This window comes from Enterococcus sp. DIV1298c (assembly GCF_017316315.1).
Taxonomy (GTDB): domain Bacteria; phylum Bacillota; class Bacilli; order Lactobacillales; family Enterococcaceae; genus Enterococcus_B; species Enterococcus_B mangumiae.
Map to the genome: position 1 here is coordinate 115,343 of NZ_JAFLWG010000011.1, position 57,671 is coordinate 173,013.

59 protein-coding genes, 1 tRNA gene and 1 other annotated feature (2 of these 61 running past the window's edge) are annotated in these 57,671 nt (G+C 38.2%); of the genes, 11 read left to right on the top strand and 49 right to left on the bottom strand.

The window, feature by feature from the left end; all coding sequences use genetic code 11:
- Both JZO83_RS03075 and JZO83_RS03080 read right to left on the bottom strand, forming a co-directional pair.
- Nucleotides 1–121 carry the 5' portion of a GNAT family N-acetyltransferase gene (locus JZO83_RS03075; RefSeq protein WP_206853578.1) on the bottom strand. Its footprint begins 155 nt before the window's first position, so the window shows 121 of its 276 coding nt (coding positions 1–121); it begins with the start codon at nt 119–121; its stop codon lies beyond the left edge, outside the window.
- Nucleotides 122–211: 90 nt separating this feature from the next.
- Nucleotides 212–1,177, bottom strand: a complete 966-nt coding sequence (locus JZO83_RS03080) for an alpha/beta hydrolase (protein ID WP_206853752.1) — start codon at nt 1,175–1,177, stop codon at nt 212–214.
- A gap of 474 nt (nt 1,178–1,651) precedes the next feature.
- On the opposite strand from JZO83_RS03080, the gene JZO83_RS03085 reads away from it, so the two are divergent.
- Together JZO83_RS03085 and JZO83_RS03090 are read left to right on the top strand one after the other, a co-directional pair.
- Nucleotides 1,652–2,626 (top strand): nucleoside hydrolase, encoded by a 975-nt coding sequence (locus JZO83_RS03085; protein WP_207114955.1) that lies wholly within the window; start codon nt 1,652–1,654, stop codon nt 2,624–2,626.
- Nucleotides 2,627–2,633: 7 nt separating this feature from the next.
- Complete coding sequence (locus tag JZO83_RS03090) at nt 2,634–3,212, top strand: ECF transporter S component (RefSeq protein WP_206853749.1); 579 nt, start codon at nt 2,634–2,636, stop codon at nt 3,210–3,212.
- Between the two features lie 239 nt (nt 3,213–3,451).
- On the opposite strand, the gene JZO83_RS03095 is transcribed toward JZO83_RS03090, so the two are convergent.
- From JZO83_RS03095 to JZO83_RS03155, 13 genes are all read right to left on the bottom strand, one after another.
- Nucleotides 3,452–4,069 (bottom strand): sugar O-acetyltransferase, encoded by a 618-nt coding sequence (locus JZO83_RS03095; protein ID WP_207114956.1) that lies wholly within the window; start codon nt 4,067–4,069, stop codon nt 3,452–3,454.
- A gap of 98 nt (nt 4,070–4,167) precedes the next feature.
- On the bottom strand, nt 4,168–4,494 hold the full coding sequence (locus JZO83_RS03100) for a hypothetical protein (RefSeq protein WP_207114957.1): 327 nt from the start codon (nt 4,492–4,494) through the stop codon (nt 4,168–4,170).
- A gap of 3 nt (nt 4,495–4,497) precedes the next feature.
- On the bottom strand, nt 4,498–4,791 hold the full coding sequence (locus JZO83_RS03105) for a hypothetical protein (protein ID WP_206853570.1): 294 nt from the start codon (nt 4,789–4,791) through the stop codon (nt 4,498–4,500).
- Between the two features lie 13 nt (nt 4,792–4,804).
- Nucleotides 4,805–6,385: a cutinase family protein gene (locus JZO83_RS03110; RefSeq protein WP_207114958.1), complete on the bottom strand. Its 1,581-nt coding sequence runs from the start codon at nt 6,383–6,385 to the stop codon at nt 4,805–4,807.
- A 2-nt stretch (nt 6,386–6,387) separates the two neighbouring features.
- On the bottom strand, nt 6,388–6,804 hold the full coding sequence (locus JZO83_RS03115; RefSeq protein ID WP_242542358.1) for a hypothetical protein: 417 nt from the start codon (nt 6,802–6,804) through the stop codon (nt 6,388–6,390).
- 395 nt (nt 6,805–7,199) lie between these two features.
- Nucleotides 7,200–7,592 carry a hypothetical protein gene (locus JZO83_RS03120; protein WP_206853566.1) on the bottom strand — a complete coding sequence of 131 codons (393 nt, stop codon included), beginning with the start codon at nt 7,590–7,592 and terminating at the stop codon, nt 7,200–7,202.
- Between the two features lie 137 nt (nt 7,593–7,729).
- Complete coding sequence (locus tag JZO83_RS03125; protein ID WP_242542359.1) at nt 7,730–8,026, bottom strand: hypothetical protein; 297 nt, start codon at nt 8,024–8,026, stop codon at nt 7,730–7,732.
- 212 nt (nt 8,027–8,238) lie between these two features.
- Nucleotides 8,239–8,652, bottom strand: coding sequence for a hypothetical protein (locus JZO83_RS03130; protein WP_229054059.1), 414 nt, complete (start codon nt 8,650–8,652; stop codon nt 8,239–8,241).
- Nucleotides 8,653–8,788: 136 nt separating this feature from the next.
- Nucleotides 8,789–9,169, bottom strand: a complete 381-nt coding sequence (locus JZO83_RS03135) for a hypothetical protein (RefSeq protein WP_206853563.1) — start codon at nt 9,167–9,169, stop codon at nt 8,789–8,791.
- A 17-nt stretch (nt 9,170–9,186) separates the two neighbouring features.
- Nucleotides 9,187–9,603 carry a hypothetical protein gene (locus JZO83_RS03140; RefSeq protein WP_206853561.1) on the bottom strand — a complete coding sequence of 139 codons (417 nt, stop codon included), beginning with the start codon at nt 9,601–9,603 and terminating at the stop codon, nt 9,187–9,189.
- 177 nt (nt 9,604–9,780) lie between these two features.
- Complete coding sequence (locus JZO83_RS03145; RefSeq protein WP_242542361.1) at nt 9,781–10,173, bottom strand: hypothetical protein; 393 nt, start codon at nt 10,171–10,173, stop codon at nt 9,781–9,783.
- Between the two features lie 333 nt (nt 10,174–10,506).
- Nucleotides 10,507–10,899 carry a hypothetical protein gene (locus tag JZO83_RS03150; RefSeq protein WP_242542362.1) on the bottom strand — a complete coding sequence of 131 codons (393 nt, stop codon included), beginning with the start codon at nt 10,897–10,899 and terminating at the stop codon, nt 10,507–10,509.
- Between the two features lie 141 nt (nt 10,900–11,040).
- Nucleotides 11,041–11,448 (bottom strand): hypothetical protein, encoded by a 408-nt coding sequence (locus tag JZO83_RS03155; RefSeq protein ID WP_207114960.1) that lies wholly within the window; start codon nt 11,446–11,448, stop codon nt 11,041–11,043.
- Nucleotides 11,449–11,713: 265 nt separating this feature from the next.
- Between JZO83_RS03155 and JZO83_RS03160 the strand changes: the two genes are divergently transcribed.
- Nucleotides 11,714–11,893 carry a hypothetical protein gene (locus JZO83_RS03160; RefSeq protein WP_206853557.1) on the top strand — a complete coding sequence of 60 codons (180 nt, stop codon included), beginning with the start codon at nt 11,714–11,716 and terminating at the stop codon, nt 11,891–11,893.
- 189 nt (nt 11,894–12,082) lie between these two features.
- Nucleotides 12,083–12,502, top strand: coding sequence for a hypothetical protein (locus JZO83_RS03165; protein WP_206853554.1), 420 nt, complete (start codon nt 12,083–12,085; stop codon nt 12,500–12,502).
- Here the strand turns inward: JZO83_RS03165 and JZO83_RS03170 are convergent.
- The 9 genes from JZO83_RS03170 to rpoN form a co-directional block, all read right to left on the bottom strand.
- A complete protein-coding gene (locus JZO83_RS03170; protein ID WP_242542363.1) occupies nt 12,499–13,617 on the bottom strand; it encodes a DUF916 domain-containing protein in 1,119 nt (372 codons plus the stop codon). The genes JZO83_RS03165 and JZO83_RS03170 overlap by 4 nt on opposite strands.
- 73 nt (nt 13,618–13,690) lie before the next feature.
- A complete protein-coding gene (locus JZO83_RS03175; protein WP_207114961.1) occupies nt 13,691–15,154 on the bottom strand; it encodes a helix-turn-helix domain-containing protein in 1,464 nt (487 codons plus the stop codon).
- A gap of 486 nt (nt 15,155–15,640) precedes the next feature.
- Nucleotides 15,641–16,147: a hypothetical protein gene (locus JZO83_RS03180; RefSeq protein ID WP_206853548.1), complete on the bottom strand. Its 507-nt coding sequence runs from the start codon at nt 16,145–16,147 to the stop codon at nt 15,641–15,643.
- Nucleotides 16,148–16,843: 696 nt separating this feature from the next.
- Nucleotides 16,844–18,142, bottom strand: a complete 1,299-nt coding sequence (eno, locus tag JZO83_RS03185; RefSeq protein WP_206853545.1) for a phosphopyruvate hydratase — start codon at nt 18,140–18,142, stop codon at nt 16,844–16,846.
- Between the two features lie 116 nt (nt 18,143–18,258).
- Nucleotides 18,259–19,014 carry a triose-phosphate isomerase gene (gene tpiA, locus JZO83_RS03190; RefSeq protein WP_206853542.1) on the bottom strand — a complete coding sequence of 252 codons (756 nt, stop codon included), beginning with the start codon at nt 19,012–19,014 and terminating at the stop codon, nt 18,259–18,261.
- A 94-nt stretch (nt 19,015–19,108) separates the two neighbouring features.
- Complete coding sequence (locus JZO83_RS03195; RefSeq protein WP_010734863.1) at nt 19,109–20,299, bottom strand: phosphoglycerate kinase; 1,191 nt, start codon at nt 20,297–20,299, stop codon at nt 19,109–19,111.
- Nucleotides 20,300–20,404: 105 nt separating this feature from the next.
- Nucleotides 20,405–21,406 carry a type I glyceraldehyde-3-phosphate dehydrogenase gene (gap, locus tag JZO83_RS03200; RefSeq protein ID WP_206853540.1) on the bottom strand — a complete coding sequence of 334 codons (1,002 nt, stop codon included), beginning with the start codon at nt 21,404–21,406 and terminating at the stop codon, nt 20,405–20,407.
- Nucleotides 21,407–21,446: 40 nt separating this feature from the next.
- On the bottom strand, nt 21,447–22,538 hold the full coding sequence (locus tag JZO83_RS03205) for a sugar-binding domain-containing protein (RefSeq protein WP_206853537.1): 1,092 nt from the start codon (nt 22,536–22,538) through the stop codon (nt 21,447–21,449).
- A gap of 152 nt (nt 22,539–22,690) precedes the next feature.
- Nucleotides 22,691–24,019, bottom strand: a complete 1,329-nt coding sequence (rpoN, locus tag JZO83_RS03210) for an RNA polymerase factor sigma-54 (protein ID WP_206853532.1) — start codon at nt 24,017–24,019, stop codon at nt 22,691–22,693.
- A 59-nt stretch (nt 24,020–24,078) separates the two neighbouring features.
- Between rpoN and JZO83_RS03215 the strand changes: the two genes are divergently transcribed.
- Nucleotides 24,079–24,150: transfer RNA gene (locus tag JZO83_RS03215), tRNA-Arg, on the top strand.
- Between the two features lie 670 nt (nt 24,151–24,820).
- Here JZO83_RS03215 and JZO83_RS03220 read toward each other — a convergent pair.
- The 5 genes from JZO83_RS03220 to JZO83_RS03240 form a co-directional block, all read right to left on the bottom strand.
- Nucleotides 24,821–25,303: a hypothetical protein gene (locus JZO83_RS03220; protein WP_207114962.1), complete on the bottom strand. Its 483-nt coding sequence runs from the start codon at nt 25,301–25,303 to the stop codon at nt 24,821–24,823.
- 385 nt (nt 25,304–25,688) lie between these two features.
- Nucleotides 25,689–26,318 carry a hypothetical protein gene (locus JZO83_RS03225; RefSeq protein ID WP_207114963.1) on the bottom strand — a complete coding sequence of 210 codons (630 nt, stop codon included), beginning with the start codon at nt 26,316–26,318 and terminating at the stop codon, nt 25,689–25,691.
- A 173-nt stretch (nt 26,319–26,491) separates the two neighbouring features.
- On the bottom strand, nt 26,492–26,890 hold the full coding sequence (locus tag JZO83_RS03230; RefSeq protein ID WP_206853527.1) for a hypothetical protein: 399 nt from the start codon (nt 26,888–26,890) through the stop codon (nt 26,492–26,494).
- Between the two features lie 211 nt (nt 26,891–27,101).
- Nucleotides 27,102–27,716 carry a DNA-directed RNA polymerase subunit delta gene (rpoE, locus tag JZO83_RS03235; protein WP_108143628.1) on the bottom strand — a complete coding sequence of 205 codons (615 nt, stop codon included), beginning with the start codon at nt 27,714–27,716 and terminating at the stop codon, nt 27,102–27,104.
- A gap of 76 nt (nt 27,717–27,792) precedes the next feature.
- Nucleotides 27,793–28,224 carry a DUF1934 domain-containing protein gene (locus JZO83_RS03240; protein WP_066026358.1) on the bottom strand — a complete coding sequence of 144 codons (432 nt, stop codon included), beginning with the start codon at nt 28,222–28,224 and terminating at the stop codon, nt 27,793–27,795.
- A gap of 254 nt (nt 28,225–28,478) precedes the next feature.
- On the opposite strand from JZO83_RS03240, the gene JZO83_RS03245 reads away from it, so the two are divergent.
- The 3 genes from JZO83_RS03245 to yidA are packed head-to-tail and all read left to right on the top strand — an operon-like array spanning nt 28,479 to nt 31,490.
- Nucleotides 28,479–29,312 (top strand): lipoate--protein ligase family protein, encoded by an 834-nt coding sequence (locus tag JZO83_RS03245; protein ID WP_206853525.1) that lies wholly within the window; start codon nt 28,479–28,481, stop codon nt 29,310–29,312.
- Nucleotides 29,296–30,666 carry an HD domain-containing protein gene (locus JZO83_RS03250; protein WP_207114964.1) on the top strand — a complete coding sequence of 457 codons (1,371 nt, stop codon included), beginning with the start codon at nt 29,296–29,298 and terminating at the stop codon, nt 30,664–30,666. Before JZO83_RS03245 ends, JZO83_RS03250 begins: the two co-directional genes overlap by 17 nt.
- Before the next feature lie 14 nt (nt 30,667–30,680).
- Nucleotides 30,681–31,490 carry a sugar-phosphatase gene (yidA, locus tag JZO83_RS03255; RefSeq protein WP_206853522.1) on the top strand — a complete coding sequence of 270 codons (810 nt, stop codon included), beginning with the start codon at nt 30,681–30,683 and terminating at the stop codon, nt 31,488–31,490.
- A 71-nt stretch (nt 31,491–31,561) separates the two neighbouring features.
- Here the strand turns inward: yidA and JZO83_RS03260 are convergent, their stop codons facing one another.
- Complete coding sequence (locus JZO83_RS03260; RefSeq protein ID WP_206853519.1) at nt 31,562–32,002, bottom strand: NUDIX domain-containing protein; 441 nt, start codon at nt 32,000–32,002, stop codon at nt 31,562–31,564.
- Nucleotides 32,003–32,136: 134 nt separating this feature from the next.
- Between JZO83_RS03260 and JZO83_RS03265 the strand changes: the two genes are divergently transcribed.
- Nucleotides 32,137–32,511, top strand: a complete 375-nt coding sequence (locus tag JZO83_RS03265) for a VOC family protein (protein WP_206853516.1) — start codon at nt 32,137–32,139, stop codon at nt 32,509–32,511.
- A 74-nt stretch (nt 32,512–32,585) separates the two neighbouring features.
- Here JZO83_RS03265 and JZO83_RS03270 read toward each other — a convergent pair whose 3' ends face one another.
- The 10 genes from JZO83_RS03270 to JZO83_RS03315 form a co-directional block, all read right to left on the bottom strand.
- Nucleotides 32,586–33,941, bottom strand: coding sequence for a TrkH family potassium uptake protein (locus tag JZO83_RS03270; protein ID WP_207114965.1), 1,356 nt, complete (start codon nt 33,939–33,941; stop codon nt 32,586–32,588).
- A gap of 334 nt (nt 33,942–34,275) precedes the next feature.
- On the bottom strand, nt 34,276–34,911 hold the full coding sequence (locus JZO83_RS03275) for a V-type ATP synthase subunit D (RefSeq protein WP_207114966.1): 636 nt from the start codon (nt 34,909–34,911) through the stop codon (nt 34,276–34,278).
- Between the two features lie 7 nt (nt 34,912–34,918).
- The gene (locus JZO83_RS03280; protein WP_206853510.1) at nt 34,919–36,295 is read right to left on the bottom strand and encodes a V-type ATP synthase subunit B; all 1,377 of its coding nucleotides are present in this window, start codon (nt 36,293–36,295) and stop codon (nt 34,919–34,921) included.
- Nucleotides 36,288–38,069: a V-type ATP synthase subunit A gene (locus JZO83_RS03285; RefSeq protein WP_206853508.1), complete on the bottom strand. Its 1,782-nt coding sequence runs from the start codon at nt 38,067–38,069 to the stop codon at nt 36,288–36,290. The genes JZO83_RS03280 and JZO83_RS03285 overlap by 8 nt, the downstream gene beginning before the upstream one ends.
- Nucleotides 38,070–38,089: 20 nt before the next feature.
- The gene (locus tag JZO83_RS03290; RefSeq protein WP_206853505.1) at nt 38,090–38,401 is read right to left on the bottom strand and encodes a V-type ATP synthase subunit F; all 312 of its coding nucleotides are present in this window, start codon (nt 38,399–38,401) and stop codon (nt 38,090–38,092) included.
- Entirely contained in the window at nt 38,391–39,377 is a 987-nt protein-coding gene (locus tag JZO83_RS03295; protein WP_206853502.1) for a V-type ATPase subunit, read from the bottom strand. The genes JZO83_RS03290 and JZO83_RS03295 overlap by 11 nt, the downstream gene beginning before the upstream one ends.
- A gap of 14 nt (nt 39,378–39,391) precedes the next feature.
- The gene (locus tag JZO83_RS03300; RefSeq protein WP_206853500.1) at nt 39,392–39,976 is read right to left on the bottom strand and encodes a V-type ATP synthase subunit E; all 585 of its coding nucleotides are present in this window, start codon (nt 39,974–39,976) and stop codon (nt 39,392–39,394) included.
- 16 nt (nt 39,977–39,992) lie between these two features.
- The gene (locus JZO83_RS03305; RefSeq protein ID WP_206853497.1) at nt 39,993–40,463 is read right to left on the bottom strand and encodes a V-type ATP synthase subunit K; all 471 of its coding nucleotides are present in this window, start codon (nt 40,461–40,463) and stop codon (nt 39,993–39,995) included.
- A gap of 25 nt (nt 40,464–40,488) precedes the next feature.
- Nucleotides 40,489–42,483, bottom strand: coding sequence for a V-type ATP synthase subunit I (locus tag JZO83_RS03310; RefSeq protein WP_242542364.1), 1,995 nt, complete (start codon nt 42,481–42,483; stop codon nt 40,489–40,491).
- The gene (locus JZO83_RS03315) at nt 42,470–42,802 is read right to left on the bottom strand and encodes a hypothetical protein (protein WP_339092624.1); all 333 of its coding nucleotides are present in this window, start codon (nt 42,800–42,802) and stop codon (nt 42,470–42,472) included. The genes JZO83_RS03310 and JZO83_RS03315 overlap by 14 nt, the downstream gene beginning before the upstream one ends.
- A 101-nt stretch (nt 42,803–42,903) precedes the next feature.
- Nucleotides 42,904–42,951: a sequence feature (sodium ion sensor (DUF1646 type); this cis-regulatory element may regulate processes involved in with the transportation of sodium ions), on the bottom strand.
- Nucleotides 42,952–43,171: 220 nt separating this feature from the next.
- On the opposite strand from JZO83_RS03315, the gene JZO83_RS03320 reads away from it, so the two are divergent.
- A complete protein-coding gene (locus JZO83_RS03320) occupies nt 43,172–43,891 on the top strand; it encodes a gamma-glutamyl-gamma-aminobutyrate hydrolase family protein (protein ID WP_206853492.1) in 720 nt (239 codons plus the stop codon).
- A 97-nt stretch (nt 43,892–43,988) separates the two neighbouring features.
- On the opposite strand, the gene JZO83_RS03325 is transcribed toward JZO83_RS03320, so the two are convergent.
- The 8 genes from JZO83_RS03325 to zapA form a co-directional block, all read right to left on the bottom strand.
- On the bottom strand, nt 43,989–45,887 hold the full coding sequence (locus tag JZO83_RS03325) for a fructose-1,6-bisphosphatase (RefSeq protein ID WP_207114967.1): 1,899 nt from the start codon (nt 45,885–45,887) through the stop codon (nt 43,989–43,991).
- A gap of 269 nt (nt 45,888–46,156) precedes the next feature.
- Nucleotides 46,157–47,425 carry an ABC transporter permease gene (locus JZO83_RS03330; RefSeq protein ID WP_207114968.1) on the bottom strand — a complete coding sequence of 423 codons (1,269 nt, stop codon included), beginning with the start codon at nt 47,423–47,425 and terminating at the stop codon, nt 46,157–46,159.
- Entirely contained in the window at nt 47,418–48,317 is a 900-nt protein-coding gene (locus JZO83_RS03335) for an ABC transporter ATP-binding protein (protein WP_206853486.1), read from the bottom strand. The genes JZO83_RS03330 and JZO83_RS03335 overlap by 8 nt, the downstream gene beginning before the upstream one ends.
- Before the next feature lie 154 nt (nt 48,318–48,471).
- Nucleotides 48,472–50,250 (bottom strand): excinuclease ABC subunit UvrC, encoded by a 1,779-nt coding sequence (gene uvrC, locus JZO83_RS03340; RefSeq protein WP_207114969.1) that lies wholly within the window; start codon nt 50,248–50,250, stop codon nt 48,472–48,474.
- A 270-nt stretch (nt 50,251–50,520) separates the two neighbouring features.
- Complete coding sequence (trxA, locus tag JZO83_RS03345) at nt 50,521–50,835, bottom strand: thioredoxin (RefSeq protein WP_206853482.1); 315 nt, start codon at nt 50,833–50,835, stop codon at nt 50,521–50,523.
- Between the two features lie 85 nt (nt 50,836–50,920).
- On the bottom strand, nt 50,921–53,281 hold the full coding sequence (locus JZO83_RS03350; RefSeq protein WP_207114970.1) for an endonuclease MutS2: 2,361 nt from the start codon (nt 53,279–53,281) through the stop codon (nt 50,921–50,923).
- 105 nt (nt 53,282–53,386) lie between these two features.
- On the bottom strand, nt 53,387–53,935 hold the full coding sequence (locus JZO83_RS03355) for a CvpA family protein (RefSeq protein ID WP_206853478.1): 549 nt from the start codon (nt 53,933–53,935) through the stop codon (nt 53,387–53,389).
- Nucleotides 53,936–53,972: 37 nt separating this feature from the next.
- A complete protein-coding gene (zapA, locus tag JZO83_RS03360; RefSeq protein WP_206853476.1) occupies nt 53,973–54,407 on the bottom strand; it encodes a cell division protein ZapA in 435 nt (144 codons plus the stop codon).
- 1,115 nt (nt 54,408–55,522) lie between these two features.
- On the opposite strand from zapA, the gene rnhC reads away from it, so the two are divergent.
- Nucleotides 55,523–56,443: a ribonuclease HIII gene (gene rnhC / locus JZO83_RS03365; RefSeq protein WP_206853474.1), complete on the top strand. Its 921-nt coding sequence runs from the start codon at nt 55,523–55,525 to the stop codon at nt 56,441–56,443.
- A gap of 171 nt (nt 56,444–56,614) precedes the next feature.
- On the opposite strand, the gene JZO83_RS03370 is transcribed toward rnhC, so the two are convergent.
- On the bottom strand, nt 56,615–57,671 hold part of the coding region annotated (locus JZO83_RS03370) for a glycosyl hydrolase family 18 protein (RefSeq protein ID WP_207114971.1) (this coding region is incomplete at its 5' end). Its footprint extends 824 nt past the window's final position; 1,057 of 1,881 annotated nt are visible.

Consider the following 57,671-nt stretch of genomic DNA (forward strand, 5'->3'; position numbering starts at 1 on the left):
CAACAAATGTGTGGTCAATGATCATAATATCCGGACCGGCATCAGACCAAGTCATTTCACCAATTTCTGTTTGTTCATCATCGAACAGTACTAAACGATTCTTTTCTTCTTTGATTTCCATTTTTTCACGCTCCTTATTCTTAAATAACGAACACTATTTTTACACTCTTTGATTTTACCAGTCCTATTTTTTTCAGACAATCATTTGTACTTATAATTGCACTCTTTGTTCAATGAATGAGAAAATCACTGTCCAGTAAGTATCTGGATCTTTGCTGACCGCTTCTAAATGCTCTGCTCCCGGCACTAGCAATAAGGCTTTATCTCCTGCTGTCGCATTTTGGATCGTGTACGCTGCTTCCATTGGCACAAAATGATCATGTTCACCATGGATGATCAGCACTGGTAAATGGTTGCTTCCTAATTGTCTCGTAGCAGAAGCTTGTTTCAAAGAGTAGCCAGCATACTTTTGGGCATATCGATTGGCATATCTCATGATGATTTTTTTCGGAAACGCCGTTAACTTACTTAACATATAACGAAATTCTGAATAGACCGATACAAAACCACTATCAAGAATCAAGCCTTTCACCGCACTCGGCAGCTTTTCTCCGCTAGCCATCATGATTGTCGAAGCACCCATGGAGCCTCCATGGAGTAGAATCGTAGCTTCTGGTTCTTTTTTTAAGATTTCATTGATCCAGAGAATCAAATCCAAGCGATCCAACCAGCCCATTCCAATGATTTCTCCTTCACTTTCCCCATGCGCACGTAAATCTGGAATCAAAACATTGAAACCTTTCTCTGCGTATTTCTTTCCAATGTAAGACATGTCTTTTTTGCCTGTACTACGATAATCGTGAACACAGATCACCCATTTTCCTTTGTTTGCATAAGAAAAGAACATTCTGCCTTTTAGTTTCAATCCTTCATGGCTTTTAGTCGTCACACTTTCGCCCTTTTGCCAAAAGTCTTCCGCTAAGTCTTCTAACTTTTGCCGTTGTTCATCGACCGTCGTCAAAGAAGCTGGGTCCATCAATTGATGCCCTGTTTCTTCATACCAAGGATAGCCTCGTTGCAATCCTATTTTGATCAATTTTTTAGCATATAGATAAGCAACAAAATGATAACTAACGATCATTAATAACATAATTAGTAAAATATAAAAAACAACCACTTGCATCCCACACTTTCTACTTGATCAGCCAAACAAAAAAACAAGTCTATAAAAAAGAAGCAATCTCAGGAAGCCTGGCATTTGAATTTTATAGCCTTCCACTTATTCTCAAATTGCTCACTTCATTTTTTTCGCTTAGTTCAAGTTTATCTAATACATGGTACTCTAAGGTTTGTACCATATCCAATTCACGGTTCATTTCCATTGTACCATTTTCTATAAAAGAGGCAGACAACGAACTATTGATATGTTCTGTTTTTTTATATGTCGATCCATTTGGAGAAGATTCTCTTCGTTCTTCTCACATACAGATCTTCTGAAAAAAAGATTAATTATTTGCATAACATTTACATTCGTCTTAAAAATAAGTATACTAATGCCGTGCATTGGAATCAAGGGTGGACCCCTTGGACTGGTTCGGAAACTTCCCAGGATAAAAAACTAAGTGTCTCTATAGAAAGGAGATTGGAAATAATGCGAAAGGTTATTATTGATTGCGATCCTGGTATCGATGATACATTAGCGCTCTTATTTGCATTAAAATCACCAGAAATCGAAGTTGTCGCAATCACCACCGTTTGTGGAAATGTTCCCGTTCATTTGGGAACAGAAAATGTGATCCGTTGTTTAGAACGCTGCGATCGACTAGACATCCCTGTCTACCAAGGTTCAGCAACCCCTCTAAACACACCATTTATCAGCGCACAAGATACACACGGCATGGATGGTCTTGGGGAAACAAATTTCCCGTTAGTATCAGATAAACAAGCTGAAACGATCCATGCCGTTGATTTTTTAGCGAATTATTTTGCTGAGAAACAAGATACTTCGTTGATTGCGTTAGGGCCACTCACAAATGTCGCCTCTGCTTTACAGAAGAACCCACGAATAGGAAACCAGATGGATCGGTTTGTTTCAATGGGCGGGACATACAAAAGCCACGGCAATTGTTCACCTGTAGCAGAATACAATTACTGGTGTGACCCTGATGCAGCTGCCTATGTCTTTGAACATCTAGGGCAAATGATCGAGATGGTTGGCTTAGATGTCACACGAGAAATCGTCTTTACGCCGACGATCCTAGAATACTGTTGCCAACTTGCGCCACAAGAAGGAAACTATTTAAAAGCAATCACACGTTTTTATTACGACTTTCATTGGCAGCAAGAACGCATCCTCGGTTGTGTCATCAATGATCCTTTAGCAGTTGCTTATTTCATTGATGAACAACTATGCCAAGGTTTTACTAGTTATACCGCTGTGGAAACACAAGGCATCAGTCGTGGTCAAACCTTAGTTGATCGTCACGATTTTTGGCAGAAAAAACCAAATAGTCTGATCATGACAGATGTTGACACCTCTCTTTTTTTCCGGAAGTTTTTAGCCGTTCTTTTAAATGCACAAGAAGAATTGATAAAAAAAGATCTGGAAAGATTAAAGATGGGATGAAATGAAGATGACACAAAAGAAAATCACAACAAGAATGATCACAATCATGGCATTAAGTATCGGAATCAACTTTCTCGGCGGGACGATCGCTTTATGGCTCCGATTACCTATTTATCTTGATTCGATCGGCACGATTTTTGCCGGTGCCTTACTTGGACCAATTCCTGGCGTTTTGACAGGATTGAGTAGTAGTTTGCTTAGTGGCGTGACAATGGACATGTTCTCTTTGTATTACTCACCGATCCAAATCATCACAGGATTGCTCGCAGGTTTGATTTTACCTAAGAAGTTGCATGAGCACGGACTGAAAAGCCGACTTTCATTATTCGTATGGACATTCGTGATCTCAGCGCCTGGAACCATTCTAGCTTCACTTATCACGATCCAATTATTTGGTGGTATCACTTCTTCTGGTTCGAGCACCATCGTTCAACTTCTTTACGGATTGGGGCTAAACCAAGCAGCCAGTGTCACCATCGTTCAAGCAGCAACAGATTATTTAGATCGTTTGCTATCCGTCCTTGTCGTTTCACTTGTCGTCTTGAAACTACCTAATCAAGCAGTGGCAAAATCAAGAACTCGTTGATGAAGTGCTAAAAAAAACGATTAACGCTAAGTAACAAGAAACACTGCTTATTAAATACCGTTTATTCAATGAGTTACAAGATGACGCTTCTCACAGGCAGTTAAATAAAATACCCGAACGATCGAACAGTTTCTCTGCATTCTAGCAGAAATCTCTTCGCTATCGTTCGGGTATTATTTTTATCCAAAAACTTTCTATACTGTTTGACTGGAATAGAAAAACGTAAACGCCTTATGATATCATTCCACCAATAAAGCTTTATCTTCGTCTTTGAGCATCTTCTCTCGGTCTTTGTACTTGATTGGTCGAATAACTTTACAAGGATTCCCCGCAGCGACCACATTTTCTGGTATGTCTTTTGTCACGACACTTCCCGCGCCAATAATGCTATTTGCACCGATCGACACACCTTGCAACACATGCACTCCCGCACCCAACCAAACTCGATCTCCAATATGAATCGGTTTCGCATAAACGACATGATCAGCGCGTTCGAACGGATCTTCTGCATGATTGGCTGCATACAAACCAACTCTAGGCCCTACATAAACATCATTCCCAATCGTCACTTCATGGCAATCCAGAATGATCATGTCATGGTTGAGATAAACATTGTTTCCTATAGAAATATTGAACCCAAACTCACATTGGAAATTCGACTCAATATAGACATTTTCACCCATTGAAGCAAACAGATCCCGCAAAATCATATACTTGTAATGATTTTCAGAATTCACGAGAAAATTGTATCTTCTACATTGTCTCAACGCATGATTTCTTGCTTGTACAACTTTTAAGTCCATATCATCATATGGTAACCCTGTATTGGTTAGTCCTTTCACATCATCTTCGCTCATCTTTTTCCTCCTAGAACTTAAGTGCTTACACGTATTGTACCAGAAAGTCGTCTTTCTATAAGGAAGAGCGATTTGTGAAAAAACATGGAAGCTTTTTTCTAGTAATTTATTTCTTGAATTCTTTCTCTTTCTGTTCGATATGACCTCGTTAACTCCTGCTCTTTTTCATCTAATTGTTGCGCATAATTTTGAGCTGTACGTATGAGATCATGATCTATCGTCTCCATTTGATGATAGAACTGTCGACTATCCCAATGATCATTCTTCGTTAAATATATGATTTTTTGTACCAATTGACCAGTTTCTTTCCTAAAATTTACTAGCTGATTATCTATTTCTTCTTGCTGACGGTGTATCTGACGTTTATTTTGGTAGAACTGTTCTTCTAAATGTTGTAGTTTCCGTTGTTTCTCAACTGTCTCCATTTTTTATCCCCTTTTCACAGGTGTGATCAATGTTGGCTGTTTCATTTGCTTCACATACTGTTCTGCTGCAACCGCACTTTCCCCTTCTAACGCGCCTTTCAAATTAGTCGGTAAAACACTATTTGTTTGTTGATACATTCCTTCTGATATTTCTTTTAAGGATTCGATCGAGGTTAACTTTGTCTGGCTGATTCGACTTTCTTTTGCAAGAATAAGTGCTTTTATAGCTACTCGTTCCCGTTCTTTTTGTTCTTGTCCAAGTCTCTCTAGAAATTCTTGTAATTCTCTATCTTCCATCGCTAAACTCCTTTCACTTGATTTTAAATAAATTATTTCCTGCATGTCTGTCGTATTCTGAGAGATTATTTGCTACTACTGACATTTTGTTACTAAACTCTCCCAACTTCTCTTTGTATTGCTTCACTTGATTCGTATTTAATGAGGCTTGTCCACTGTCCCATAAATTATTTTTTCCATAAGGTGAAATCATGTCTTGCACTTCCCAATAAGTCAAATAATTTCTAATCATTCCTGCACCATCTAATAATTCTTTCGCTATTGCATTGATTTCATCTTCAAATTCTTTTTGTGCATTTTTGAAGATCATCTCGTACTCTTCCCCTATATTTTTTGCCTTTTGGATGATAGTCTGAACTAGTTCGGACTGTAAAGTGATTTTTTTAGAACCTGAAGATTTAGAAATTTTTTTATGTAATTCGTTGACTGTCTCATTCCACTCACCAGCAACTTTTGCTTCTGCAATAATCTTGGCATATTCTTTTTCGAAATCTTTATATTCTCCAGATAGCAACAGTTTTATGACTTCTGTAAAAGATAACCCGCCTTCTGGTGTTTCTTTTACTAAACGATTCAAATATTTATCGATCAATTGAGAAACCTTTATACCTGCAGCAAAAATGTAACCATGTTCGTTTAAATTCGCCTCTTTAAGTGTCCCATCAGGATTTATTTGAAACTGTCCAAAATCATGACTCGAGCCGTCTTTATCTTCCATATCAAATGTGGTGTTAAACGATTTAGGTAATAAATAGCGGACATTACCAATCTCATCTACCCCAGGCTTATTTCTATTTAACATCGAAACAATATCAAAAGCGTTGACATAATAGTCGATTTTTCCTTGCTCTTCCAACATTTGGATATTTTTTTGTGCCTGTTCAGACATTTTATTAATACTTTCACGTGCATCAGGTCCTTGAAACAAAACAACCTTGTCGATTTTGGCAATATCTTTTTCAGGGAGATTCACTACAGCTTGAATCGATACCATCGTTCCCAAAGAATGACCTGTGACAGCCATTGTAGCATTGGGTGCTTCTGTAGCCATTTCCGTTATCTTCTGGTGCATGGCTTGATTTGCTAATTTTGCCTGCGGAATATAGGCATTTTTTGTGGTAAACGCCTGATTATTATGCCACCAGTCATTGAGATTCAAGTTACTTGAAGAAATACCATCACTCCCTCTGGTGACAAAGTAAGTGTGTTTGGTCTCTATAGATAGCTTAGGCGTGTCCGTTACATAATAAGCATTGAAGCCAGCTTTCTCATCCGTCAAAAGTCCTTGCTTATATGAGTTTTTCACATAGCTTTGCACTTCATAGCCCCCATTTACTTTCGGCACTCGTATGTTTCCTAACTCTTTGACTGTTTTTACACTGTTATCGAGTTGGAGGTAGACAGTGCTTAAATCATTTCCATGAACATCTTTTGCATTTGGGAAGTTGAATGGAACGAAATTATTCTGTCTATAATTATTTATTTGTTCTCTGTCCCATTCTGTTAAACTAAAAGAAAATCGTATTTTTCTACCATCGTAAGATGCTTGCGCTAAATTAGCATATAAGTTACTATGATTTTCTAAATTGACCATACCTATTCTCCTTCATAGTAATTATAGTTAGCGTTAATTGTATACATTGTTTCTATCTTCTTAGGCCTATTAATATTATCTGGATTTATAGCGAATCCAAATGAATTTATTTCTTTGTTATCCTTATCAATAATTTGTATTCGAATAATAATAACCTCACCAGCACCTTGCGGAAGTCCATTCCCCACTATCTCTTGCTTTAGTGAATTCCAATCAAACACAACGTTATTAACTTTTTCATCTTGCTTTTTTACAAATTCCACCATTTCTTCCTCGTGTGCTTTTAAAAAAGCTACTTGTCTTTCTTTTTTTGTTGGTTCGCCCATTTTATTCACTCCTATCGTTGTCAAAAGGACTAATAATACACCTATACTTACTGAAATCAACCATTTTTTCTTTACCATTTGATTATCACTCATTCCTTGATCTTCTAATTTTTGTGTATGTTCTGACAGTCTTTCGATATTTCACCTAATTAGGCCCTTAAAACATAACAACTTTGTCGATTTTAGCATTGTCTATTATTCGAGAACATTAATTAGTACGTACTTTATTTCCTCTGTTTACTTTTGAAACACGTATTTCTCCTAACTCTTTGACTATTTTTACGGTAGCATCAGTTGGAGGATAAATTTTACCGTTATATGGTCACTTTGCTTCCTCATCGGTTACATCCCTATATCAATCTCTTCAATAGAATAATCAAATTCCACTTGATTCATACTATTTCAATCTTTTTAAATAGTATTAGGTGGACTATTGTAGCTACTTCTGGCTAAATTGACATAAATATTATTTGAATTCTCTAAATTTCTCACAAAAGCATCCCCCCAATTCTAAAAGAATTAAAAGCAGTCATACTTCCTATCACTGGCATTCTATTTGTTTTTTCAAGACTGAATTGTAAATAAAAACTGGAGTCAGGAATATGATTGAATTTTCCTTCAATTGTGAGTGCTTCTCCTGCCCCAAAAGGAAGTCCATTTCCAATCATAATAACTTCTACACTTTCCCAGATATATTGAACGCTTATGATTTTATCATTTTGTGACTTTACATATATGGTCATTTCTTTTTCATGTTCTTTCAAAAAAGCGATTTGTTTTTCTTTTTCCGTCGGTTCTATTATTTTTTTCATTCCTAGCGTGCCTAAAAGGATTAAGATGATAGTTAAACTTACTACAATAATTTTCTTCTTTTTCCCCACATATTTTTCTCCTTTATACTTTTATCTTTATGTAATCAATAGTTACAAGCATACGTTATATTTTTGATCTCATTTCTTCTTGATGTTCGATTAAATGCCCTGACTATACCAAATTTAATATTCATTTGTATTTCACCTTATTGAAAGCTTTTAATTTTAGTAGGATTTGAAATATTATCAGTATAAATATATATTTCAAACCCATCAATCTTTTTATCTGTTTCATCAAAAAGACTGATATTGACAGCTATGGACTTAGGACTAAACGCCATGCCCTGTACAACTCGAACTGTTTCCCAATCATACTCAATATTTTTAATTTGATAATTTTTTAAAATTACGTAATCGTTTCTTTCTATAACATATGCTGTAATTTTTTTCTCGTGCTCTTTCAAAAAAGTTATTTGTCTTTCTTTTTCTGTTGGTTCGCTCATTTTATTCACTCCTATCATTGTTAAAATGACTAATAATATACCTATACTTACTGAAATCAACCATTGCTTCTTTCCCAATTGATTATCCCTCATCCCTTGGTCTTCCAATTTTTAACTACTTTCATACATAAGTATCGGGTTAAAGTAGACTGTGCTTACAGGTTTTTCATAACTATCTTTTGCATTTGTAAAAATGGAAAAATTTTTATGAATCATCTAAGTTCACCACTAGTTAACTCTTCCATTGCTTCTTCAAAATTATCGGTCGCTATCTCTTCTATCTTAGTAGGTTTTATTAAGTTATTTGGTAAAACTTGAATTGCTCCACCATCTATTTCATTTTTATCAATGTCATATAACTCAATATCAACTATGTACATTTTTTGGGTAAAAGCTCCGCTATCCTCTATCCTAAATGATTCCCAATCATATTTAATAATAGCTATATTGATTTGTGAATTTTTCTCTATAATGTACTTGGTTAATTCTTCTTCATGTTCTTTCAAAAAAGCAAGCTGTTTTTCTTTTTCTGTTGGCTCATTCATTTTATTCACATCTATTGTTGTAAAAAGGGCTAATAGTAAACTTACGATTACTAGAATCAGCCATTTTTTCTTTTTCCCCAATGGATTATCCCTCATTTTTTTCAAAGATTCATAAGCAAAACTATTTAGTTTTACTTTGTGCGGTCTTTGAAATCAAATTACATAAACATTTAAATTGATTTTGAGATTAGTCATTTATCTACATCATTCAAGATCTTTATTCTAAAATATCATTCGTAGTCCACATATCATTTATAGCAGAATACTCATTATTTACATCAATGACTAAAGTATTTCCTTTATTATAGTAGTTTTCTGCACTACTTTTTTTCTTATCAATAACATCAAATTTGATTGCCAGGGTTGGCCTTGAGAATGCCATACTTTGACTGTGTTCTACAGATTTCCAATCATATTTGATTTCGATTTCTGAATGACTTTCTTGTTTTATATACTTAGACAATTTCTCTTCATCTTTTAAAAAAGCAATTTGTTTTTCTTTTTCCGTCGGTTCCATTATTTTTTTCATTCCTAGCGTGCCTAATAGAACTAAGGTAATAGTCAAACTAACTACAATAATTATCTTCTTTTTCCTCACAAGGCTTTCTCCCTTCTCTAACTGCAACTATAGTAATCATAGTTAGCATTGATCGTATACATTTTTTCTATCTTCTTAGGCCTATTAACATCATCTGGATTTATAGCGAAACCAAATGAATTTATTTCCTTGTTATTCTGATCAATAATTTGTATTCGAATAATAAAAACCTCACCGGCACCTTGCGGAAGTCCATTCCCCACTATCTCTTGCTCTAGTGAATCCCAATCAAACACAACTTTATTAACGATTTCATTTTGCTGCTTTACAAATTCTGTCATTTCTTTTTCCTGGGATTTTAAAAAGACTATTTGTCTTTCTCTTTTTGTTGGCTCGCTTATCTTCTTTAATCCTATCGTTGCTAAAAGGATTGCTACTATACTTATACTTACTAGAATCAACCATTTTTTCTTTCCCAATTGATTATTCCCCATTCCTCGATCTTCCAAGTTTTGGATATGTTTTCGTATATGTTCAGTCAATCTATCAATACTCTCATCTGTATCAGGGATTTTTTTAACAAAACTGCGTTTTTGATTTTAGCAATATTTTTCCGAGATTCTTTTTGGTATGTACTTGTGCAAAATCAGCATATAGCTTGATTCTCTAAATCAGCTATTAAGTTCCTCAATATTTATTTGTTGTCCATAATGTAAAGTTGACATATCAGGCATATTATTTTGATTCAATTCTATATCCAATCTGAAATCCATATATGGCTTATTATTTACAAATCCAAAAATTTGAATTTTTTTGCCAGCTCCACTAGGAAGACCATTTCCGATAACTACTTGGTTAACATTATTCCAATCATAATTAATCGCTGTTACTTTTTCCCCTTCGGATTGATTAATATACTCCGTCATTTCCTTTTCATGTGCTTTTAAAAAGTTTATCTGTTTTTCTTTTTCTGTAGGTTCACTTATTTCTTTTACTGCTATCACTGTCAAAACCATGACTAACATACCTATACTTATTGGAATCAACCATTTTTTCTTTTCCAATTGCTTATCACCTCACTCCCTATCCTTTCAATTATGAATATCTTTTGTGTATGTTCTGACTATCTATTGATATTTTTTCGTATCTCACTTTTTTTCGAAATGACTTTTTTGATTCAGCAATATTTTTATTTGGGGCTATTTTTGGTATGTACTTTCACGTAACTTTTTATTTCATGTCTTTCTTTACTTTCGATACTCATATTGTTTTATAAGTTTTGACTGTTTTTAGGGTAAAGTAGACTTTACTATTATTGATATCTTTTAAAAGAATTAGGACAATTACTATAAGAACTTTCTGCTAAGTTAGCTTAAATCTTGTCGGAATTCTCTAAATTACTCATAAATTCTCCCACCTACATACAAAGAGCTTAATAGCCCGATAGTATCAAGTTCAGGCATTTTTTTATCATCCACTCCAAAACTTAGTATGAAATTTGACTCTACGATATCATTAAATCCCCCATGAATGGTCAATAATTTTCCAGCGCCCATAGGTGTCCCATTTCCTATATCATCAACTTTTACACTATCCCATTCATACTTAACACTTTGAATCTTTGCATTTTGAGATTTTACATACTTTGTCATTTCTTCTTCATGTGCCCTTAAAAAAGCTACTTGTTTTTCTCTTTCTGTTGGTTCGCTCATCTTCTTCACTTCTATCGTTGCGACAAGCATGAATAATATACCTAAACTTATTGGAATCAACCATTTTATCTTTCCCAATTGATTATCCCCTCATTCATAGTTCTTTCAAATTAGAATATCTTTTGAGTATATTTTTTTGATCCATATGTAAATCTTTTTAGATGTCCTACATACGCGTCTTTCGCTATATCGACATATGGATTAAAGTTCTCTTCAAAATCAGTCATCTCTATCCTCCTGAATATTAGAATAGATAGGGTCATTTAAGACCATCAATTCACTTATTTTATTTAATTTTTTTACATCAGTTTTTACCCTAAGTACATAACCTCGATTGTTATACTCTAATTTTGAACTGTCGCTAATATCAAATTTGACAATCAATACAGGTTTGGAAAATGCAATACCTGTATTTACTGCTGTTGTCTCCCAATCAAACGTAATTTGCCCATCTTGCGAACTATAATTTTTTATATACTCCGTCATCTCCTTTTCATGTGCTTTTAAAAAGGTTATCTGTTTTTCTTTTTCTGTAGGTTCGCTTATTCTAATAATTCCTATCGTTGTCAAAAGAACTAATAGTATACCTACACTTACTGGAGGCAACCATTTTTTCTTCTTTTCCAATTGAATATTCCCTCATTCCTTACTCTTCAAATTTTCGGATACTTCTTGTGTATGTTCTGACAGCACAGCAATACTTGATAGTATTTGCTACTTGTACTACTATTTACTTATCTGCTTCGTTCATTATTACTATACGTAATTTTTGTCTATTAAAATTAAAATTTATTGGATAAGAAGCATATAGGTCGTATACGGATGGTTTTAGTCTTATACGATCATAAAGAAATGCTTATTTCGTCGAACCATTTTACAGAGGGAGGCAATTATGTTAAGAAAAACAAGTTTAGTAGTTGGTTCTATTGTTCTAGGAATTTTAGGTTTTAGCCCGATGCTATTATCAGTCGTTCGAAAAAACGACGTCAACGGGGATACAAAATTAAATCCAAAGTATTATGATCAGTTAGAAGAGCCTCTGTTTATTTCGGAAAATAAAAAAAATAAATGATTGTTCGTTTTGTAGACGATACCAGACATGTCTTGGTATTGTCTTTTTTGATATGGATGTGACCTTTACTGTTTGATATATTACATAATAAAGTAAATAGGCTATAATGAACTTGACCACCTCTTTTTAACAATACACAGGAAAACTCACTATATTCATTACTCAAACATCATTCGGAGGTGACTCGTCATGAAGAACCAACTTGCTTTTAAATTTTTACCCAAGTTATGGACTTCTATTTTGTATCTTGTGGTGATTGCTGCTGGATCTTTTATGTATTTATCAAAACATTGGGATATAACGATTTTCACCTCGATTTATTCGGATTTTTATCTTCATATTTCAAACTTTTCAATTAGTTTGATTTTAGGTTTGATTCCTTATTTTTGGTTATTGATGGGTGCAAAGTTCAATTATATCATCATTTTTTCTTTACTTTTACTTGTAGCAAATGCGCTATGTGAAACTGTACTCGGGTTTATAAACACGCCGGATATCATTGATATGTATTTTGGCTTTGCTGGAACCGGAATTTCTTTTCTCACATTATTGATCATTTATAAATTTGGCCTTTCGCCTAATAGCGAAAAACGAGAATCGCAGCCTTAGCTGTTGATTCTCGTTTTCTTATATTTAAGATAAAGTATTACACTTATGACAATCAATAGAGTAGAAAAAATGATTAATAAACCAATCACCCATATATTGTTGCTTTGATTGACAACAACATGATTCGAGCCGTTTGTTTGTTCAATCAATTGTTCAAGTGCCTCTTTTGTATAGCTAAATCTAGTTATTTTCTCCTTGCCATCAACAGTTATGATGAATTGATACTCCCCAGATACCAATTCTGCATCACTAACTAAGGGCAGATTCAGCTTTGTTTTAGTCATTGGAGTTAATGCAATTGCGCGTGTCTCAATTTCCCCTTCAGAAATGATCTCCCCGTTTGGATTGATTACTTTATATGGTCCATTTTCCGCAAAAGTCACCGTAGGATTATTATTAAGTACATAGTAATCAAGTTTTATAGCATCCTGTGAGTTTACAAATTCAAACTCATCATATGTTTGTTCCTTTTCAGTATCTAGTTCATTCATTTTAAGGTGAAACAGGAGTACTTTCTCATAAACATGAACGATATCTACGGAATCTTCATTACTTTGCTCACTTAGAGTTTGAGAGAAATTCACCCCACCTAAAACTTCCCCATCAAGTTCTTCAGTGATATTGAGCGAAATTATGATCGTTTCGCTTTGATTCGCTTCAACTTTTATTTTTCCATCTTCAAGTTCACCATTCTCAGTAGCTATCTTCACATATTTGGCTAAGTCATAATTTTTATCTAAAAGATTTTCTTTGTTTTCCACATAAGTGACACTTCCCATCGTAGATAATGCAACCGATGGAAAGACGGCAATGTCTAAGTCTTTGTCGCCTATATTTGTAATTGTTGCTGTAAATTCATAGTTCTTATTAAGTTCTGGACTAAATTGTATATAGCTATCGCTGATCTCGTATTCTTTAGGTTGTACATTTACTAGAATCGATGCTGGATTTTCCTCGGAAGCATCAACCGGTTGTATGTAAAATAAACATCCTATGAATAATACGAGAATAATAGAAGAAACGCGAAATAACTCATATTTTTTTATTAAACTGTTTTTTATCATCATGGCTCCTATCCAATCTACCAAGAACAGTATTCTGGATTTTGCTAACATTTCTCAGCTTCTATCCAGTATTCCTGTATTCAAGTATTTATTTTCCTAGTAGCGCAAGAACTAGCAGAACCTGTTAACCTAGTTTTGCAATGATCCTTGCTTGAACAACTGTATTTAAATTGTCCCAGTGATTTTTATTATGGATATCCCTAAAGAAAGCAAAATCCTGTGATTCTTCATGAAACAAAATGCCATCAGAGACTAGAACGTCAGCTCCCTCAATAGTAGAAGTAAAGTTAATGATTTTCCTATTAAATATAGTCAGTAATTTATTTTGGATCACTGGTACATATTCAGGATGGTGTAACATTGAAATAGCGATGATCACTGTCTCGCTATTTTGGATAGGCAAATAATAAGATAAGATGTACGCTAACTTATTCGCAAATATCTGTCGATCGCCAACTTTTAAATCCCTATTTTCAACTATTTTTAATACTAGATTCTTCACTTCCTGGATTCTACTGTCAGGACTATGTTGATTGGCCATTCCTTTCAAATTTTCAAAATAAATATTTTTATATGCCCAACTATTAATGACACTTTCATATAAAATCACATTTTCAACTTCAGGCTTTATATTATATTTATTTGACAACGTTTCTACGACATCAATCGAAAAATCAACGATCTCATTACTACTGATTCGTTTGAATTTTTCACCTAAAAATATTTTATCTCGCTTACTTGTCGTTTCAGGTATTAGAAGTTGTCTGCAAAAATAGAAGAAAGCAATTTCTTTTTCCCTATCTTCGATATTTCTAGTTGGTATTAGTTTGGTCAATGAATCATCTTCGTACAACTCTTTCATATTATCGAATATCTCTAGCGCTTCTTTCTCTAAATCTTGCACGAGATACCCACGAGAAACTGCATTTTCAAGTATCGAGAAAAGAATATCATGCTTCACTTTAGTTGTTTTTAAACTTCCATAGCCATCTCCCACTAAATCAATGTTTACTCTTGTCTGGCTATCCGCAAAAACATTATATGCCATAACTTGTACTAAATAATGATACGTTCTGATGGACTTCTCGTTTCCTTCCAAAGAAATTGATTCGAAGTTACTATGAATAGTGATTGGGATTTTTTGTTTCTGAAAAATGTCTTTCAGCCGACTGATCAATTTATAGCAATAAGACTTACTAAACATCAACTTATCAGAAATATCCACTACCCGAGTTTTTCGATGTTTCAAAAGATACAGCAACAATTGAAAATAAGGTGATTCATTAAAAAATTTTTTCTTCAAATTGACAAATACTTGAAGCAATACTTCCTGATTAAATCCTTCGATTAAACCGATCGTACCTTTTTCTAGCAAAAAGAAAGAGGAAAATGTGAAATCCAATTGTTCGAAGTTTTCTTCGAGTTCAACTAGTAATATTTTCGTTTGATACATCGTCAAGTTTAATTCCACGCTCAATTTATTTAATGATAAATATTTTTCTGTTACTAGAACTGTAAATAACTTCAACATTTCGCTTTGCTTTTTTGTTAAGTAATGGCTACTAAATGTATCCATTATATATTCCATGTGTTCTACCAACCTTCATGTTAGAGGATTCTAGACTAAGAGAAATTTACTTAGTCAGAATATTTCATTTTATTTTCCGTGAACGATGCCGCTGTTTCCATGTTCTACTTGAATTGCTAGCGTTTTTTCCTGCCATATACAGACTGTTTTTGTTGCTGAAACCGTGAATTTTTGAGCATGTATCCCTAACTTTTAACTAGATGATGTTTTTAACAATAGCCACTTATATCTACTAAGTTTCTTACTGTCAGATCAATCAACTATAATGGAAACAGCTTGCTGCATGAAAGAATAAAAGAAGGAACACTGATTCGCCAATCAACAAGAACATTTTTTATTGATCGTATCAGCATTTCTTCTTTGATTATTCTATAGGACAGATGAAAGGATGTAAGTATTCCATATAGCACCCCATACTATTTTGTCTACTTCGTACCTTCCGCTCTTTTTATCTATCACTCCATTAACAACTGGCAATAATTACTTTTACTCAGGATTACTCCCCCAAGGATTATTCACTTCTTGTGCTGTTAAAATGATTTTGACGCTATCATCTCTGTTTGATCGCCAGACATAATCATTTGCATCTAAAATGACATCGAAATCTTTTTCAATTTTCGTTGAGCTCATTCTCATTACCTGTTGTGCTTGAAGATACGGATTAGAAGGCTGTACATCTAGTCCATTCCCATATTGGTCAAGTTTTGCAAAAATGTTCACAAAAACATCTTCAGATTTTGTATTATTTACTGTGGCGGTTGCTTTCAAGGTCTTCGTTTGTTTTCGTACATCTGAATTCAAGTCAAAATCTGATAGTTTGAAATCCACTTTATTCGTTGTGCCTTCGTCGAAAGTGATCGCTAATTTTCCTTCTTGCACTTCAATCGGAATTTGTTTTTCACTATTTACCTCGGATGCATTTACCAAGAGTGGTTTACTACCTACTAACAACAAAGTTGATAATAGAATTGTCATTGATACCTTTTTTTTCATTGTTGGATAGCCCCCAGAATTTAATATTTTTTTCACAAAATCAGTTTACATTAAATTCCCGTGGACGGTTTATCCGAACATTCAACTCTTTTTTAAAAAAAGGATAATCCTTCCCATAATTCTTTGTTACACGATCGAAACTTAACATTTCCTATGAACTAGATTTACTATTTTTGTTTACTTGTAAGACACATCTCTAGGTCTTTGACTCAAGAAGTTTTCATTTCAATTGTTCTGTCAGTCATGGTTGCCAAAAATAATTCAAATGACTGCTGGTGCTTCAGTAGATGACTGCTGATCTTAGTCCTTACACTCATTTTTGTTAGAACAGGATATTTCACATGTTTTTGCTTATTTAAACACATGTGCGAGTGACGTCAATAATAGCTGGCGCATTGATTGAGGATGAAAAACAGATGATGAGGATGAAATAATGAGGAATTGTTCGTCGTGTTGAGTATCAATAGACTATAACATAGTAGAAACCAAAAAGAAAGGTTATATATTTTTCGGTTTTCATATCGTAAAAAGTCGAATCGTTTTCACAGTGCGATTGTTTTCACCGTCCATGATCAAACCTATTGACTACGAACTACCTTACTTATAGTTGATTGGTCGCTTTTATCTCTAAGAAAACCAAAAAAATACCCCTCTCATGTCATACGACACAAGAAGGGCATTTTTACAATCATTTGATTATTTGTTTTTTAAGTTGTAGAAAGATTTCAAACCTTTGTACTCTGCAACTTCACCAAGTTGGTCTTCGATACGTAATAATTGGTTGTATTTCGCAACACGGTCAGTACGTGAAAGAGAACCTGTTTTGATTTGGCCAGCGTTTGTTGCAACTGCGATATCAGAGATTGTTGAATCTTCTGTTTCACCAGAACGGTGAGAAACTACTGCAGTGTAACCAGCTTCTTTAGCCATTTCGATTGCTTCGAAAGTTTCTGTCAAAGTACCGATTTGGTTAACTTTGATAAGGATTGAGTTAGCAATTCCTTTTTCGATACCTTCAGCAAGTTTTTCAGTGTTTGTTACGAACAAGTCGTCACCCACTAATTGAACTTTGTCGCCTAGAACTTCTGTCAATTTCTTGAATCCGTCCCAGTCGTTTTCGTCTAATCCATCTTCGATTGAGATGATTGGGTATTTAGATACTAATTCTTCGTAGAATTTGATCATTTCGTCAGTTGTTTTTTCGCCTTCGCCTGAGTCAGCTAATACGTAAACACCTTTTTCTTTGTCGTAGAATTCTGAAGAAGCAGCGTCCATTGCAAGAACAACGTCTTTACCAGGAACATAGCCAGCTTTTTCGATTGCTTCGATGATTACTTCGAAACCTTCTTCGTTTGAACCAAGGTTAGGAGCGAATCCACCTTCGTCACCAACTGAAGTTGCTAATCCACGAGATTTCAAGATTGCAGCTAATGCATGGAATACTTCCGCACCCATACGTAAAGCTTCTTTGAATGTTGGCGCGCCAACAGGCATGATCATGAATTCTTGGAAGTCGATTGAGTTATCCGCATGTGATCCACCGTTGATGATGTTCATCATTGGAGTTGGCAATACTTTTGTGTTAAATCCGCCTAGGTAGTGGTATAAAGGCACTTCTAGGTAATCAGCAGCTGCACGAGCAACAGCGATTGATACGCCTAAGATAGCGTTCGCGCCTAATTTACCTTTGTTAGGAGTTCCGTCTAAAGCGATCATTGCTTTGTCGATAGCCATTTGGTCACGTACATCGTAGCCAATGATTGCTTCAGCAATGATGTTGTTTACGTTGTCAACAGCTTTAATTACACCTTTACCGCCGTAACGAGCTTTGTCTCCGTCACGTAATTCAACTGCTTCGTATTCACCAGTTGAAGCACCTGAAGGAACCATTCCACGGCCGAAAGCACCGCTTTCTGTGTATACTTCTACTTCGATTGTTGGGTTACCGCGTGAGTCTAGAATCTCGCGAGCGTAAACATCAGTAATAATTGACATGTTTTGTCTCTCCTTTGAGTTTGGTTTTTTCCTAAGGGATTTCCCTCATATACGATTTTAGTTAATTTTGTGTCTTAGTGCAAACATTTCTTGCATTTTTCACAAATTTTCAAGAATTATTTTACAGCGTCAAGTAATGCTAAGAATGAATCCGCTTCTAAGCTAGCTCCGCCAACTAATGCGCCATCCACATTTTCTTTCGCCATGTATTCAGCAATGTTCTCAGGTTTTACAGAACCACCGTATTGGATGCGTACTGCTTCTGATACTTCTTTGCCGTAAAGTTTTTCAACTGTTTGACGTACCACGCCACAGATTTCGTCAGCGATTTGAGCATCTGCTGATTTACCTGTACCGATTGCCCAGATTGGTTCGTAAGCAATAACTAGATTACTTACTTGACCTTCTGTTAAGCCTTCAAGTCCAGCAGTGATTTGTCCTTCGATCCACTCAGCAGTTTTGTTTGCTTCGTAAGTTTCTAATGACTCACCACAGCAAAGAATTGGGATCATGCCGTTTGCGAAGATTGCTTTTGCTTTTTTGTTGATGTCTTCGTCAGTTTCGTGGAAATATTCACGACGCTCTGAGTGTCCGATGATCACATATTGAACACCTAAGTCAGCTAAAGCTGCTGGAGATGTTTCACCAGTGAATGCACCTGAGTTTTCCCAGAAAGAGTTTTGTGCAGCGATTTTTAATTCTGTACCTTCAGCTGAAGCCATTAATTCTTGTAAGAATAATGCTGGAGATCCAATAACTGAATCTACTTTATCATTTGAAGGGATGTTGTTTTTTACTGCTTCTGCGAAATCTTTTGCTTCAGATGCAGTTTTGTTCATTTTCCAGTTACCAGCGATAATTGGTTTACGCATGATATGCACTCCTATTCAGAATGAAAGAGGACCACAGATTTGAGCAATCTGTTGGTTATCCTCTCACCATTTTATTTGTTCATTGATTTAATGCTTATTTGTCGTTGATCGCAGCTAGACCAGGTAATTCTTTACCTTCAAGCAATTCTAAACTTGCACCGCCACCTGTTGAGATGTGAGTAAATTTATCTGCGAAACCTAATTGTTCAGCAGCTGCTGCTGAGTCACCGCCACCGATGATCGTTGTTGCATCTTCAAGGTTAGCGATTGCTTCACAAACACCGATCGTACCTTTGGCAAAGTTACTCATTTCGAATACGCCCATTGGTCCGTTCCATACAACTGTTTTTGCTCCTTGCAATGTATCAGCAAATAGTTTAACAGAAGCAGGTCCGATGTCTAATGCCATCAAGCCTTCAGGAATGTCGCCTTCGATGACTTGTGTTTCCACATCATTTGAGAATTCAGGCGCACACACGTTGTCGATCGGTAAAACTAGTTTGTCGCCAGCTTTTTCGATCAATTCTTTTGCTAAAGCTACTTTATCCGCTTCAACTAAAGAGTTACCGATTTTGATGCCTTTTGCTTCGTAGAATGTGTAAGTCATTCCACCGCCGATCAAAATTTTGTCTGCTTTAGGAATCAAGTTTTCGATGACACCGATTTTATCTGAAACTTTCGCTCCACCTAAGATCGCGATCATCGGACGTTTTGGTTCTTCGACTGCTTCGCCGATGAATTTGATTTCTTTGTCCATCAAGAATCCAGCAACTGTTGGGATACCTGTTGAAGCGATCCCTACGTTAGAAGCATGCGCGCGGTGCGCTGTACCAAAAGCGTCATTGACGAATACATCGCCTAAAGAAGCCCAGTATTTACCTAAGTCAGCGTCATTTTTGCTTTCTTTTTTGCCGTCGATGTCTTCAAAACGAGTGTTTTCAAAAACAACTACGTCGCCATCTTTCATGTCAGCAATCGCTGTTTCCAATTCTGAACCACGAGTTTCAGGAACGAAAGTCACTTCTTTACCTAGCAATTCGCCTAAACGTTTTGCAACTGGTGCTAAAGATTTTCCTTCTTTATCTTCTTCTGTTTTCACACGTCCAAGGTGAGAGAAAAGAATCGCTTTTCCGCCTTGCTCCAACACATAATTGATTGTTGGTAACGCTGCTTTGATACGTGTATCATCAGTGATGACGCCGTCTTTCAAAGGAACATTGAAGTCAACACGGACAAGGACTTTTTTATCTTTTAAATCAATATCTTTGACTGTTTTCTTAGCCATTTGATTTCCTCCTAAATAAACATCTTATCAAAAAAAGCGGAGAAGCGCGATTGCTTCCCCGCTTTTAAGTGTACATGGATATAGGTTACACTTGTACGATTTATCTTATAAGTTAGCGAAGTATTCTAAAGTACGTACTAATTGTGCAGTGTATGACATTTCGTTGTCGTACCAAGCAACAGTTTTAACTAATTGTTTGTCGCCAACAGTCATTACTTTTGTTTGAGTAGCATCAAATAATGAACCGAAAGTCATACCAACGATATCTGAAGAAACGATTTCGTCTGTGTTGTAACCGTAAGATTCGTTTGCTGCTTCTTCCATTGCTGCATTAACTTCATCAACTGTTACGTTTTTATCAAGAACTGTAACTAATTCTGTTAATGAACCTGTAGCGATTGGTACACGTTGAGCAGCTCCGTCTAATTTACCGTTCAATTCAGGGATTACTAAGCCGATAGCTTTAGCAGCACCTGTTGAGTTAGGAACGATGTTTGCAGCAGCAGCGCGTGCACGGCGGAAGTCACCTTTAGGATGAGGTCCGTCAAGAGTCATTTGGTCACCTGTGTAAGCGTGGATAGTTGTCATTAATCCTTCAACAACACCAAATTTGTCGTTCAATGTTTTAGCCATAGGAGCTAAACAGTTAGTTGTACATGAAGCACCAGAGATAACTGTTTCTTTACCAGTTAATGTTTCATGGTTTGTGTTGTAAACGATTGTTGGTACATCATCGCCACCAGGAGCTGAGATAACAACACGTTTAGCACCAGCTGTTAAATGTTTTTCAGCAGCTGATTTTGAAGTGAAGAAACCAGTACATTCTAGAACGATATCTACGCCTAGTTCGCCCCAAGGTAATTCTTCAGGGTTACGGTTAGCTAAAACTTTAACTTCTTTTCCGTTTACGTTGAATGAACCTTCGTGAACTTCAACTGTTCCGTTGAAACGTCCTTGAGTTGTATCGTATTTTAACAAGTGTGCCAACATTTTAGCATCTGTCAAATCGTTGATTGCTACTACTTCGATTCCATCTACATCTTGGATACGACGGAATGCTAGACGTCCAATACGTCCAAAACCATTAATACCTACTTTAACTGTCATTTAAGATTTCCTCCTTATGAAAATCAAAAAAATATTTATTTTAAAGGGATACCCCTTTTAAAATCTCATTTGCAGCGGCTTCATCGGTAATGAGCCACGTTTGTTTTGGTGCATTATTCATATACGCTCGAATCGCTTTGGCTTTGGCTTTCCCTCCTGCAACTGCAAGAATGATGGGAACCTTTGCTAAGTCTTTTAATTCGATGCCGATTCGAGGGACTTTATACACCACTTCTCCTTTTTCATTGAAGAAATAGCCAAAAGATTCCGCAACGGCATTGGCCTGTTTCAACATCAGCAATTCTTCTTCATTCATCTTTCGTCGCGCTGCCATATGCAACGCCCGTCCAATACTATGAATAACACAATTTGCCTCACTTATCAAGTTTAACACTTCTTGTATAGACGGCTCATTGAGTAGTGAATTGTAAGTAGCCAAGCTTAATTGTTCCGGCACATACAATGCTCGGTGTTTTCCATTTGCCTTTGTAGCCATTCTAGCACTGACTGAGTTCGCTTGTACAGTAATCGCCTCGCCGATCCCACCTCTTGCGGGTACAAATAAGTTATGGCGTTTGCTATTTTCTAAGCTGGTCAGTTGCTCTGCGACGATCGCCATCGTTGTTCCTCCCATGACTGCGATGATATTATCACCTTCTGGAAGTAATAGATTCAAAGATTCGTCCAAGGCTTCGCCAAAAGCATCTGCTACTTTTGGTTGTTGTTCACTGTTTCCAGAAACAACGATACAGCGCTGATTCCCAAAATACTCAGATAGTTTCATTTCGATCTGATGCATTCCTAGAAGTTGGTCCATAAAGCTTTCGAGGCTTTGATAGACTTCTTCTCCCTTTTTTGTCAGCGTCATACCACTTTTAGAGGCGTTGATCAGTTCAAGTTGTTTGAGCAAATCCGTTTCTGTTCGTAAAACACGTTCGGTCATGCCCATGCTTTCCGATAAACTACGACGACCAATTGGCTGCATCCAGTAAATATTGCGCAAAATCTTATAACGTTCTTGCAAAACATCCATGATGTCTGGTGCAACAGCTTCAATCAGTTTCAATTCATCTAACATAGCGATCTCCTTAGTTGGACACTTTTTGTCCAATGTAGACTCAAAACGACCCATGTGATCTAAAAAAATAAATCGGACTTTCCAACTTGCACGTTCTCATATAGGAAAATCTCAACCTCACATGACTTAGTCTACCAGTTTTATCCTTTTTTATCAACAAAAAAAGACTAGAAAAATGTTTAAGATTCTTCTAGTCTTGCTTTCCTTTACTTATCATACCGTTTTCTTTTCGATGAACTAGGGATTCCTAACAAGTCACGATATTTAGCAACTGTCCGGCGAGAAATCGAAATTTTCTCGTTTTTAAGCAGTTCAACTAATTTTTGATCTGATAATGGCTTGCTTTTATCTTCAGCATCCACCAATTCTTTGACTTTTTTCTTAGCTGTATCAGCGGATAGGTCTTCGGAACTTTCTGTGTTTGTCGGTTGCAGTCTTGTTGTAAAAAACTTTCTCAATTCAAAGACCCCGAACTCGGTTTCAAGATATTTGCCATTCACTGCTCGACTGACAGTCGATTCATGGACATCGATCTCTTCTGCTACCTCTTTTAAGGTCAATGGTCGAATCGGACGTGCTACGTTCGTAAAAAACTCTTTTTGGCGTGAAACGATGATCTGTGCTACACGCATGATCGTATCGCCCCGCTGTAAAATCGTTTTTTGTAGCCACTCAAATTCTTGTTTACGTTCTTTTAGATAGGCTTGCGTTTCTTTGTCTGCTTTTTTTTGCATTTGTTGAAAATAAGCTTCTTGAAAGCGAACATTCGGTTGATTGCCACGATTCGAGACGACTTGGACTTCTTCACCTTGCACAATGACTTTGACATCTGGAATGATATACAAGCCACTACTATGGTCAAATACTCTGCCAGGGCTTGGACTAAGGGTTTGGATATAGTCGAAGATCCGTTGCACGTCGCTTAATGGAATCGAAAAATGTTGCGCGATCTCTTTCCATTTGCGATCCACTAACTGATCGAACCATTCTTCCAAGACGATGTAAGCCAATTCGGGGGCATAATCATCTCTTTCTGTTTGTAACATCAAGCATTCTTGTAAACTTCGGGCACCAACACCCGCGGGTTCTAATTGTTGTATCAATGTCAACGCATCAAGCATTTGGATTGGTGTCGCATTGGTCTGATGAATCGCTTCTTCTAAAGGAATCGTCAAAAAGCCATTCAGGTCAATGTATTCAATCAGATATAAAATCAACTTTCGTAAAAAAGTATCTCGGTAGTTCAAATGGACTTGATCGATCAACGATTCAAAAAGTGAACCTGTCGTATCAGGAATTTGGTTCAGATAACTCGTTTCTTCCCCATCATAACTAGTGCTTCGTTTTTGATAATCGGGTTGCCAATCCGGTTCGACTACTTCTACTAAGGGGTTTTCCAATGCCTGGTTTTCAACAAAAGCTAAAAGCTCTTCGCTGTTGTACTGCAAGACTTGGATGGACTGTTGTAGTTGCTGTGTCATGGCAAGTTTTTGTGTTTGTTGTTGTTTTTGTGAAAAATTTTGTTCAAATTTCATTTTTTTGCCCATTCCCCTTGTAATTTATTTTTGATTTCGATACAATTGTTGCAGTGCTTGCGTCCTTAGTGTAGTGGATATCACGTAAGATTCCGGTTCTTGAGACGGGGGTTCGATTCCCTCAGGACGCGTCTAATGTTATCTTAGCATATTTGCAAGGATTTTGCTTTCAAAATTCTAAGAAAAAAGCGGTTTTCCTATCTAGGAAAACTGCTTTTTTTGATTTCTTTATGGGATTGATTTATTTTTGATGACTGACTGACTTTCTTTCCATACATCATTCTATATTTGCCAAATATTATTCTTTTATATGACCTTCAATGAAAAATATGAATAATAGAACTAACCTCTTTTTCAACAAATCAGATTCCATCATCGTTTCTTTGCTATTTAACTTATTTTCACACTTGGCATACTTAATAAAGAGATCGAGACAACAGTGTTTTACCCAGAGAAACAGACGCTTATCCACAAAAATTGTTCTTCAAATTTTGTGGATGGCGTCTTATTTTCAAGGATGTTGCTTCTATAGGCCGTCGTTTATTCGATTTTATGATAAAGTAAAAAGTCAATTTTACCTTTGTCCTAGATACTTTTCAGTTTCATTAAAAATCCCTACTTGTTCTTTTTGCTTGAATTAGCAAAATAGACGAGTGAAAATCCTACATACATACCTAGTGTTATCCACCACTTAAATTGTCTATTTAATAGATGAGATAGACCCCAGTTAAAAAGTAATACTAGTAGAAAAGCACCCAAAATAATTTTAAGGTCCTTCATAATTACCCCACCTTTATAACATTAAAAATTAATACGTCCATTATTGGGGACTTTATCACGTTGATCCCAATATTTGGCTAAATAAGCACCTGGAGAATTCAAATTAAACACAAAATCAATTACATTTTGTGTGATAAATCCACCAACCATTCCATATTTTATTAACGCTGCTTTTACTGCAGATATAGCAGCATGTTTTCCAACTTTTTTCATAGCCGCAGCAAGTCCTCCAATAGCGCCACCAATAGCTATCCCAATCGCAGTATCAATAAATGCTCCCATTTGATTGACAGTAATTCCTTGCCAAGGTGATCTCAGCGCTAATGATGGGTCTGTTATGTATACACCTTGATCCGTACTAATTGGATCTATAGTATAATCTCCTCGCAATTGTTTATAAACACCATCTCGGAGATATTCCTTAGATAATTCTGGATAATTTTTAGATATTTCAACAACTAATTGTTCTACTTGTTCTTCATCAAATGACTCTTCAGACTTCAAATCTACATACACCTCTTCAGTGTAATTATCTGAAGCGTAAACACTAACTCCTGATGGTACTATACTTCCTAACATCAACAATAACAAAAAAAAACGATACTTTTAAACTGAATACTTTTTTCATGATAACGCCTTCTTCCTGTTTATGATTAAATATAGTGTTACATTTAGAATTTTATCAAAAGAAGGACCTAATTTAATATTTATCATAAAAAGGGCTGTTAGAGTCATTTGTGTTCAAATTATCAAACTAATTTTCTAAAATCGTTAACTAGTATTTTTGGGGACAAAATCATGATACCAAAATACCGTAACATAATACGTCAGTATGTCGAGTTACTAATCACTCGTTTTTTCTTTTAATCAACTTACTCATCATGGGATTTTAAAAAGTAAACCAATCTTCTATGTAACTATAGTAGAAATGATTTGATAAAGGTCCAGGATCATAGCGCTCTGTCACACCATCGCCTCGACGAAGTGTTAAGCCGTTTCTTAAAGTTGCTGTTTTTTGATCATAGAAATCACCATTTATCGTATAGAATATCCGGTTAGGATCTTCTAAATAGGCAAATACATCCCCCGAAAAATGTTTCTCCAATCCTGGGTTAGTTGTTTTCAACTGGACAGACAAAATCGACTTGATTGCCCGAAAATTTCCACTTTCACTCGTTTCACAGTACAACAACAAACTTGGTTGGTATACTCTGTTAACAGTTATGTTTTGAGAAAAGACACGATAGGTTGTGCCATTATGTATTGCGCTTTGCGCCATTTGCTCAGTATAGCCTATATGTTTTCTTGCTTGTTCTTCGGTCAGTTGAAACTCTCTTGAAATGACACGAAGCAGTTGATCAAAGTCCAAATTACTGGACATCGTTCGATATGTATTTGCTTCACTTTGTATTGAAAGATTTAAAGACGTTTGCTCTTTTGGTGACAGATTGACCAACAGGAACAACGCAAATAAAACACCAAGACAACTGATTACTTTTATTCGTATTGATTTTTTCATCGATTACTCCTATTTATTTGTTATTCTTCTGTCTATTATCATAATCGGAAATAGCCACTGACGCAAAGAAAACTTTTATAAAACAATTGTTTTTATTTTTGACTTCTCCTTTCAACAGATTTTTCACAAGAAAAAAGAGCCGTTGCTTCGGCTCTTCAACAGCTTTTCGCTTTTTAGTCATATGGGACATAATTTTCCATACGTTCTTCTTCGTTCAACTCCTCATTTTCAATCAACATATTCATGCCGCCCATCAATTCCGAACTCATCGGACCATTCACAGATAAGTCATGTCGCTGGATCATTTGTTGATATTCCTCTGCACTGATCACTGCTCCAGTTTTCAGATTTTTATACTGCTTCGGCGTTTCCTCAACTTCATCGTCCAATTTTGAAAAATCAGTTTCTTTGTAAGTGACAAAGTAGCCATGAGAAAGTTTCTTTTTGACCACTTCATTACATTCAGGACAGCGGATCGGCATTTCCTTTTCCTGGTGTTCCACGACGTTACTTACTTCATTATAATAGAATTTCGTCTGACAATTGGGACATTTTAGTTGATCATCTAACATATCGATCGTCTCCTTCTATTTTGATTATCGTGTCTCAGTTTCGTTTTCATCATACTCCTTTTTACAGGAAATGAAAAAAGATTCGCTGAGATGAACTAGTTCTTATGATCAAGAACACCGAGTATTGGTAGAAGCACTACTTAGTCAAACACAAAAAAACTGCAAGTATGCTTAGTTATAAGCAACTTGCAGCTTCGAGTAGTTTCCCTTTTTATTCTTCTGGGAAATCTTCGTCTTCGAACTCTTCATCTTCTTCATCATCATCGTCTTCGATAATGCTTAGATCTTCTTCGATGTTTCCTGGGATTTCTTCTTCATCATCACCAGTATCAGCACCGATTTCTTGTAAGTCAGAGTTGTATGCAGCGATTTCTTCATCATCGTCGTCTTCGTCTTCAAATAGATCATCATCGTCTTCATCAGACAAATCAGTATCTTCTGGGTCGTCATCATTATAATCGATGGCATCTTCGTCATCATTGATAAAGGCATTGACTTTTTTGCGTTTACGACGACGTGGTGTATCCTCGTCTTCTTCGTCGATTCCATGGTTGACTTCTTCATCGATTGAATCAATGGCATACCATGAACGCAAGCCCCAACGATTGTCGCCTAATGAAATAAAGCTACCGTCAATATTTAAGTCAGTATAAAATTGTGCGAGTGAATCACGAATGTCACTATCTGATTTGCCAAGATAAGTTTGGATCTCATTTGCTAAATCAGAAAAGTCCATCACATCACCACGCTGCTCTAAGATCGCGTGTGCGACTTCGATCATTGATAATTCGTTTTTGTTTGCACCTTCAAATACACTAATTTCCAATCAGGACACGTCCTTTCACAGTCTACTCCTTATCATACAAAATCACAGGTAAAAAATCAAACGTTTCTTTGCTATTTTATGCAGTAAAGTCTAAGACCATCTCATATTCACCTATTTTTTCTATTCCCATGAATAAATCGTACTCGATCATGACTTTGCCAGCGGTTGGTCGATCTTTTAGACTGACGTGTAATTCCTTCGTGAATGTGTCGACTTGAATCATTCCGTAAGGGGTCCGATAATGAGTCTCCAGGCGTTCACGATAGGCAAATTTCAAACGCATACGCATTTCACCAGCACGGATCAATTGTACGTGCCCATCTGGCATGATCTTGATCGTGACAGGAATCTCTTCCTGTCCTTCTTGGATCTCTTTATAGCGTATGTATAAGGTATCGCCAATTTTGACCATCTGTCCTTTCAGATCAAAATAAAAATCTTGTTGTTCTCCTTGTTGTTTCACCTTCGTACGTAATTGTATCGAAATCGGTAATCCAGATCGTTCCATTAGACATTCTCCTTTTCTCATAGCTACATTGTTCCCACTTTCCATTGATTTGTCAACCGACAGGTCTAAAGAGCGGATAACTTTTTTCCTCTCTTCTTTAATAATTTGGAGTATAATGAAGGAAGTGGGCGTGATACTCCTATTGTATTATAACGATTTGGTGGCTGTGACATGAGCCTCTCGTCACACCTAAGTTCAAATAAAAGATAGGTAAAGCACCCGTTCTCAAACAGATTTAACTAGGAGCTGAGTACATGACATCCATCATTTTGGATCAAGAAGTCTACCACACAAATGATTTTTCTCCGTTTGCTTTAACGGATATTTTAACAGAGAATTCAAAAAAAAAGCAACAAACTTTTCTACATTTTTGGCAATATCAACAGACAGTTATTCTTGGTATGAAAGATACTCGGACACCCTTTTTAGCTGATGGGATAAAGGCTATCCAACATGCGGGATTTACTCCAGTGATCCGCAATGCCGGTGGACTTGGCATCATTTCGGATCAAGGAATCTTGAATATCTCATTGATTTTCCCGCAAGAGGATGAGAATAAGATCTCGATCGATGAAGGCTACGAAAAGATGCTCGCTCTGACTCGCCAAGCTTTTCCTGTTTACGCCGACAAAATAGAAGCCTATGAAATCAAAGAGTCCTACTGTCCAGGTACGTATGACCTTAGTATCGATGGTAAAAAATTTGCCGGGATTGCCCAACGTCGCATTAAAAACGGGATTTCAGTCATGATGTACCTTAGCGTGAATGGTGACCAAGAAAGACGTGGCGAATTGATGCGGCAATTTTATCAACAAGCGTTGAAAGAACAATTTGGTACGGATGGCTACCCTGCCGTGAGACCAACCAGTATGGCGACATTAGAAGAGTTATTCGCTACGTCATTGACGATCGTGCAAGTAAAAGAGTCATTTATCAAGGCATTTGATACAATGTATCCAACAAGTATTTCGATGGACTCTGACGCTTGGCAAAAAGCCAATGTCTCACCCGATGAGTGGCAAGTACAAATCGAACGTATGAACCAACGAAATGCACTAAAGGAGGTGGCTTATGACAACACCTTATAAATATAAAATGTTACCGATGGAAAAAGTGTTTAGAGATCCTGTGCATAACTATATCCATGTGCAGCATCAAGTAATTTTAGATTTGATCAATTCTAAAGAAGTCCAACGATTACGGCGGATCAAACAACTCGGTACTTCGTCATTTACTTTTCATGGCGCAGAACATAGTCGTTTTACTCATTCGTTGGGTGTATACGAAATCTCTCGTCGCATCTGTGATATTTTTTCAAGAAATTTCTCCATTGAAAAAATCGGTCCTTCTGGTTGGGATGATCGGGAACGTTTGGTCACATTATGTGCCGCCTTACTCCACGATATTGGTCACGGACCTTATTCACATACATTTGAACATATTTTCCAAACCAATCATGAAGCAATCACTGTTGAGATCATCACTTCGCCAGAAACCGAAGTCTACCAGATTTTGAATCGTGTCGAAGAAGGCTTCCCTGAAAAAGTGGCTAGCGTGATCCAAAAAAACTATCCAAATCCACAAGTCGTCCAAATGATCTCTAGTCAGATCGACGCTGATCGCATGGATTACCTTTTACGTGATGCCTACTTTACCGGTACGGAATATGGGACATTCGATTTAACGAGGATCTTGCGTGTGATTCGCCCCTATCAAGGAGGCATCGCCTTTTCTATGAATGGGATGCATGCGGTAGAAGATTATATCGTCAGTCGTTATCAAATGTACGTCCAAGTGTATTTCCATCCCGTTTCCCGTGGCATGGAAGTTGTGTTAGAGCATCTATTGCATCGCGCCCATGAACTTTATCATCAAGAAGATGATAGCTTTGCACGACATTCACAGCTCCTTCTACCATTTTTAGATGGTACCTTTAGTTTAGAGGAATATCTCAAGCTAGATGATGGGGTGTTGAATACTTGTTTCACGCAATGGACGGACTCGTCTGATCCGATCCTCAGTGATTTAGCCAAACGTTTTTTGAATCGTAAACCATTGAAATCCGCGATGTTTTCTGGTGATCGTCAGTCGCCATTGATTGCTGAACTGACTTCTTTAGTTGAAAAAGTGGGCTACAATCCTAACTATTATACGGCGATCAATTCCAGTTATGATCTTCCTTATGACTTTTATCGTCCTGAAGAAGGCAGACATCGAACACAAATCGAAATCTTGCGAAATGACGGAACTTTGGTAGAATTATCAGAGGTCAGTCAATTAGTTGCTGCATTAGCAGGGCAAGAACAAGGAGATGAACGTTTCTTCTTTCCAAAAGAAATGGTTGATCCTTCCTTGCGTAATCACTATGATCTTTTTGACGAAACCTATCAAGAATTTGCGCGTCATATCCATAATGGCGCATTGATTGAAGAAATAAACTAACTAAGGAGAACATTATGTCTATCAAATTAGTCGCTATCGATATCGATGGCACCCTTTTAAATGAAAAAAGAGAAATCACACAAGAAGTCAAAGAAGCAATTGCAAGCGCTGTGGAAAAAAACGTGGCGATCGTCCTATGTACAGGTCGACCTCTTCCAGGTGTCAAAAATCAATTGAATGAATTAGGATTATACCAAGATAATGATTATGTGATCACTTATAATGGAGCTTTGGTCCAACAAACAAAATCAGGTAAGATCATCGCTCGTCATGGCTTGACTTACGAAGATTTCTTAGAGATCGAAGTGATGGCAAGACGTGTAGGCAGTCATTTACATTCCATCGATGATCAAACGATCTATACTACAAATCGTGACATCAGCCCTTACACTGTCCATGAAGCATTTTTAGTCAATATGCCGTTGAAATATCGGACAGCGGATGAAATGACCCCTGACATGAGTATCGTGAAAATGATGATGATCGACGAGCCAGAGATTTTAGATGCGGCAATCGCTCGTTTACCGCAAACATTCCGCGAAAAATATACGACTGTCAAGAGTTCCCCTTTCTATTTTGAGATCTTGAACAAAGAGGCAAGTAAAGGAGCGGCTGTTGCTAACTTAGCGCAACATCTAGGAATCAATCAAGATGAGATCATGGCGATCGGCGATAACGAGAATGATCTGTCGATGATCGAATACGCTGGATTAGGTGTGGCAATGGGAAATGCTGTGCCATTGATAAAAGAAGCTGCCAACGTGATCACTGCAACGAACGATGAACACGGTGTTGCCGAAGCAATCAAAAAATATGTCTTATAAGACCAATGAATAAGAAACAGCTCATTGAGAGGGTCGAAATGCTGACTCTCTGATGAGCTGTTTTTTGCTGTTCAATTGTTCAGCGCTAGCCATTGCTCGACTGCCCAACGGTGGCTCCCTCGCTTCAATTTCTCCAAAGCAGTTTCAGGAGTGACCCACCAGATCGATTGATCTGTTTCAATTGGTTCCCCCACCTCCTGCCAGCTTTTTGCCACGTAAAAATAGCCAGGATTATGATAATATGTTTTTCGATGCTTTGAGTAAAAATACTCTGCGGCTTCGCCTAAATAACAAGCAATCTCCGCCCTTATCCCCATCTCTTCTAACAATTCACGAGCAATCGCTTCTTCGTTGGTTTCTTCTCCCTCTTTTTCACCTCCAGGTAGAAAAAAGGCACCATTTGGCGCTTCGATCATTGCGATTTTCTCATGTGATTCGACAATGATATACGCTGCATAACGGTCTTGGTAGTTTGCAGACTCGTCTTTTTCGCCAAACATTGGTTTTTCCATAGGTTATATCCTCTCATCTTTTTCTTTCTATTCTACATGAGAGTTTTCTCATAAACAAGCACAAACCCATATTGTACATGTATTTTTTGATATGATAAATAGGAAAAGGTAGAAACAGAAAGGAAGATTTATTTATGAAAATGGCTCATACTTGCGTACGTGTAAAAGATCTTGATGCTTCTTTAGAATTTTATCAAAAAGCATTTGGTTTTGAAGAAAGTCGCCGTCGTGATTTTCCAGAAAACAAATTCACACTGGTTTACTTGACTTTACCAGGAGATGATTACGAATTAGAGTTGACTTACAACTATGACCATGAAGGATACGACTTAGGAAACGGCTATGGTCATATCGCTATTTCAGCGGATGACTTGGAAGCACTTCATGAAAAACATCAAGCAGAAGGCTTTAACGTGACTGACTTGAAAGGACTTCCTGGAACTGCTCCTTCTTATTACTTCGTTGTCGATCCTGATGGCTATAAGATCGAAGTAATCCGTACAAAATAAAACGTTGCAAAAAAAGCAGAGGAAGCTTACACGTTGTGTTTGCTTCTTCTGCTTTTATTTTTGATCAGTCACAGTTACCCGATCAGTACACTTTCTTCTGGATATTTATATTTTGCTTCTGTTCGATTTCCTTTGACAAGTAAAGAGAAAAAGACAGTCAAAATGCCTACACGTCCAATATACATCAATGACATGATGATCAGTTTTCCGATTTCTGTCAGGTCGGGTGTCAGTCCCATCGTCAAACCGACTGTTCCAAATGCTGAGAACACTTCAAAAGCGATGTATTCGATGCCTGAAGTCTCTGGGATCGTCTCCGTCACAGACAAAACCATTATCGCTAACATACATAAAGATAATGTGATGAAGAATAACGTTAATGCCCGAAGCACTGCTGCTGGACGAATCGTTCGTCCAAAAGCTTCTGCTCTTGTTTTTCCTTTAAACGTCGCGTGCATTTGAATCACTAAGATACCTAACGTGGTGGTTTTTAGTCCGCCCGCTGTTGAACCTGATGTTCCACCGATATACATCAAGATCATTGTCAGCATCAATCCTGCATGACTCATTTGTAAATAGTCGATCGAATAGTAACCGGCTGTTCTTGGTGTGACACTCATGAAGAACGTATTTGCTAAACGTTCCAGATAAGTTCCTTCAACTAGATGGATGCCATTTCGTTCTGTAAAGAAAAAGACAACAAAACCGCCCACTAATAACACGCCAGTCACGATCAATGCGATTTTTGAGTGCAAGGTGATTTTTTTCACCTTATGATAGCTGAGTAAATCACGCCAGACAATAAAGCCTAACCCGCCAGCAATGATCAACGCAGAAACCACCATTAGTAAATAGACGTTTGGCTGATCATCAGCCAAGCTATTACCTAATAAGTCAAAACCTGCATTACAAAAACTCGACACCGCATGAAAGATACTGAACCAAATCCCCTTTGCCCAGCCGTAGGTCGGTACAAACGTGAAACTCAATGCAAAAGCACCCAGCGCTTGGATCACCAGCGCAAATTTCAAGATATAAAGCATCAAACTCATCACGCCAGACATGATTTCAAGGTTCAGAGCTTCTTTTAATAAGATCCGCATACTAAAACTGACTTTTTTCTTAGCTACTGCAAAGAAAATAATAGGGATCATCATAAAGCCTAAACCACCGATCTCAATCAAGATCATGATCAAAAACTGCCCTGCTTCGTTCCAATGTGCTGCCGTGTTCAAAGTGGTCAACCCAGTGACACAAACAGCTGAAGTTGCGGTAAACAATGCGTCGATGTAATTGGTCGCTTCACCGCTCTTACTGAAAAAAGGCAAAGAAAGTAAGCTGCCACCAACCAAAATCAAAAGAAAAAAGCCAACAGCGATCAATTGGACTGGTGACAGTTGCTTTGTGAACTTCTGTTTAATTCGAATCACTCCTCTAAGGGTACTAACCCTCTTCGTAAAGAACATAGAAAAGCAGCTATATTCCCACAGATATAAAAAGAAATCTATTGATAACTCCCTATTTTTATTCTTTATCTTACCCTGTTTTTGTTATTCTGGCAAAGAATTTGAGACTTTTACATCCCTTCTATCGCTTCGTTTGCTTTCAGTAATTTTCAACCAACGAGGGAAAAACAAAAATACAAAATAAGAAAAAACTCCTATTGAAGTAAGCCATAAACGTCAAAACAGAAAAAATATTTTAGCGTCTACAACTTATTCTTCGGAGTTTAGTACGATCGAACGATAAAGTGATTGGAACTACTTAATCATCGTTCCCCATATTTTTTACTTTGATCAAACGAGTCACTTCCGCTCGTTCATTTTCTTCTAACTTCATTTTGATATAATGGATCGTTTCTTCCAGTTGCGGGATCGTCATGTACTCTAATGCATTGACTCTTCGACGTGTTTTTTCGATTTCACCAGCCATCAATTGACAGGTCTTCTCGATTTCCGTCAACTCAAGCAGCTTAGGAAGAAATGAGGTGAAACGATCGATCGAACGATCTAATTCCGCATTTGAATTCAAATAGCCATATTCTACAGGTGCTTCGCCTAACTGTTCGTCGTATTCAAAATTCATGATCGGGACTTTGACGCTCATGATGTTTTTTTCGATCACAGATAACTCGACATTTTCTGCTGGCAAGACAAACAATTCATCAATGAATGCTTCAGGCAATGAAGCTTTCGCAAGGACAAAATCGCTCATAGCTGCGGTTATTTCTTTTTCTACTGTATGGCGCAATTCATTGTTTTTGCGAATCAGTAAGATGAATTGACGCATCAATTCATCTTGCTTATCTTTTAACAGTTTGTGCCCTCTCGTCGCGGTCGTCAATTGTTTTTTGAGTCGTGTCAATTCCATCCGTGTCGGATTAACATTTAATCGAACCATCTGACACTCACTCTCCTTCTGGCAGGTACTGGTCAAGCAAATCGTCTTTGATCCGTTTTAATTCTGTTCGTGGAAGCATCGCTAAAAGCTCCCAGCCAAGGTCTAACGTCTCAGTGATCGAGCGATTCGTATAAAAACCTTGATTGACATATTCTTTTTCAAAACGTTCCGCAAATTTTGCATAGATCTTGTCCACATCTGACAACGCAGATTCACCTAAAACAACAGCTAGTTCCTTCGCTTGTTTTCCTTGAGCATATGCCGCAAACAATTGGTTCATGGTTGCTGCATGATCTTTTCTCGTCTTTCCTTCACCTGTCCCTTTATCTTTTAACCGAGAAAGGGAAGGCAACACATCGATTGGCGGTTGGATCCCACTCTTATACAATTCCCTCGTCAAAATGATCTGTCCTTCAGTGATATAGCCAGTCAAGTCAGGGATGGGATGTGTCTTATCATCTTCTGGCATGGTCAAAATTGGGATCTGTGTCACAGAACCTTTTAAGCCACGAATGCGCCCAGCACGTTCATATAAAGTTGCCAAGTTGGTATAAAGATACCCTGGATATCCACGTCGACCTGGTACTTCCCGACGTGCCGCTGAGATTTCTCGCAACGCTTCGGCGTAGTTGGTCATATCCGTCATGATGACTAAGACATGCATTCCTTTTTCATAGGCTAAATATTCAGCCGCAGTCAAAGCCATGCGAGGTGTTGCGATCCGTTCGATGGCTGGATCATTTGCTAAGTTCATGAACATCACAGAGCGATCGATCGCCCCTGTTTGGCGGAAATCTTCCATGAAGAATTCTGCCTCTTCAAAGGTGATCCCGATTGCTGCAAAAACAACGGCAAAATCATCGGAAGAATCCAGCACTGTTGCTTGTCTTGCTATTTGGGCTGCTAATTCTTTGTGTGGCAATCCAGAGCCAGAAAACACTGGTAATTTTTGTCCTCTGACCAACGTGTTCAAATGATCGATCGCCGAGATTCCCGTTTGGATAAACTCATCGGGGTAATCACGCGCCACTGGATTGATTACTTCGCCATTGATGTCCAAGTATTTTTCTGGCAAGATTTCTGGCCCATTGTCTTTTGGTCGACCTAACCCGTCAAATACACGACCGATCATATCTTCAGAAACCCCTAATTCCAATGGATGTCCTAAAAAGCGGACGGATGAATCTCTGAGGTTGATTCCACTCGTTCCTTCAAAGATCTGGACCATCGCTTTGTCTTCTTGTACTTCGAGTACTTGTCCACGACGAATCTCGCCATTTTGCATACGTACTTCGATCAATTCTTCATATTTTACACCAGCGACTTTTTCTACCGCCATCAAAGGACCGACCACTTCGCCAATCGTTCGATATTCTTTAATCATCGGTCATTCCTCCTTCTGAAACGATTGCTTGGATCGTTGGTTTGATACTTGCTTGGATCTCATCTAATTTGGCTAATTCTGTTTCCGGCACGAATTTGCTACGGCCGATCCGTTCTCTCAATGCGACAGTTCCTTTCATGATCTCACTCAAATAAGCACCTAATGAGATCGCCTGACGTGCTTCTTCGCCAAAGGAAAGAACTAATTTCAACATTTTGAATTGTTTTTCTCTGGAAGTAAATGTATCCACATCATCAAAGGCATTTTGCTGTAAATAATCTTCACGAATGGATTTGGCTACTTCAAGAGTCAAACGATCGTTGTCAGAAAGTGAATCGACACCGACAAGGCGGACGATTTCATTCAGCTGTTCTTCTTGTTGTAAGATACGCATTCCTTCTGCTACCATCTCTGACCAATTCTCTTGTAGGATCTGATCCATATAACGTCCGACTTCTGATGAGTAAAGAGAATAGCTTTGAATCCAGTTGATCGATGGGAAATGACGCTTTTGCGCTAAACTAGAATCTAGTCCCCAGAATACTTTCACCACACGTAACGTATTCTGTGTCACTGGTTCTGAGACATCTCCACCAGATGGCGAAACTGCACTTATTGCTGTAATGCTTCCTTCACGTTCTTCAGAACCTAAAGCAATGACACGTCCTGAACGTTCATAATATTCTGCTAAGCGAGAACCTAAATAAGCAGGATACCCTTCATCGCCAGGCATTTCTTCTAAACGTCCACTCATCTCTCGTAACGCCTCTGCCCAGCGAGACGTTGAGTCTGCCATGATCGCCACATCATACCCCATATCACGGAAATATTCCGCAATCGTGATCCCTGTATAGATCGACGCCTCACGAGCTGCTACCGGCATATTCGACGTGTTGGCGATCAATACGGTACGTTCCATCAATGATTCCCCTGTATTAGGATCGATCAATTCTGGAAACTCATTCAATACATCCGTCATTTCGTTGCCACGTTCGCCGCAACCGACATACACGACCATGTCCACATCCGCCCATTTGGCGATTTGGTGCTGAACGACTGTTTTACCGGCACCAAAAGGACCAGGAACAGCGGCAGCTCCGCCTTTTGTCACTGGGAAAAAGGTATCGATGACCCGTTGTCCAGTGATCATCGGTGCGTCTGGATTCAGTTTTTCTTTGATAGGGCGACTACGTCTGACCGGCCATTTTTGTAGCATCGTCAATTCACGTAAGCCGTCTTCCGTCTCGATCACGCAGACTACTTCATCAATCGTAAATGAGCCTGCTTCGATTTTAGTGATTTTTCCTTTGACACCATGAGGTACCATGATTTTGTGTTTGATGATCTTCGTTTCATCCACAACACCAATGACATCTCCTGTGCGAACTTCTTGTCCAATTTCAGCAGTTGCTTCGAACCACCATTTTTTTTCGTGGTCTAATGCAGGTAATTGCACCCCACGGCTTAAAAAGTTGCTTTGTGTCAACTCCATAAATGTATCTAAAGGACGTTGAATCCCGTCAAACATTTGTGAAATGATCCCCGGTGCTAGTTCAACTGATAAAGCTTCCCCTGTTGAACGTACTGGTTCGCCAGGGCCGATCCCTGAAGTTTCTTCGTATACTTGTATTGATGCGACATCTCCACGCATCTCGATGATCTCACCGATTACTCCTAACTCTCCCACTAAGCACATATCTTGGATACTGGCATCTGACATATTTTTTGCCATCACGAGAGGGCCGGAGACTTTTATGATTTTTCCAATTTGCAATGCACTATCTCCTTTACATTCTATAAGATATTTTGTCCAACTGCTTTTTCCACACTCTTTTGGATCTCTGCCACACCGATCCCCATCGTTCCTTGATGGCTAGGGATAAGGACGATTGCGGGTGTCATCGATTCTTTGTAACGTTCAATCGTTTCAGGTGTCAATGTTGCCGCTTGTTCGGTCACATAAATGACACCATACGAGTTTTTTGCCATTCGTTCGATGGCGCTCCTCACATCTTGTGGTTCTGTCGCATATTGCACATCAAATCCAAATAATTTAAATGGTAAAACAGAATCTTTGTCGCCAACGACACCGATTTTATGCGTCATAGACTTGTCTCACCCTTTCTCTGATCGTTTCATTATCGAACTGATTTTTTTTGCCGATCACTAATAGCCGAAGATTTTTGCTCTCGATTTCTTTTGCATTCAAGAAAGCAAGTAAAGGCAACGGACCAAAAGCTTGCGTCTGTGCTGCTTGATAAAGTGAGGACAAGTAGTTGTCTTTGATTTGTTCAAGTTGCACAAAATCTAATTCACCTTCACGGACAGCTGGCTCAATCAATTCACGATAATCCGTTGTTTGTAAAAAGGATAGGTACGCCTCGAGATCACTTTTGACAAAAGTTAAAAACGCTTCTTTCGGAATGCTTCCTGAACTTGATAGTACTGCCGTCATAAACCCGCTCGAACGTTGCTGTAAGATGCCTCGTGCCATCGTTGTGATATTGGTCAAATCGATAAATGCGATGATTTCTTCCAGCAATTCCGGATAGCCGAGTTTCTCTCCAAGACGGCGTTGTTCCGTCAAGAAATAGCGGTCATAGATGACATCGATCCCTTGTAGTACCGATGATTCTTCACAATATTCATGGACTTCACGAATACTGTCCAACAACTGCGGTGGCAATTCTGTAGAAGTTTGTGTATGGATCGCCTGCTTCAATGTTTCGCAAGAATAAAACCCATCATTACGATAGAGATGATCCAAATTTTTGCCAGTCATCTCCGCTTTGGTCAAGACTTTTAAATTATGGAACGTATAGCGCATCGTATAGACCCATACGACTTCGGGTTCTGGTGCTGATTCTTTCAACCAAGTAAATAATTTAGCTGATTCCGCTAACAGATTTGCCTCAAAATCGCGTTCAAAGCCTTCATAGATGTAAGGATGGTAAATCGTTGTTTTTAAAATCTCCCCTAGTGCTTCCAATGACTTTGCTTGAATCATGCGTTCGAAGTCTTCTTTTGATAAGAGTTCTAACTCTCTTCCACGAATCAAGGGATTTAATTCATGATATTCCATTCAACGATCCCTCCTTACTCGAATAGTTGTTTCGCAATCTCAAAGCGCATTTGTTCTTGCACTTCTTGAACCAGATCACTGTAGATAAAATTGTATTGGACACCTTGATCATCGATCAAAAATCCCGCTTCTTTTGCAATCGTTCGTTCACCCAAGTGCAAGGTGAAGGGCAAGATTTGATTCCACGTTTCCAACACTTCATTTGTTAGAATGGCAGCAGACTTTTCTCCAGCAAATAAGGAAACATCGCCAGACAAAGATAATGTCTGCACCATCTCGAACATGAAAGAAAGTTGGTCTTCTACTGACCAGTTTTCTAATTCTTGCCGAGCTTCAGTAAACAAGCGATGTAAAAACTCTTGTTTTTCATTAAGTGTCGCTTGACGTACTTCGACCTGTTGGCGATTTCTTAATTGACGATAATTTTTTTCGATTTCTTCAAGTTCTCTCGCTTTTGATTTTTCGTATTCTGCTTCTAAACGCGCACGTTCGCTTGTTACTTGCTGATCGATTTTTTCACGCTCTGCTTTTTCAAACGCCGCTCGTTCTGCTTCTGCTGTTTCATTCATTTGCTGAATGATGTTATCAATGGCGTTCATTTATTTTCCTCCTCGTTTAAGCATTCAACACTAATAAGAAAGAAATAACGAATCCTAAGATTGCGTATGTTTCAACCATCGCAGCATAGATGATCCCTTTTGTTGCATGTTCTGGTTTCTTCGCTAAGATTTGGATACCCGCAGCAGCCACTTTCCCTTGGGCGATACCAGAAAACAAACCAGTAAAGGCGATCGGTAGTGAAGCGCCTAAGAAATTCAATCCTTGGACAACGGACATATCTCCGTTTAGATTGATGAAGATCAAGAAGGCGATAACGAATCCATAAAGACCTTGCGTACCAGGTAGTAATTGTAAAATCAACGCTTGACCGAATTTTTCCGGTTGACTCGTCGTCAATGCTGCAGCAGCCTCACCAGTCATCCCTACACCTTTAGCTGAACCGATACCAGAAAAAATCGTTGCTGTTGCCATTGCTAATACCGCAAATACCATTCCACCATTTTGAGCAATTAAGTAATCCATCATTTTTTAAATTTCCTCCAACTTTTTTCTATTTTTTCTTATGATTGATATTGACATATTTTTCCGCTGTTTTCAGTGGATCGAAGGCTCGTCCGCCTCCGGTATAAAACTTGCCGAAAAATTCGACATACTGCAATCTTGCCCCATGCACGTAAGCACTCAGCAAGGTTAAGAACATATTCAACGCATGTAAGGCAATGATCAATAAGATCCCTACACTGAAACGAGCTGCTGGCGGCATAAAAGCAACCAACATGTTGAAAGCTGCGCCGATGCTCCCTCCAGAGATCCCGAGTGCCATCAAACGTGTATAACTCACTAGATCACCGATATAACCAGTCAACCCATACAAATTGTACGCACCTTTTGCGGCGCCTTTGACTTTTGAAGAAGATTGAAAAATCGGAATAAACAAAATACACAGCGCTGAAAAAATCGCCAGTCCTGCACCTAGATACACAAATGCGGTATTTTTGACAAGCATACTGCCGATCAGTACTAGAACAAGCCCGACTAAGATTCCTTGCCATGCGAACCCGTCATTGACCGCATCTAGATAATCTTTGCGCTTGATATGTTCTTTTGCTGCCAGAAACAACCCGACTAGGATTTGAATAAATCCAAAGATGACAGATAAGATCAAGATCGTATTCACATCTTCAGTCGTCGACAGCAGTGGAAATGGCAAATGAATGCCAGCGATTTCGGTTGGTAGTGCTTGTCCGAAAAACGAACTGTAAATAAATCCCCAAATGATCGACGGAATCGCTAGGATCTCGAAAAACTTAACAAACCGTTGCATGCCTCGTGGCAATACCAGTAATTTTTGAGCAATGATCGCACCCAATAACATGAGTAGTCCATAACCGATGTCAGCCACCATCATCCCAAAAAAGACGAGGTAAAAAGGCGTCATCCATGGGGTAGGATCGATTTCATGGTATTTGGGCAAACTGTACATTTCCGTCAGCAGCTCAAATGGTGCCACGATTGGATGATTTTTTAATTTCGTTGGGACTTCTTGATCGATCTCTTCTTCTGTCGGCTCTTCAAAGCTAAGATAGACTTCATCCGCTGATAATGTCGCTTCTACCAATTGGATCAGTTCTTGTTTTTCTTCTTCTCCGACCCAGCCTTGGACGACGATCAAGTAAGGCGCCATGACAAATCGATCTTTCACCGCTTCGCGTTCTACCATTGCTAGTAAAATCTCCTCCGCCCATTCCAACTCTTGGATGTAGCTACTGCAACGACCGATTTTGATCGCTAATTTTTTTTGTGCTTCATCGCACGCTTGCAACTCTTGTTTGACTTGCTGTAATTGTTCTTTAGGCGAGCGTTCATAAGGATAAGTTTCTTTCACAAAGCCATAACGAGTAGCGATCTCTTCCACAGCAACTGCTACTGTTTTTAGTACAACATACGTCAAGTAGACGAAATGATCGGTTTCGCTGATTTCTTCCACATAGACTTCTGGGACTTTTGCTAATTCTTCTCTAAACTCTGTTGCATTCGCAACGCTGATCGTTCCCATCACGACGGTTGTTTGCCGACTACTAAAATTTTGAGGTGTGAAGTCTAAGTTTGACCAGTGCGTCAACCATTCTTCTTGCTCTGACAGTTGTTCTCGTTTTTCTGACAGTGTTTCCCATTGTTTTTTCAAATCCAGTACTTCAGTTAATCTCTTCGTAAAATCTTCTTCCGAATAATCCGCTTCTAGCTCTTCCAAAGACAATTCTCTTCGTTTGAGATGTTGCTTTTTTTGTTGCTTGTCTCCATGGTGATCAATGAATTGAACAGCTTCTCTGGTTTGCATGATACGGCTAGAGAGTGCATTGAGGACCGGTTCTTTTTCAAAAATCGTGGCCTTAGGAAAATAAGTATCGACCCATTCATTATTTGTCTTTTCTTGAAAAAGATCGCGGATCTCGACGTTTTGGATCCCTTGGATCGTTTTCAGCAATGCCTCTTGGTTACGTTTATCGGAAATAAGAGTGACTTTTTCCATCTTAGTGACGGCCATAAGTTTCTTTCACCCTTTCAATGATCGCATCAACCGCTTGCTTTCGTTGCTTCTCATATTGTTCTTGCACAATGGATTGCAACCGTCTGGCATCTTCGTTCAATTTATTTTTTTCAGCAGCCGCTTGTTGCTGTTCTGCTTGTTTTTTTTCTTCAAGCAACTGTTCTAATCGTTGTTTTTGATCCGCACGAAGTTGATTCAATTCTGCTTCTTTGATTTGTTGGTAATCTTTTAGCTCTTGCTGAAGCTTTTGCATGGTTTGTTCATTTGCTTTTTCAGCTTGTTTGATTTTTTCTAAGGCTTCTAGCACATTTCCCACATCCTTCCTCTAAAAAAAAGAGGTACATTCTTTCTTTTTTCATTGAAAGTATGTACCTCTAAAAGATAACTTTAGATAAGCTAGGCACTTTCAAAAACATGTTCTTCTCACCCCTTGAAGAACCAGATCCTTGAAGCTTGCGCCCAACCTTTTTTATTTATTTCTTACCTACAATTATAACAAAACGAGGGGAAATTTCAACTATCTGATAAGGTTTCTTCCTCAAAAAGGCTATTACCGATAGTAAATGTGCAAGTTTAGATAATCTTCTTTCCTATTATATAATCACGTACGTTTTATAAAACAAATGTTTTTATTTTTTCTAAAGTATTGCTAAAATAATACTAGTGAATGAATGGAGGAAAATGTATGCAACAAAAAATCGGTATCGTGGCTAATCAGTTATTACGAGCAACAGAAACTTTCCAAGGGAATCAAGTCACTTACACTCCCCAAGGCTTTGTTAATGCAGTGAAGCAAGCAGGGGGCTTACCGGTACTTATACCTATTTCTTCCCCAGAGACTGCTAGCGATTATATCCAGATGGTCGACAAAATACTTCTTGCCGGTGGACAGGATGTTAGTCCTTCACTTTATAATGAAGCGCCTCACCCTAAACTGACAGAAACGAATCTGGATCGGGATTTGTTCGAGCAGGCGTTGATCAACGAAGCCTTGAAGCAGAACAAACCAATCTTAGCCGTATGTCGCGGGATGCAATTATTGAATGTCGCTTTAGGCGGCAATCTTTATCAAGATTTGACGTTGTATCCGAATTGGTCAGTAAAACATGAACAGCAACCCACTCCTCCACAATTTGCGACCCATGAGATCACAGTGGAACCAGATAGTTTGCTTCATGAGTTACTTCCTACTTCTTACTTTGTGAATTCTTATCATCACCAAGCAATAAGAGATCTCGCGCCCACACTGAAAGCAACGGCGTATTCGCCTGATGGATTAGTCGAGGCTGTTGAAAGCAATGAAGCAGAGCAACGAATACTTGGTGTACAATGGCACCCTGAACTGATCCACCAAAAAAATCCATTGGATCAAAAATTATTCGATTATTTTGTTCAATCGTTGTGATCGACACAAAATAGATAAAACGCCCAACTAGAAGAAACATGTTGTTTCGACTAGTTGGGCGTTTCATTTAATTCCTGCAACAAATCTCAATCATTCATTAACTCTTGCGATATTCAAGTAATTTTTTTAGTTGTTGGATCTGACGTTGTAAGTCATTTCCTTTTGTGGTGTCTCGATTTAATTTTCGTGGCAGTTGTTGATCAATGACTTTTTTGACTTCTGCTAAACCATTCGCCGTTTCAAATTGTTCTTCGATCCCTAAAAAAGGATAATGCGTCACGATTTGAAACCCATAAGAGTTACATAGCAATGAGTAGCCAGCAATTCCTGTCGTTTGTTGATATGCTTTGGATAATCCGCCATCGATCACGAAGACCGTCCCATCGGCTTTGATCGGCGACTCTCCTTTTTTTACTTTGACAGGGGTGTGTCCATTGATGATCACTGAACCAACAAGAGAAACGCCAAATTCACGCCGGACTTTTTGACTCAACCACTCAGTATCTCGTAACCGATAATAGGGATTACTGACTTCTACATGTGTTTCTTTTTCTGCTAAATAATAACGCTCAAACGTCGCCATCTTGCTTTTACCAAATAGCGGAGAATATGGACCGCTCCAAGCATAGCAGATCAAATCAGTCGCCAAATCTTCTTTTTCTCTCGGTGATCGGGCACTTTCACGAATCTGTTCCTCGAAGAAAGCCATCAAACGTTTCCCCTGATAAGTCTCATTTCCTAATTTAAAAGTTAGAAACTCCCCATTCTCATCTACTGGCATACATCCATGGAATAGCACACTCTGATTCGTGACTAGGTACATTCTTCCCTTTTCTAAAAGGAAAGCCATATGCTTTTGCATACGAAGCGAATGCTGAAAAGAATACATCAAGGTATCAATCACTTGTCGCTCTTCTTCCGTCAAGCGATTTGGCTGCTCCACGGCGATCGTCTGGAAACAAGGATGATGGATCGTGTATTCTTTATCATCTAATCGTAAATGATTCTTTTCGTAATCGATGCTCATGAGTAAATCTCGATCGGCCATCTCAAATTCTGGACGTCGTTCTAACAGTTGCGATTCTAACTTGAATTGCATGATCGCAAGCGCTTGATGGATCTTCTCCATTTCTTCTCTTTCACGTTCCGTCGAGTCTTGCATATTTTTAGGCGTAAACAACGGATTCGTCTGGTACGTGTCTGTCGCAAACGAACATAAAGGACGAAGATTTAGCGCATATTCTTTTTCTAATTCAAACAAATAATTATACCGCGCAGCGATACGCAACAAGGTCAATAAACAAGTTTCAGAGCCACAATAAGCACCCAACCACAAAATATCATGATTTCCCCATTGGATATCAGTCGAAGGAAGTTCCATCAGGCGATCCATCACTTTAGCAGCTTGTGTCCCCCGATCAAAGATATCTCCGACTACGTGGACATGATCGATCACCATTCGCTGAATCGTACGGGCTAATTTTTTTAAAAAGCGTTCTTCTTCATTCATCTCGATCAGCTGATCAACGATTTTACGCACATAAGATTTTTTTCCTTGCACACGATCATCGATGTACAGTAATTCTTCAATAATATAACTATATTCTTTAGGCAATCCTTTTCTTACTTTTGACCTTGTATACTTGATAGAAGTGAATCGCAATAATTCGATCAACTGATGGATCAATGTCGCTTTGTCTTCATTTTCATACCAGTCAGTCGCTAGTGCGTACTCTGGATAAGCAACAAAAATCGTTAATCGTTTCATTTCCTCTTCACTCAAACAATCTTGAAACAAATCTTTGATTTTCTCACGCAGATTCCCTGAACCATTTCTTAAAATGTGATCAAACGCGGGAAACTCACCATGAATATCACTTAAAAATAATTCAGTTCCTTTGGGTAGTTGCAAGATCGCTTCTAAATTGATGATCTCCGTAATGACTTCTTCTTTTGTTGGAAATTTTTCTGACAATAACTCTAAATATTGATCCATCCAAACGCCTCCAAAATTGGTATACCTAAAATTATAGGATACATATCAACTTATTTCAACAAATACAGTAAACAAAACCATAAATAGGTATATGAGATACCGTCAAAGATACTTAAAAGAAGCCTCCGAGATACTAGCCCCAGCATTCTCCTTAACTTTAGATGATCGGTATGGCAAAGTTAACTTCTTCATAAAAAAGAGGCATCCGAAAATTATTAAAATTTTCAGATGCCTCGTCTTATTTTAGCTGAACACTACTTGTCACAGCTTTACGCTTTATTTCTTTTCCGTTCATTCTTCATGATCGAAATCGATTGTTTCAATGAAGTCCAAATACCACCTTCACTGTATACAAGAACGTTTGACTTATACATATTCGCAGATAGGAACATCAATACAAATGTGATGATCACTAACACGACTAGTGAGATCAATGCGCCACTTATTTCAACCGTTTCATTTGCCAAGCGGATTGGCATGATATAAGAAGATAAAAATGGAATATATGACGTGATGCGAATCACGATGTTATTAGGATCAGATGCGCCAAGGATCAAGCCGAGCATATACCCACCTAAAGAAAGGTAAGTTACTGGTAGGATCGCTTTTGCTGTATCTTCGGCTTTGTTGACTAATGAACCACACAATGCCGCTAAGACAGAGTAGATCAAGATACCAAAGAACATGAATAGTAGAGAGTACCATAAGAATGGACCGAAAATACTATCGAGAGAAATCCCATCTAGTACATTTTTTACGATCTCCATATCTTTGAACTGGTTGAACCCTACAGCAAAGATGATGCCGTATAAAGCCATTTGAGTGACGGCTACTAATAGTACACCGGTCAGTTTACCATAAAAATGTTTTTGAGCCGTGGTACTAGATAAAATCACTTCCATGATTCTTGTGCCTTTTTCTGAAGCAATCTCTTGTGCAATGATTTGTGCATACGTCAAAATGATAATAAATAAAATGATCGTAGCCACATAGCTAACTGCATATTGAACCGCTGAGTTATCTTCTCCAATTGTCATTTCACCATTTGCATCGAAGCTGACTTTTTGTCTTGAGAATGACGCCGGTTGGCTTAAAGCCGCCACTTCTTCTGGAGAGATCCCTAAACTACTTGCCCGCATCATCGACTGTAAGCCCGTCAACTGCTGTTGGATCAACAGTTGTGTAGCTTGGCCTAATGAGTTTTCACTGAATAATTCTCCAGTTACTTCGCCATTATCTGTTGTGACGACCATATAAGCATCGATTTTTTCATCAGATAACTCACTTTTAGCTTCATCTTCTGATGACAAAGCTTCAAAGCGGAAATCCCCCATGTCTGATTGACTCAAATAATCAGTGATTTGTTGATCTTCAGCAATCACACCGATTTTATCTGTTTCGCTATTTTGTTGCGCAAAATTCCCTGCCAAATAGATAACACCCATCAAGATAAATGGTACAAGAATCATAATAATAAACGAAATCGATTTCACATTTTTCAAATATACATCTTTGGTGATGATCCAAAACTTACGCATGTAGCTCACCTGCTTTCATCTTGAAGATTTCCTCTAAAGTAGGTGGTTGTTGATTGAACATCGGGATATAACCAAACTGTGTTGCCCTAGTAAAGATCTCTTTTCCGACATCTGGATGATCTAGCGTGATCTCCAACGATTGATCTTCACGAAGAACCACTTTTTGAACGCCTTCGATTTCTTCAATTTCTTGTTGCGACAAGCCAGATTCCAAAAACAGCTTTGTCCGTCCAAACGCTTCACGAATCTCGTGGACTTTTCCATCTAACACCATCTCGCCATTACGCAACATGATCAAATGGTCACAAATCTTCTCAACATTGTCCATGTTATGACTGGAAAAAATGACACATGAGCCATTCTTCTTCAACTCAATGATCCCATCTTTCAGTAACTCTGCATTGACTGGGTCTAAGCCACTGAAGGGTTCATCTAAAATGATCAGCTTAGGTTCATGGATCAGTGTTGCAATCAGTTGGACTTTTTGCTGATTCCCTTTTGATAAGGACTTTACTTTATCTGTTTTCTTTCCTTTTACTTGGAATTTCTCCATCCAAAAGTCGATCTTCGGTTCAATCTCTTTTTTGGTTTTCCCACGCAATTCAGCAAAATAGATCAACTGTTCTTGAATTGAGACTTTGGGATAAAGCCCTCTTTCTTCAGGTAAATACCCAATGATATCGTAATCTTTTTCACTCAAGTGATGACCATTCCATAACACTTCTCCTTGATCTTGCGTCAAAAAATCTAAAATCAACCGAAAAGTCGTTGTCTTCCCTGCACCATTTTGCCCAATCAATCCCATGATTTTCCCGTCAGGTATTTGAAAAGAAACGTGATCAACAGCTGTATAACTGCCAAACGTCTTTACTAAATCCTTTACTTCTAACATTTTTTCACTCCTTTATCCTAAACTTCTATATCCATTACGTGACAACAAAAAAATAATTGCGAAACAAAAACTATTGTTATTGTTTTTTATTGTACATATGAAAATGATAGGACACTTTACAGTTTTTGTAAAGCGCCCTCAATCCAAATTTTTTTCAACTTTCATGCAGTTTATTGAATACATTTTGTGCCACATTTTTCGGTAGACCAATCTCTTGTAATTCTTCGATCGATGCTGCGGTGATGTTTTTTAACGATTTGAACTCTTTTAACAACATTTTTTTCCGTTTTGGACCTAATCCTTCAATTTCATCCAAGCGCGAAGCAAAACTATTTTTACTACGCAGTTGGCGGTGAAATGTGATCGCAAACCGATGGACTTCATCTTGGATGCGTTGCAATAAAAAGAACTCCGGCGAATTTCTTTCAAGGGGTACGACTTCCAATTCATTTCCGAACAATAATTCATTTGTTTTATGTTTGTCGTTTTTAGCCATCCCAGCTACTGGGATATCGATTCCTAATTGATTTTCGAGAACATCTTTTGCTACATCCACTTGACCTTTCCCACCATCGATCAAAATAAGATCAGGTAAAGGAAGTTCTTCTCGTATCACCCGAGCGTAACGACGGTAGATCACTTCTCGCATGGAGGCATAGTCGTCTGGTCCGACAACCGTTTTTATTTTATATTTTCGATACTCTTTTTTTGCTGGTTTTCCGTCGATAAATACGACCATGGCGGCAACTGGATCAGTCCCCATAATATTGGAGTTATCAAACGATTCGATGCGGATAGGTGCTGGAATGTTCATAGCATTACCTAGACGTTCGATGGCACCAATCGTTCGTTCTTGTTTTCTAGCAATTAAATCAAAGCGTTCGTTCAATGCGACTCTTGCATTTTTATTGGCTAGCTCCACTAATTTTTTCTTTTCACCACGTTTTGGTTGGATGACCTTAGTCGCTAACAATGCTTCCACACTTGGCTGATCGATCGTATCAGGAATCACGACTTCTTTTGGAATGAAGTGTTCATTTTCTTGATAAAATTGACCGATGTACGTTAAGAAATCTTCTTCAGCTTCATTATAAAAAGGAATGATCGATACATCTCGTTCAATCAACTTTCCTTGACGTACAAAGAATACTTGGACACACATCCACCCTTTGTCAATCGCATAGCCAAAGACATCGCGATCAATCAAATCGGTATTCGTCATTTTTTGTCTTGTCATGATCGTTTCGATCGCTCTGATTTGATCTCGGTATTCTGCTGCTTTTTCAAATTCCATATTTTCTGCCGCTTTATTCATTTTCTCATGGATCTCAGTTTCGATTGTTTCATAACCGCCATTCAAAAAGCGTTTGACTTCATTCACGATGCTGGTATATTCCGCTGGATCTACATCAAAATAATAAGGACATAAACACTGACCTAAATGATAGTAAAGACAAGGTTCCTTTGTCTGACTAGGTTTGCATTTTCGCAGTGGAAATAAACGATCTAAAATCTTTTTCGTTTCATTCGCTGCACCTACGTCGGGATAAGGTCCGAAGTAAAAAGCTTTATCTTTTAAGACCTTCCGAGTAATCACTAACCGTGGATATTTTTCATTTGTGATTTTTAAAAAAGGATATGTTTTATCATCCTTTAGCATAATGTTGTACTTAGGATCATTCTTTTTGATCAAATTGATTTCTAAAAGTAAAGCTTCGATATTAGATTCTGTGACGATATATTCAAAATCCTCGATCTCACTGACTAATCGCTCGGTTTTCGTGTTATGACTTCCCGTAAAATAGGAACGCACACGATTTTTCAAGACCTTGGCTTTTCCTACATAAATGATCGTGCCGTTTTTGTCTTTCATCAAATAGCAGCCAGGCTGATCAGGTAGTAATGCCAATTTATTTTTTATTCGTTCATTCATGATGACTGCTCCTTTACATTTCCGATATCGCTATTATAACAGAGGTTGGAAGAGAAGTATCAAGGGAAGAGAAATAAGAATGTTTTTTAAAAGTCTGTTCTGTAAAACTTTGTTTCTCTTCCCGATTTTTCAAAAAAGTTACTTCTAGCTCGCTTGATCTACTTTTCGTATTTCACAGCCCCAGCCCTTTAGATAGTTTTTAAGTCGCAAAAAAACCGAGACAGCAATCCATATGATTGTTGTCTCAGTCTGATTTAGTGGTTACTTATCTTATAAGTGTTGGGCAATCATTTGACGTAATTGCTCTTTTGATTGGACACCGATCGCTTTTTCGACTACTTCGCCGTCTTTTTTCAAAAGTAATGTTGGAATACTCATGATCCCGAATTGTTGAGGCGTTTCAGGATTTTCATCAACATCCATCTTCACGATTCTGAATTCATCTTCATCGTATTCTTCTTCTAGTTGGTCTAGAATTGGCGCTTGCATTCGACAAGGTCCACACCAAGTTGCCCAAAAGTCGATCAAAACTAATCCTTTATCTGTTTCTTCGTTGAATGTTGCATCTGTAATTACTTGAGCCATATCAAAGACCTCCATTTATTAGTCTATTCTTAGTATAGCACTATTGATGTTGAGATACGAGCTATTTGCTTACCTTTAGTAAGTTTTATTTAAATTTAACAATCGTCGCACCATTACCACCTTGGTTTCCTGGCGCAAAATCAAAGCTCTTCACACTGCGATGATTTTTCAAATAATCGGTGATTCCTGTTCTTAATGCACCTGTCCCTTTTCCATGGACGATCGTTACTTGAGCATAGCCAGCTAAGATTGCCGCATCTAAATATAGATCGACTTCATTCAGTGCTTCTTCATAGCGTTTCCCACGAAGATCAAGTTGGTTAGAGACCGCTGAATTAGCATCTGAGCGAACAGTATGGATCACTCGTTGTTGTGGTTCTTTTTGTGGCGCGATCGGTGTCAATTCGCTTTCAGAGACATTCATCTTTAAGATACCAATCTCCACCTGCCACTGGTTGCCATTTTTACGTAATAACGTACCACGTTGCCCATAAGTCGTGACTAACACTTCATCACCTGGTTTTAACGTTTTCTGTTCTTTCGCTTTTTTCAAGACTTTATTTTTCTTCAGTTGTTCTTCTTGATGCAAGTTTGCCAGTTGTGATTTTGCATCGATCAATTGATGCTCCTTCACTGTCCCTTGTCCCACTTGTTTTTGTAAATTGCGAATATCTGCGATGATTTTTTCTGCATTCTCTTCTGCTTCAGAAACGAGTGCATTGGCTTTTTGTTTTGCTTTTGCCATTTCTTGTTCACGTTCTTCAAAGAAGTAACTGTATGCTTCTTTCAAATCATTGTAAAGGCGTTGCGCTTCATCGACATAATGACGCATTTCTAAATATTCTGTTTCTGCCATTTTTCGACGATTTTCTAAGTCAGTGATCATTTCGTTCAAGTCTTGACTTTCATCATTCATCAATTGCTTTGCTTCATCGATGACTTGGTTGTCTAACCCTAGACGACTTGAAATCTCAAATGCATTACTTCTACCCGGTACACCGATCAACAGACGGTAAGTCGGGCTAAGGGTATCCACATTGAACTCCATACTTGCATTGATGGTATTTGAACGATTGTAGCCATAGACTTTCAATTCAGGATAGTGAGTCGTTGCCATCACGTATGCTGATTTCTTTCCAAGATCATCTAAAATAGCGATCGCCAAAGCCGCACCTTCTTGCGGATCAGTTCCCGCACCTAGTTCGTCAAATAAAACTAAACTTTTTTCATTGACTTTTGAAAGGATATCCACAGTGTTCGTCATATGTGAGGAGAAAGTCGATAAACTCTGTTCGATCGATTGTTCATCCCCGATATCTGCAAAAATATCTTCAAAGATCCCGATTTGGCTCTCTTCATCCGCTGGGATCGGTAAACCTGCTTGCCCCATCAGTTGCAATAAGCCGAGTGTTTTCAAGGTGATTGTTTTCCCACCAGTATTCGGCCCAGTAATGACGATGGCTTGATAGTTTTCCCCAATCGAGATATCGTTTGGCACAACTTTCTCTTGATCAATCAACGGGTGTCTAGCTTGCTTCAAATCAACAATGTTTTCTGTGCTGATCGTTGGCACGATCGCCTTCAACTCTTTCCCAAAACGTGCTTTCGCATTCATCAAGTCCATTTTACCGATGACAAACGCATTGTGGAGAATCTCTTGACGATGAGGGACTAACTCTGCTGATAATTCACTTAAAATTCGTTGGATCTCATTGCGCTCCGCGATTTGGTACTGGCGCAAACGATTATTCAATTCAACGACTTGTTTTGGCTCGACGAATAATGTTTGACCCGAAGAACTTTGGTCGTGGACGACGCCACCAAAGACACCACGATATTCTTGTTTTACTGGAATAACATAGCGATCATTTCGCATCGTGATGATGGCATCGCTCAGGTATTTGGCATTTTTTCCACGGACGATCCCATCTAGTTGTTCTCTGACCGCTTGTTCACTTCTCCGGATATTTTGGCGGATCGTCTTCAACTCAGGAGACGCATCGTCTGTCACCCGGCCATCATCGTCGATTGCTTCTTTCAAGCGACGACTTAGTGAAGGAATCGCAACTAATTGATCGGACCAAAAATAAAGACGTTCAAACTCGATTTCGCTATCTGCTAGATCATCAATGAAACGACGTAATTCGCTAGTGGTAGAAAGAACGCGTGACACTTGTGCGAGTTCAAGCCCATTCAGATCAGCACCGATCTCGATTCGTTTCATATGGGGGCGAATATTTTCTAATTTAGGGATCGGGATACCGCCACGTAGGCGTTGGACTTTTAGACCATCCTCCGTTTCGTTTAACCAGTATCTGATCGTTTCTTCTTCATTCACTGGCACAAGTTGAGCTAATTCTTCTTGCCCTTGTGCTGTGATCACGAACTGTCGCACTTGTTGTTTTACTTTTTCAAACTCTAATGTTTCAAGGATACGTTTGTTCATTTTTTTCACCTTACTTTCACTAAAAAAGAGGCAGAGGGCTAAGCAGTCTGCAAGACTAACCGACACCTTCATAGCCTCTGTCATTGACAAGAAATAATCTCTTACTTAATTGATCACTTGTGTCACCCATAGATCATAGATCCTATTTGCTAAAATCGGTGTTCGCTCGACCATAAATGTCGCCAGGTTATTGCCACTGAATTGATTTTGGATAAATCCTACTGGAATAAACGTCAGCAAACGCAAAACTAAAAACAACGAAATATAGGTAATGATGACGGACAAGACTCCTCCTGCCACCCAATCCAATTGTTTGAGTACTGGAATGAACGTCAATCCGTGCGCGAAAACCCCGATGAATCGTGTAATCAGCCAACCGACAAATAAAATGATCAAGAATGCCACACCTGCATAAAAAGCTTCATCTAATTTGAACGAAAACGCTTGATCAAAAAAAACTAAGTTAGAATTAGCTGTTACCGCAGGATAAGGAATAAATAATTGCAGATGACTGGCTAAGGTTTTGTAATAGGTTTGCGCTACTAGAAACGATACAAAATAGCCAATCAGATAGATGGCTTGTAACGCAAAGCCGCGACTTGCCCCAGAAAAAAATGCAATCAGCAAAATAAATAAAATCAAAAGACTAAGCATACATTCTTCCTTTCTCTTCTATATAATACTTATTATATCAGTTCGAAGATCTTTGTTTGATTTGATCTTTTCTTTTTTCGTTTAAAATCTGTTGAGCTTCCACATGATTTTTGATCTCATGGTCGCTTCCACTTTCTTTTAATACTTCTCGTGCTTCATTTTCAATTGCTTCGATTCGTTTGATGCGATTCTCCATTTCTGTGTATCTGACCATTTTTTGTTTCAGTTCAGTGACTTCTTTGATCAATTTCAGATTTTTTTCCTGTCTTTTCAATTGATCTGAAAATGCATTGACTGCTAATAAAATAGCTGCTTGTTCATTGTCTAATTGAGGGGACAATTCTTTTAATTCAGCTAATTGTTCATTGATTAATTTCGTGACCATATCCATATGCTGTTTTGACTCTTGCCCGATAATGGTATATGTTTGATCTGCAATCACAGCTTTATAGCGTGTTTTTTCATGTGACATATGAATCCGTCTCCTCCTATTGCCAAAAATATTAACTAGTGTACCATATAGTTAAGTAATTAACTGTACACACAAGGCTTCATTATAAATACTTTACTATTATATGATAAACTTTGCAAAAATGCTATGTGTGCATTGATTTCAAATCAGCTGGACCTAGTCAAAAAAACCTTTTCACACAGCTTGATCGAAACAGGAGGAATCAACAGTTAAATTAAGTCTATAGATACCTATAAAATTAGCATCTAAACTGCAAGATATGGCGTATTTTTAGTTATGAAAGGATAATGATAACGTCGATTTAGTTGAACAATTGCCAATAAAGTCATCGGTCTACAAATTTTTTTGACTGGGAACCATTCTTAGTATCAAAGCTTTAGCAGTTGCCTAAACAGCTGAATCTACAAAAATAGGGACGAAATAGTAAGAAGAAAATTGAACGCTTTTGTGTCGGTTACAGCGCAAAGCTTCTCAAAAATGCGAGATGAATAAGGAGGGAACCCTATTTGTCAAAACATGTAACATCTATAAATTAAAAAAATGACAGATACAGCGAAAACTAGCAAATCTTCGTCAGAACTCTATTCATCAAACAACGACAGAGATCGTGAAAACCAAATGATCAAAAATTGTTGCTGAAACATTGGATGTAAAGGTCATGATGAAAAATAAGCATTTAGCCAAATCAGTAGCGAAAGTTCTATGGATTCAAACGTCAGTTTCAATAGAAATTTGAAAATGATGGCCTTGAGTGAATAGAAGCAGATCGATTTTATCTAAGTTCTAAACGATGCCACAAAGATTGGACATAAGAAAATAGGTTTAAAAATGTCTGATCGCAATGATCATTACGAGAACTGAAGTTATACAATAGATCGAGGTAAGACCAGTCTGAATTTAGCGAGTTATCGTAATTGATTTACGGTTTTTTAATCAAATAAAAACCTAGAATGATAGGATTCGTTGTATCCGAATTAACGCCTGTGGAGTGTCAGAACAAACGAGAGTAGCAAGAAAGTGGCAAAATCGGACACGGAGAAACAGGAATCAAACATTGATCTGACAACTTTTATTGTTGGTTAGAAATATTTATAGATTTTTTGGCAACGGAACGAATGAGTAATATTATCTTAAAAGTAACACCAAATCAACTAGCAACGATGAAAGACGCCTATCGTGCGTTTTTAGTACAAAAGCCAATCCCTTATACCCATTTTTCAGCTAAGAAAAATGGAACGACGATCACCGCCTATACGTCAGGTAAAGTGATGTTCCAAGGAAGCGGCGCCGAACAAGAAGCAGCCAAATGGGGAACTCCCCTTGCGCCAAAAAAATCATCTCAAGCTGGCGCTGGTTCTGCTTCCTTACCAAAGGATTTACAAACACTCTCTGTGTTGGGTAGTGATGAAGTCGGCAACGGCAGCTACTTTGGTCCATTGACTGTTTGTGCTGCTTATGTAGACCAGACAAAACTTAAAGAATTACGCACATTAGGTGTCAAAGATTCAAAAGAACTAAAAGATGCGCAGATTATCCAATTAGCCAAAGTGTTAAAGGAAACAATCCCTTATCAATTATTGGTTTTACCGCCTAAAAAATACAATGAGATCCAACCCACGTACAATGCAGTGCGGATGAAAGTTGCTTTGCACAATCAAGCCATCCACTTATTGTTACAAAAGATTGCGCCTGTCAAACCGGATGCCATTTTGATCGATCAGTTCACACCGGAAGCTAACTTTAAAAAATATGCCCGCTCAGAAAAAAATCAAATACAAGAAAAACTTTACTTTGTAACGAAAGGTGAACAATATCATTTAGCGGTTGCTGCAGCCTCGATCATTAGTCGAGCAAGCTTTTTAGAAGAGTTGGATAAAGCTTCCGCTGAACTTGGGATCACTCTCCCATCTGGCGCTGGTACAAAATCTGATCAAGTAGCTGCAGCCATCCTAAAAAAAGGTGGTGAAGCTTTATTGGCAAATTATGCAAAATTACATTTTGCGAATACGGAAAAAGCAAAAAAACTTGCCAATTAAGTATTTGTTATAAAACTCTTGCAATTAGAATTGCAGGATCAATCAATTGATTTTTTACGTCACTATTTAAAACAAAGATCCTCGTTGCGTATTGTTTGAACAGCAACGAGGATCTTTGTTTTTTTTAACGGTTCATAAAAATATAGCTAACTGTCCACTCAAAAATACAAGTTAATTAATCAAATCCCATGGTCCCCATTGTTGCGTTCCTGGCTCATCACCTCGTGTCCACCACTTCGCTTGATACGTATGCCCTAAGTGTGTGACTCTGTCCCCAGCAACATAGATTTGTGTCTGATCCCACGCCGGGTATCCAGGCGTAACAGTATCTAACGTTTGAACGATCACCGGTTGACTGGCAGCCGAGACATTGTTTGACGCATCAAAGGCTTTGACTGTATAAGTGTATACCATATCAGGTGTTAACCCGGTATCTGTAAATGATGGTGTACGTGGTTGTCCAACTAATTGACCATCACGGTAAACATAGTAACCAGCTACTCGGTGATTATCCGTCGAAGCTGTCCAACCCAATGTCACTTCTGTCGCATCTATTGCTGTTGCTGCCACATTAGTTGGAATCGATGGTGCTTCGACATCAGAAGGATCTGGGTCTTCTGCACCAAAAATCACTTGGTGATTGATCTCGATACCATCCGTACCAATTCGTTGGCTTAAAGTCATCGTGTCGAAATGATCCACCGAAACGACGGAATCATCGGATTGTAGTCGGAAATCATAAGAATCTCCTGGCGCGATTTCTCTTCCATCATAAACGGAAGATAGATCAACAGTCACTGTGCTGTCATCCATAGTGACAGTTCCAGCTTTATAATCGCCTGCACTTAATGTTTCATTGCTATTCAGATCGATCGTAAATTTAGGCAATTTAACTGTTTTCTGGGCCGCTTCCACAGCGCTTAATACAGTAGATGACTCTGTTAATGTTTCATTATTTGTTACCGTGATTTCGTATCCGCTTACACTGTTTTCAGTATAAGGAATGATTTCAACGTCGATAGCTAAAGGTGCAGTGACGATTTCATGCTGTGGTAATGGCGTATTACCAAATAATCCATCTTTGATCGCATTCGTCAGCTCATCACGCTTTGTACTCGTGGTTTCTTTGTCTTGTGACTGCATCCAAGAAATCACACCACCCAATTCTTCTTCCTGCACATATTGCGTTTTGTATCCGATCGAGCGCACATTATCGAAACTGAAAAAT

Coding starts and splice junctions, on each gene's coding strand:
- tpiA (WP_206853542.1), bottom strand. CDS start 19,014: ATGCGTAAACCAATTATCGCTGGTAACTGGAAAATGAACAAAACTGCA.
- JZO83_RS03100 (WP_207114957.1), bottom strand. CDS start 4,494: ATGGAGACAGTTGAGAAACAACGGAAACTACAACATTTAGAAGAACAG.
- JZO83_RS03355 (WP_206853478.1), bottom strand. CDS start 53,935: ATGCTTAGTCTTTTGATTTTATTTATTTTGCTGATTGCATTTTTTTCT.
- JZO83_RS03330 (WP_207114968.1), bottom strand. CDS start 47,425: ATGCGTAAGTTTTGGATCATCACCAAAGATGTATATTTGAAAAATGTG.
- zapA (WP_206853476.1), bottom strand. CDS start 54,407: ATGTCACATGAAAAAACACGCTATAAAGCTGTGATTGCAGATCAAACA.
- JZO83_RS03160 (WP_206853557.1), top strand. CDS start 11,714: ATGTTAAGAAAAACAAGTTTAGTAGTTGGTTCTATTGTTCTAGGAATT.
- JZO83_RS03310 (WP_242542364.1), bottom strand. CDS start 42,483: ATGGCCGTCACTAAGATGGAAAAAGTCACTCTTATTTCCGATAAACGT.
- JZO83_RS03325 (WP_207114967.1), bottom strand. CDS start 45,887: ATGGATCAATATTTAGAGTTATTGTCAGAAAAATTTCCAACAAAAGAA.
- JZO83_RS03110 (WP_207114958.1), bottom strand. CDS start 6,385: ATGGTCAATTTAGAAAATCATAGTAACTTATATGCTAATTTAGCGCAA.
- JZO83_RS03230 (WP_206853527.1), bottom strand. CDS start 26,890: ATGTTAGATGATCAACTAAAATGTCCCAATTGTCAGACGAAATTCTAT.
- JZO83_RS03115 (WP_242542358.1), bottom strand. CDS start 6,804: ATGAGTGATAATCAAATGGTAAAGAAAAAATGGTTGATTTCAGTAAGT.
- JZO83_RS03140 (WP_206853561.1), bottom strand. CDS start 9,603: ATGGGGAATAATCAATTGGGAAAGAAAAAATGGTTGATTCTAGTAAGT.
- JZO83_RS03165 (WP_206853554.1), top strand. CDS start 12,083: ATGAAGAACCAACTTGCTTTTAAATTTTTACCCAAGTTATGGACTTCT.
- uvrC (WP_207114969.1), bottom strand. CDS start 50,250: ATGAATGAACGAATAAAAAATAAATTGGCATTACTACCTGATCAGCCT.
- JZO83_RS03225 (WP_207114963.1), bottom strand. CDS start 26,318: ATGAAAAAATCAATACGAATAAAAGTAATCAGTTGTCTTGGTGTTTTA.
- JZO83_RS03290 (WP_206853505.1), bottom strand. CDS start 38,401: ATGACGCATAAAATCGGTGTCGTTGGCGACAAAGATTCTGTTTTACCA.
- JZO83_RS03105 (WP_206853570.1), bottom strand. CDS start 4,791: ATGGAAGATAGAGAATTACAAGAATTTCTAGAGAGACTTGGACAAGAA.
- JZO83_RS03170 (WP_242542363.1), bottom strand. CDS start 13,617: ATGTTAGCAAAATCCAGAATACTGTTCTTGGTAGATTGGATAGGAGCC.
- JZO83_RS03250 (WP_207114964.1), top strand. CDS start 29,296: ATGACAACACCTTATAAATATAAAATGTTACCGATGGAAAAAGTGTTT.
- rpoN (WP_206853532.1), bottom strand. CDS start 24,019: ATGAAATTTGAACAAAATTTTTCACAAAAACAACAACAAACACAAAAA.
- JZO83_RS03245 (WP_206853525.1), top strand. CDS start 28,479: ATGACATCCATCATTTTGGATCAAGAAGTCTACCACACAAATGATTTT.
- JZO83_RS03095 (WP_207114956.1), bottom strand. CDS start 4,069: ATGAGCGAAGATGATGTGAAAGGACTAACCAATACAGGGTTACCATAT.
- JZO83_RS03280 (WP_206853510.1), bottom strand. CDS start 36,295: ATGATTAAAGAATATCGAACGATTGGCGAAGTGGTCGGTCCTTTGATG.
- JZO83_RS03125 (WP_242542359.1), bottom strand. CDS start 8,026: ATGAGCGAACCAACAGAAAAAGAAAGACAAATAACTTTTTTGAAAGAG.
- JZO83_RS03195 (WP_010734863.1), bottom strand. CDS start 20,299: ATGGCTAAGAAAACAGTCAAAGATATTGATTTAAAAGATAAAAAAGTC.
- JZO83_RS03205 (WP_206853537.1), bottom strand. CDS start 22,538: ATGGGTCGTTTTGAGTCTACATTGGACAAAAAGTGTCCAACTAAGGAG.
- JZO83_RS03175 (WP_207114961.1), bottom strand. CDS start 15,154: ATGGAATATATAATGGATACATTTAGTAGCCATTACTTAACAAAAAAG.
- trxA (WP_206853482.1), bottom strand. CDS start 50,835: ATGGCTCAAGTAATTACAGATGCAACATTCAACGAAGAAACAGATAAA.
- JZO83_RS03300 (WP_206853500.1), bottom strand. CDS start 39,976: ATGAACGCCATTGATAACATCATTCAGCAAATGAATGAAACAGCAGAA.
- JZO83_RS03180 (WP_206853548.1), bottom strand. CDS start 16,147: ATGAAAAAAAAGGTATCAATGACAATTCTATTATCAACTTTGTTGTTA.
- JZO83_RS03260 (WP_206853519.1), bottom strand. CDS start 32,002: ATGGAAAAACCAATGTTTGGCGAAAAAGACGAGTCTGCAAACTACCAA.
- JZO83_RS03295 (WP_206853502.1), bottom strand. CDS start 39,377: ATGGAATATCATGAATTAAATCCCTTGATTCGTGGAAGAGAGTTAGAA.
- yidA (WP_206853522.1), top strand. CDS start 30,681: ATGTCTATCAAATTAGTCGCTATCGATATCGATGGCACCCTTTTAAAT.
- JZO83_RS03240 (WP_066026358.1), bottom strand. CDS start 28,224: ATGGAACGATCTGGATTACCGATTTCGATACAATTACGTACGAAGGTG.
- JZO83_RS03320 (WP_206853492.1), top strand. CDS start 43,172: ATGCAACAAAAAATCGGTATCGTGGCTAATCAGTTATTACGAGCAACA.
- JZO83_RS03265 (WP_206853516.1), top strand. CDS start 32,137: ATGAAAATGGCTCATACTTGCGTACGTGTAAAAGATCTTGATGCTTCT.
- JZO83_RS03090 (WP_206853749.1), top strand. CDS start 2,634: ATGACACAAAAGAAAATCACAACAAGAATGATCACAATCATGGCATTA.
- gap (WP_206853540.1), bottom strand. CDS start 21,406: ATGACAGTTAAAGTAGGTATTAATGGTTTTGGACGTATTGGACGTCTA.
- rnhC (WP_206853474.1), top strand. CDS start 55,523: ATGAGTAATATTATCTTAAAAGTAACACCAAATCAACTAGCAACGATG.
- JZO83_RS03305 (WP_206853497.1), bottom strand. CDS start 40,463: ATGATGGATTACTTAATTGCTCAAAATGGTGGAATGGTATTTGCGGTA.
- JZO83_RS03085 (WP_207114955.1), top strand. CDS start 1,652: ATGCGAAAGGTTATTATTGATTGCGATCCTGGTATCGATGATACATTA.
- JZO83_RS03350 (WP_207114970.1), bottom strand. CDS start 53,281: ATGAACAAACGTATCCTTGAAACATTAGAGTTTGAAAAAGTAAAACAA.
- JZO83_RS03275 (WP_207114966.1), bottom strand. CDS start 34,911: ATGGTTCGATTAAATGTTAATCCGACACGGATGGAATTGACACGACTC.
- JZO83_RS03335 (WP_206853486.1), bottom strand. CDS start 48,317: ATGTTAGAAGTAAAGGATTTAGTAAAGACGTTTGGCAGTTATACAGCT.
- eno (WP_206853545.1), bottom strand. CDS start 18,142: ATGTCAATTATTACTGATGTTTACGCTCGCGAGATTCTAGACTCACGC.